Origin of the sequence: Denitromonas iodatirespirans, from assembly GCF_018524365.1 — a bacterium.
Taxonomy (GTDB): Bacteria; Pseudomonadota; Gammaproteobacteria; order Burkholderiales; family Rhodocyclaceae; genus Nitrogeniibacter; species Nitrogeniibacter iodatirespirans.
Genome location: NZ_JAEKFT010000011.1, coordinates 1 through 55,768, shown reverse-complemented (window position 1 = coordinate 55,768; position 55,768 = coordinate 1). Strand labels below are relative to the sequence as shown.

At 67.7% G+C, this 55,768-nt stretch carries 52 protein-coding genes, 1 tRNA gene and 1 riboswitch (1 of these 54 cut by a window edge); of the genes, 14 read left to right on the top strand and 39 right to left on the bottom strand.

The genetic code is table 11. The annotated features are described in order from the left end of the window. The 4 genes in view from I8J34_RS11485 to I8J34_RS11470 are tightly spaced (each overlapping or abutting the next) and all read left to right on the top strand, a layout consistent with a single transcriptional unit that may run on beyond the window. Positions 1-1,022, top strand: partial view of a glycosyltransferase gene (locus I8J34_RS11485; protein ID WP_214361547.1) — the 3' portion only. The gene continues 91 nt to the left of window position 1, outside the view; 1,022 of the gene's 1,113 nt are visible here — the last part of the coding sequence; its start codon lies beyond the left edge, outside the window; the stop codon is at positions 1,020-1,022. Further along, positions 1,019-2,128, top strand: coding sequence for a glycosyltransferase (locus I8J34_RS11480; RefSeq protein WP_214361546.1), 1,110 nt, complete (start codon positions 1,019-1,021; stop codon positions 2,126-2,128). The genes I8J34_RS11485 and I8J34_RS11480 overlap by 4 nt, the downstream gene beginning before the upstream one ends. After that, positions 2,125-3,276, top strand: a complete 1,152-nt coding sequence (locus I8J34_RS11475; protein WP_214361545.1) for a glycosyltransferase — start codon at positions 2,125-2,127, stop codon at positions 3,274-3,276. The genes I8J34_RS11480 and I8J34_RS11475 overlap by 4 nt, the downstream gene beginning before the upstream one ends. Continuing rightward, complete coding sequence (locus I8J34_RS11470; RefSeq protein WP_214361544.1) at positions 3,277-3,942, top strand: sulfotransferase family 2 domain-containing protein; 666 nt, start codon at positions 3,277-3,279, stop codon at positions 3,940-3,942. A 151-nt stretch (positions 3,943-4,093) separates the two neighbouring features. Here the strand turns inward: I8J34_RS11470 and msbA are convergent, their stop codons facing one another. The 6 genes from msbA to cobU form a co-directional block, all read right to left on the bottom strand. Next, entirely contained in the window at positions 4,094-5,851 is a 1,758-nt protein-coding gene (gene msbA / locus I8J34_RS11465) for a lipid A export permease/ATP-binding protein MsbA (RefSeq protein WP_214361543.1), read from the bottom strand. Then, complete coding sequence (locus I8J34_RS11460) at positions 5,848-6,510, bottom strand: fused DSP-PTPase phosphatase/NAD kinase-like protein (protein WP_230411801.1); 663 nt, start codon at positions 6,508-6,510, stop codon at positions 5,848-5,850. Before I8J34_RS11460 ends, msbA begins: the two co-directional genes overlap by 4 nt. 97 nt (positions 6,511-6,607) lie before the next feature. Further along, positions 6,608-7,156, bottom strand: a complete 549-nt coding sequence (gene cobC / locus I8J34_RS11455; RefSeq protein ID WP_214361542.1) for an alpha-ribazole phosphatase family protein — start codon at positions 7,154-7,156, stop codon at positions 6,608-6,610. Further along, entirely contained in the window at positions 7,141-7,911 is a 771-nt protein-coding gene (locus tag I8J34_RS11450) for an adenosylcobinamide-GDP ribazoletransferase (RefSeq protein WP_214361541.1), read from the bottom strand. Before I8J34_RS11450 ends, cobC begins: the two co-directional genes overlap by 16 nt. Positions 7,912-8,286: 375 nt before the next feature. Continuing rightward, positions 8,287-9,321 (bottom strand): nicotinate-nucleotide--dimethylbenzimidazole phosphoribosyltransferase, encoded by a 1,035-nt coding sequence (cobT, locus tag I8J34_RS11445; RefSeq protein ID WP_214361540.1) that lies wholly within the window; start codon positions 9,319-9,321, stop codon positions 8,287-8,289. 49 nt (positions 9,322-9,370) lie between these two features. Beyond that, complete coding sequence (gene cobU, locus I8J34_RS11440) at positions 9,371-9,928, bottom strand: bifunctional adenosylcobinamide kinase/adenosylcobinamide-phosphate guanylyltransferase (protein WP_214361539.1); 558 nt, start codon at positions 9,926-9,928, stop codon at positions 9,371-9,373. Between the two features lie 60 nt (positions 9,929-9,988). Further along, a riboswitch (cobalamin riboswitch) is annotated at positions 9,989-10,219 on the top strand. Positions 10,220-10,336: 117 nt separating this feature from the next. Here cobU and I8J34_RS11435 point away from each other — a divergent pair. The 5 genes from I8J34_RS11435 (at position 10,337) to cobA (ending at position 15,613) form a co-directional block, all read left to right on the top strand. Further along, complete coding sequence (locus I8J34_RS11435) at positions 10,337-12,169, top strand: TonB-dependent receptor domain-containing protein (protein ID WP_214361538.1); 1,833 nt, start codon at positions 10,337-10,339, stop codon at positions 12,167-12,169. Between the two features lie 27 nt (positions 12,170-12,196). Continuing rightward, positions 12,197-13,177, top strand: a complete 981-nt coding sequence (locus I8J34_RS11430; protein WP_214361537.1) for a FecCD family ABC transporter permease — start codon at positions 12,197-12,199, stop codon at positions 13,175-13,177. Continuing rightward, positions 13,174-13,953, top strand: coding sequence for an ABC transporter ATP-binding protein (locus tag I8J34_RS11425; RefSeq protein ID WP_214361536.1), 780 nt, complete (start codon positions 13,174-13,176; stop codon positions 13,951-13,953). Before I8J34_RS11430 ends, I8J34_RS11425 begins: the two co-directional genes overlap by 4 nt. Before the next feature lie 8 nt (positions 13,954-13,961). Continuing rightward, positions 13,962-14,753, top strand: a complete 792-nt coding sequence (locus I8J34_RS11420) for an ABC transporter substrate-binding protein (protein ID WP_214361535.1) — start codon at positions 13,962-13,964, stop codon at positions 14,751-14,753. 68 nt (positions 14,754-14,821) lie between these two features. After that, entirely contained in the window at positions 14,822-15,613 is a 792-nt protein-coding gene (cobA, locus tag I8J34_RS11415) for a uroporphyrinogen-III C-methyltransferase (protein WP_214361534.1), read from the top strand. 118 nt (positions 15,614-15,731) lie between these two features. On the opposite strand, the gene I8J34_RS11410 is transcribed toward cobA, so the two are convergent. The 20 genes from I8J34_RS11410 to urtA form a co-directional block, all read right to left on the bottom strand. Continuing rightward, positions 15,732-15,920 carry a hypothetical protein gene (locus I8J34_RS11410; protein WP_214361533.1) on the bottom strand — a complete coding sequence of 63 codons (189 nt, stop codon included), beginning with the start codon at positions 15,918-15,920 and terminating at the stop codon, positions 15,732-15,734. 177 nt (positions 15,921-16,097) lie between these two features. Continuing rightward, positions 16,098-16,733: an urease accessory protein UreG gene (gene ureG, locus I8J34_RS11405; protein WP_214361532.1), complete on the bottom strand. Its 636-nt coding sequence runs from the start codon at positions 16,731-16,733 to the stop codon at positions 16,098-16,100. A gap of 11 nt (positions 16,734-16,744) precedes the next feature. Then, on the bottom strand, positions 16,745-17,428 hold the full coding sequence (locus tag I8J34_RS11400) for an urease accessory protein UreF (RefSeq protein ID WP_214361531.1): 684 nt from the start codon (positions 17,426-17,428) through the stop codon (positions 16,745-16,747). 163 nt (positions 17,429-17,591) lie between these two features. Further along, positions 17,592-18,101: an urease accessory protein UreE gene (gene ureE / locus I8J34_RS11395; protein WP_214361530.1), complete on the bottom strand. Its 510-nt coding sequence runs from the start codon at positions 18,099-18,101 to the stop codon at positions 17,592-17,594. Between the two features lie 10 nt (positions 18,102-18,111). Continuing rightward, positions 18,112-19,815, bottom strand: coding sequence for an urease subunit alpha (gene ureC, locus I8J34_RS11390; protein ID WP_214361529.1), 1,704 nt, complete (start codon positions 19,813-19,815; stop codon positions 18,112-18,114). A 235-nt stretch (positions 19,816-20,050) separates the two neighbouring features. Further along, a complete protein-coding gene (locus tag I8J34_RS11385) occupies positions 20,051-20,356 on the bottom strand; it encodes an urease subunit beta (protein WP_214361528.1) in 306 nt (101 codons plus the stop codon). A gap of 13 nt (positions 20,357-20,369) precedes the next feature. Continuing rightward, on the bottom strand, positions 20,370-20,672 hold the full coding sequence (locus I8J34_RS11380; protein ID WP_214361527.1) for an urease subunit gamma: 303 nt from the start codon (positions 20,670-20,672) through the stop codon (positions 20,370-20,372). 8 nt (positions 20,673-20,680) lie between these two features. Continuing rightward, positions 20,681-21,544 carry an urease accessory protein UreD gene (locus tag I8J34_RS11375; protein WP_214361526.1) on the bottom strand — a complete coding sequence of 288 codons (864 nt, stop codon included), beginning with the start codon at positions 21,542-21,544 and terminating at the stop codon, positions 20,681-20,683. A gap of 186 nt (positions 21,545-21,730) precedes the next feature. Next, complete coding sequence (locus I8J34_RS11370; protein WP_214361525.1) at positions 21,731-22,237, bottom strand: ureidoglycolate lyase; 507 nt, start codon at positions 22,235-22,237, stop codon at positions 21,731-21,733. Continuing rightward, positions 22,234-23,259, bottom strand: coding sequence for an allantoicase (gene alc / locus I8J34_RS11365; RefSeq protein ID WP_214361524.1), 1,026 nt, complete (start codon positions 23,257-23,259; stop codon positions 22,234-22,236). The genes I8J34_RS11370 and alc overlap by 4 nt, the downstream gene beginning before the upstream one ends. A 9-nt stretch (positions 23,260-23,268) precedes the next feature. Continuing rightward, complete coding sequence (locus tag I8J34_RS11360; RefSeq protein WP_214361523.1) at positions 23,269-23,997, bottom strand: amino acid ABC transporter ATP-binding protein; 729 nt, start codon at positions 23,995-23,997, stop codon at positions 23,269-23,271. Beyond that, complete coding sequence (locus tag I8J34_RS11355) at positions 23,978-24,634, bottom strand: amino acid ABC transporter permease (RefSeq protein ID WP_214361522.1); 657 nt, start codon at positions 24,632-24,634, stop codon at positions 23,978-23,980. Before I8J34_RS11355 ends, I8J34_RS11360 begins: the two co-directional genes overlap by 20 nt. Then, positions 24,631-25,299 (bottom strand): amino acid ABC transporter permease, encoded by a 669-nt coding sequence (locus tag I8J34_RS11350; RefSeq protein WP_214361521.1) that lies wholly within the window; start codon positions 25,297-25,299, stop codon positions 24,631-24,633. The genes I8J34_RS11355 and I8J34_RS11350 overlap by 4 nt, the downstream gene beginning before the upstream one ends. A 45-nt stretch (positions 25,300-25,344) precedes the next feature. After that, complete coding sequence (locus tag I8J34_RS11345; RefSeq protein WP_214361520.1) at positions 25,345-26,136, bottom strand: transporter substrate-binding domain-containing protein; 792 nt, start codon at positions 26,134-26,136, stop codon at positions 25,345-25,347. 27 nt (positions 26,137-26,163) lie between these two features. Continuing rightward, positions 26,164-26,841 carry a FadR/GntR family transcriptional regulator gene (locus I8J34_RS11340; RefSeq protein ID WP_214361519.1) on the bottom strand — a complete coding sequence of 226 codons (678 nt, stop codon included), beginning with the start codon at positions 26,839-26,841 and terminating at the stop codon, positions 26,164-26,166. A gap of 242 nt (positions 26,842-27,083) precedes the next feature. After that, a complete protein-coding gene (gene urtE / locus I8J34_RS11335; protein WP_214361518.1) occupies positions 27,084-27,788 on the bottom strand; it encodes an urea ABC transporter ATP-binding subunit UrtE in 705 nt (234 codons plus the stop codon). A gap of 106 nt (positions 27,789-27,894) precedes the next feature. Continuing rightward, positions 27,895-28,707: an urea ABC transporter ATP-binding protein UrtD gene (gene urtD, locus I8J34_RS11330; RefSeq protein ID WP_230411808.1), complete on the bottom strand. Its 813-nt coding sequence runs from the start codon at positions 28,705-28,707 to the stop codon at positions 27,895-27,897. 8 nt (positions 28,708-28,715) lie between these two features. After that, entirely contained in the window at positions 28,716-29,918 is a 1,203-nt protein-coding gene (gene urtC / locus I8J34_RS11325; protein WP_214361516.1) for an urea ABC transporter permease subunit UrtC, read from the bottom strand. 103 nt (positions 29,919-30,021) lie between these two features. Beyond that, positions 30,022-31,641 carry an urea ABC transporter permease subunit UrtB gene (gene urtB / locus I8J34_RS11320; RefSeq protein WP_214361515.1) on the bottom strand — a complete coding sequence of 540 codons (1,620 nt, stop codon included), beginning with the start codon at positions 31,639-31,641 and terminating at the stop codon, positions 30,022-30,024. Between the two features lie 88 nt (positions 31,642-31,729). After that, complete coding sequence (urtA, locus tag I8J34_RS11315; protein ID WP_214361514.1) at positions 31,730-32,989, bottom strand: urea ABC transporter substrate-binding protein; 1,260 nt, start codon at positions 32,987-32,989, stop codon at positions 31,730-31,732. A gap of 264 nt (positions 32,990-33,253) precedes the next feature. Between urtA and I8J34_RS11310 the strand changes: the two genes are divergently transcribed. Then, positions 33,254-35,878 (top strand): TonB-dependent receptor, encoded by a 2,625-nt coding sequence (locus I8J34_RS11310; RefSeq protein WP_214361513.1) that lies wholly within the window; start codon positions 33,254-33,256, stop codon positions 35,876-35,878. Positions 35,879-35,967: 89 nt separating this feature from the next. Continuing rightward, the gene (locus tag I8J34_RS11305; protein ID WP_214361512.1) at positions 35,968-39,504 is read left to right on the top strand and encodes an EAL domain-containing protein; all 3,537 of its coding nucleotides are present in this window, start codon (positions 35,968-35,970) and stop codon (positions 39,502-39,504) included. A gap of 15 nt (positions 39,505-39,519) precedes the next feature. Here I8J34_RS11305 and I8J34_RS11300 read toward each other — a convergent pair whose 3' ends face one another. The 13 genes from I8J34_RS11300 to ybgC form a co-directional block, all read right to left on the bottom strand. Next, a complete protein-coding gene (locus tag I8J34_RS11300; protein WP_214361511.1) occupies positions 39,520-41,121 on the bottom strand; it encodes an eCIS core domain-containing protein in 1,602 nt (533 codons plus the stop codon). Between the two features lie 120 nt (positions 41,122-41,241). After that, positions 41,242-42,168, bottom strand: a complete 927-nt coding sequence (locus I8J34_RS11295) for a response regulator transcription factor (RefSeq protein WP_214361510.1) — start codon at positions 42,166-42,168, stop codon at positions 41,242-41,244. Next, complete coding sequence (locus I8J34_RS11290; RefSeq protein ID WP_230411800.1) at positions 42,161-45,574, bottom strand: hybrid sensor histidine kinase/response regulator; 3,414 nt, start codon at positions 45,572-45,574, stop codon at positions 42,161-42,163. Before I8J34_RS11290 ends, I8J34_RS11295 begins: the two co-directional genes overlap by 8 nt. A gap of 127 nt (positions 45,575-45,701) precedes the next feature. After that, positions 45,702-45,777 (bottom strand) — tRNA-Lys (locus I8J34_RS11285). Positions 45,778-45,816: 39 nt separating this feature from the next. Next, positions 45,817-46,557: a 7-cyano-7-deazaguanine synthase QueC gene (gene queC, locus I8J34_RS11280; protein ID WP_214361508.1), complete on the bottom strand. Its 741-nt coding sequence runs from the start codon at positions 46,555-46,557 to the stop codon at positions 45,817-45,819. A 5-nt stretch (positions 46,558-46,562) separates the two neighbouring features. Further along, entirely contained in the window at positions 46,563-47,222 is a 660-nt protein-coding gene (gene queE / locus I8J34_RS11275; protein WP_214361507.1) for a 7-carboxy-7-deazaguanine synthase QueE, read from the bottom strand. Between the two features lie 8 nt (positions 47,223-47,230). Beyond that, positions 47,231-47,908 carry a tol-pal system protein YbgF gene (gene ybgF / locus I8J34_RS11270; RefSeq protein WP_230411799.1) on the bottom strand — a complete coding sequence of 226 codons (678 nt, stop codon included), beginning with the start codon at positions 47,906-47,908 and terminating at the stop codon, positions 47,231-47,233. A gap of 38 nt (positions 47,909-47,946) precedes the next feature. Next, positions 47,947-48,477 carry a peptidoglycan-associated lipoprotein Pal gene (pal, locus tag I8J34_RS11265; RefSeq protein ID WP_214361505.1) on the bottom strand — a complete coding sequence of 177 codons (531 nt, stop codon included), beginning with the start codon at positions 48,475-48,477 and terminating at the stop codon, positions 47,947-47,949. Between the two features lie 39 nt (positions 48,478-48,516). Continuing rightward, positions 48,517-49,797, bottom strand: a complete 1,281-nt coding sequence (gene tolB / locus I8J34_RS11260) for a Tol-Pal system beta propeller repeat protein TolB (RefSeq protein WP_214361504.1) — start codon at positions 49,795-49,797, stop codon at positions 48,517-48,519. 34 nt (positions 49,798-49,831) lie between these two features. After that, positions 49,832-50,638 (bottom strand): energy transducer TonB, encoded by an 807-nt coding sequence (locus tag I8J34_RS11255; protein ID WP_230411798.1) that lies wholly within the window; start codon positions 50,636-50,638, stop codon positions 49,832-49,834. A gap of 5 nt (positions 50,639-50,643) precedes the next feature. Next, entirely contained in the window at positions 50,644-51,066 is a 423-nt protein-coding gene (gene tolR / locus I8J34_RS11250) for a protein TolR (RefSeq protein ID WP_214361502.1), read from the bottom strand. A 14-nt stretch (positions 51,067-51,080) separates the two neighbouring features. Next, positions 51,081-51,755, bottom strand: a complete 675-nt coding sequence (tolQ, locus tag I8J34_RS11245) for a protein TolQ (RefSeq protein WP_214361501.1) — start codon at positions 51,753-51,755, stop codon at positions 51,081-51,083. Positions 51,756-51,757: 2 nt separating this feature from the next. Beyond that, complete coding sequence (gene ybgC, locus I8J34_RS11240; protein WP_214361500.1) at positions 51,758-52,195, bottom strand: tol-pal system-associated acyl-CoA thioesterase; 438 nt, start codon at positions 52,193-52,195, stop codon at positions 51,758-51,760. A gap of 283 nt (positions 52,196-52,478) precedes the next feature. Between ybgC and I8J34_RS11235 the strand changes: the two genes are divergently transcribed. The 3 genes from I8J34_RS11235 (at position 52,479) to hslU (ending at position 55,596) form a co-directional block, all read left to right on the top strand. Beyond that, on the top strand, positions 52,479-53,609 hold the full coding sequence (locus tag I8J34_RS11235; RefSeq protein ID WP_230411797.1) for an STAS domain-containing protein: 1,131 nt from the start codon (positions 52,479-52,481) through the stop codon (positions 53,607-53,609). Between the two features lie 89 nt (positions 53,610-53,698). Continuing rightward, positions 53,699-54,235 (top strand): ATP-dependent protease subunit HslV, encoded by a 537-nt coding sequence (gene hslV, locus I8J34_RS11230; RefSeq protein WP_214361499.1) that lies wholly within the window; start codon positions 53,699-53,701, stop codon positions 54,233-54,235. 26 nt (positions 54,236-54,261) lie between these two features. After that, the gene (gene hslU, locus I8J34_RS11225) at positions 54,262-55,596 is read left to right on the top strand and encodes an ATP-dependent protease ATPase subunit HslU (RefSeq protein ID WP_214361498.1); all 1,335 of its coding nucleotides are present in this window, start codon (positions 54,262-54,264) and stop codon (positions 55,594-55,596) included. Positions 55,597-55,768: the final 172 nt, after the last annotated feature.

Below are 55,768 nucleotides of genomic sequence, written 5' to 3'. Positions count from 1 at the left end.
TGTCGGTGGATTTCCTGACCCGCAGTCGCGAGGCACCCTATGTGGACAGCCTTGCGCCCGCCGTGCGCCTGGTTCAGACGGCCCGCGGCGGCATGCTCGCCGAGCAGCGCCAGTTGTGGCGCTACCTGCGCACCGAGCTGCCCGATGTGGTCTTGTGCGGCAAGGACCGCGCCGGCCTGGCGATGCAACTCGCACGCCGGCTGTCCGGGGTGCCGGTGCGCATCGTCATGCGGCCGGGGACCAGTTACAGCGCGCGCTTTGCCGAGCTGCGTCCCTTCAGCCGCTGGCGGGCAAGGGCGCGGGTGCGCCGGGTGTACCGGGCGGCCGATGCGATAGTCGGCAATTCGGCCGAGGTGGTGGCCGACGTGGCCAAGGCCGCCGGTCTGCCCGCCGGGCGCATGCACCTGATCCGTAATCCGGTGGTGACGTCGCAGTTGCAGTCGCAGGCCGAGGCGCCGCTCGACCATCCGTGGTTTGCGCCAGGCCAGCCGCCGGTCATTCTGGGCGTGGGGCGGCTGGGGCAAGTCAAGGGCTTCGATGTGCTGCTCGACGCCTTTGCCCGCGTGCGCGCCCGGCGCCCGGCGCGGCTGATGATTCTGGGCGAGGGGCGTCTGCGCGGCGAGCTCGAAGCGCAGGCGTCGCGCCTTGGCGTCGCTGAGGATATCGCCCTGCCGGGCTTCGACGCCAACCCCTATCGCTACTTGGCCCGCGCGGCCTTGTTCGTGCTCTCGTCACGGCGCGAAGGCTCACCCAACGCGCTCACCGAGGCGCTGGCGCTCGGCGTGCCGGTAGTGTCGACCGACTGCCCGGCCGGGCCGCGCGAGGTGTTGCGCGGCGGCGAGGTGGCGCCGCTGGTGCCGGTGGATGACGCCGAGGCTATGGCAGCGGCGATGCTGGCGACGCTGGATGCGCCGGGCGATGCCGACCGCCGGCGTGAGGCGGTGCAAGAGTATTCCGCCGCTACCTGCGCCGAGCGCTATCACGCGTTGTTCGACACCCTGCTGGCCGAGGCGAACCCATGAGCACCGATCTGGCCATCTTCGCCGCCACCTCCGGACACAGCGGCGTCGACCGGGTGTTGCGCAATTTGGTGCCGGCCATCGCCCGGCTCGGGGTGACGGTGGATGTACTCGGCATTGAGGGCCACGGCCCGCATTTCGATCAACTCCCCGAGGGCGCGCGACATCTGCCGCTGGGCGCGCATCATGTCAATTCCGCCATTCCGGCGCTGATCCGCTACCTGCGCCGCGAGCGGCCGCAGGCGATGCTGTCGGACAAGGACCGGGTCAATCGGGCGGCCTTGCTGGCGCGGGCGTTGGCGCGGGTGCCGACACGGGTTGGGCTGCGCCAGGGCACCACGGTGTCGGTCAATCTGGCCAGTCGGGGGGCGATGGACCGCTGGATGCAGACGCTGTCGATGCGCTGGTGCTACCCGGCCGCCGACGCGCTGCTGGTGCCCTCGGCCGGGGCGGCGGACGATCTGGCCGCCTTCGCGCGCCTACCGCGCGAGCGCATCCATGTGGTGCCGAGCCCGATCCTCACCGAGGCCCTGCAGTTGCGTGCGACCGAAGCGCTTGACCATCCGTGGTTCGCCGAGGGCGAGCCGCCGGTGATTCTCGGCGTGGGCGAGCTGTCCGAACGCAAGGACTTCGCCACGCTGCTGCGCGCCTTCGCGCAAGTGCGTGCGGCGCGCCCGTGCCGGTTGATGATCCTCGGCGAGGGGCGCCGCCGTGGCGAGCTGGAGCGTCTCGCCGCCGAGCTGGGCGTGGCCGACGATGTGGCGCTGCCCGGGTTCGTGGCCAATCCGTATCCGTACATGGCGCGCGCCGCGGTGTTCGCGCTGTGCTCGCGCTGGGAGGGCATGCCGGTGGTGCTGATCGAGGCCTTGGCGCTGGGCGCGCCGTCGGTGGCCTGCGACTGCCCGAGCGGCCCGCGCGAAGTGCTGGCCGGTGGCGCGGTCGGCCCGCTGGTGCCGGTGGGCGATGTGGCCGCGCTGGCAGACGGCCTGCGTCGCCAGCTCGAACAGCCCGTGCCGGCGGCGCAATCGCGGGCGGCGGTGGCGGGGTACTCCGACTCGGCCAGTGCGCGCGCCTATCTGGCGGCGCTTGGTTTCAAGGAATTTCAATGACCCGGCTGGCGGTGTTCATCTCCTTCTCCGGCGAGGGCGGGGTCGAGCGCATGGTGCTCAACCTGGTCGAGGGCTTTGCCGCGCGCGGCCTGCAGGTTGACCTGCTGGCCATCCGCGCCGACAGCGCACATCTGGGCCACCTGCCCGAGGGCGTGCGGCTGATCGACCTCGGCGTGCGCCACAGCGGGCTGGCGGTGTTTCCGCTGATGCGCTATCTGCGTCGCCACCGGCCGCAAGCCATGCTGGTGGCCAAGGACCGGGCCATCCGCGCGGCGGTGCTGGCGCGTGCGCTGGCACGGGTGCCGGTGCGCATCGTGGGGCGGCTGGGGACCAATCTGTCGGCAGCGCTGGAGGATCGTGCCGGTGTATCGCGTTGGCTGCGGGTGGCGCCGATGCGCTGGTTCTACCCGGCGGTGGACAAGGTGATCTGCGTGTCCGACGGCGTGCGCGAGGACACTGCCCGCCTCACCGGCCTGCCGGCGGCGCAGCTTGGCGTGATCCGCAATCCGGTGGTGACGCCGCGCCTGGCCGAGATGGCGGCCGAGTCGGTGGACCATCCCTGGCTAGCGGATCGCTCGGTGCCGCTGGTGCTGGCCGCCGGACGGCTCACCGAGCAGAAGGACTTCCCGACACTGGTGCGCGCCTTCGCCGTGCTGCGCCGCGCCCGGCCCGCGCGGCTGGTGATCCTCGGGGACGGTCGCCAGCGCAAGACGCTCGAAGCCCTGGCCGTCGAATTGGGCGTGGCCGACGCTATCGCGCTGCCGGGCTTTACGCCCAACCCCTATGCCTGGATGGCCAAGGCCGACCTGTTCGTGCTCAGTTCCGCCTGGGAGGGCTCGCCCAATGTGCTCACCGAGGCGCTGGCGCTCGGTGTGCCGAGCGTGGCCACCGACTGCCCGAGCGGGCCGCGCGAGGTGCTGGCGGGGGGGCGGTTTGGTGCGCTGGTGCCGGTCGGCGACGCCGCCGGGCTGGGGCAGGCGATGATCGACACGCTCGCCGCGCCGCTGCCGGCCGAGGTGCTCAAGTCGGCGGTGGCCGAGTATTCACGCGAGGCCTCGGCCAGCGCCTATCTCGCTGCGCTGGGCTTGGACGCAGAGGCGGGCGACAATGCGCCCCGTGAGGCCGATGCGGGCCATGGAGAGCTTTGAATGCTGCTGTCGCTGAAATACAACTTCCTGTTCGTGCACATCGCCAAGACCGGTGGCACCTCGGTGCGCGACTCGCTGCGCCCGCTGCGCCTGCGCGATCCGTGGTTCATCGCGCAGTTCTTGTGCTCGCGGCTGTCGTCGCTGTCCGGGCATCGGCTGGGCATCAAGTTCCCGCGCCACTCCAAAATCATCGCCGCCAAGGAAATGCTGCCGGCCGAGACCTTCGACAAGCTCTTCAAGTTCGTCTTCGTGCGCAACCCGTGGGATCTGCAGGTCAGCTCCTTCCACCACATCCGCCGCGAGCGTCCGCACCTGATGAGCCACATCGAGACCTTCGACGAGTTCATCCGCTGGAAGCTCGACCCCGAGCGCCCCTACCAGTTTCATGTGGACACCAGCATCGAGCTGCAGAGCGACTACGTGGTCGACCTGCACGGCAAGGTGCTGGTGGATTTCATGGGGCGCTACGAGCACCTGCACGAGGACTTCGAAGAAGCCTGCCGCCGCATCGGCGTGCGCGCGCCTGAGCTGCAGCACAAGCGCCAGGCCAAGGACCGCAAGAAGGACTACCGCAGCTACTACAGCGACGAGATCGCCGAGGTGGTGGCGAAGCACTTTGCGCGGGATATCGAGATCTTTGGGTATACCTTCGACCCGGAGGCGTGACCGCGTAGCCCGGATGCAGCGTAGCGGAATCCGGGGTGGGTCGTTGATCGACCGATGACGTACCGAGCGTAATCAACCACTGCTCCCGGATTCCGCTATGCTGAATCCGGGCTACGGCGTTGCGTAGGGCGGGTTTCAACCCGCCGGGGCGTTACGGCGCAGCTGCTTCCTCATCGACCACCACCCCTTCGCCACTGGCCAGCAGCCGTGCATAGGCGCCGCCCGCGTTGGCGAGCGACGTGTGGGTGCCTTGCTCGACGATGCGGCCGTGTTCCATCACCACGATCAGGTCGGCGTCGCGGATGGTCGATAGCCGGTGCGCCACGACCAGCACGGTGCGGTTCTGGCGCAGTTCGACGAGGGCATCCTTGACGGCGCGTTCGGACTCGTTGTCGAGCGCCGAGGTGGCCTCGTCGAGCAGCAGGATCGGCGCGTCTTTCAGGAAGGCGCGGGCGATGGCGACGCGCTGGCGCTGGCCGCCGGAGAGCTGGCTGCCGTTGGCGCCGACGCGGGTGGCCAGGCCGTCGGGCAGCTTGGCGATGAATTCCATGGCGTGGGCATGGCGGGCGGCGGCTTCGATGGCCTCGGGTGACACATCCGGCCGGCCGTAGGCGATGTTGGCGGCGATGGTGTCGTCGAACAGCACCACCTGCTGGCCGACCCAGCCGATCTGGTCGCGCAGCGCGGCCAGCGGCAGCTCGGGCAGGGGCGTGCCGTCGAGCAGGATGCGGCCGCTGGCGGGGTCGAAGAAGCGCGCGATGAGCTGGATGATGGTGGTCTTGCCGCTCCCCGAGGCGCCGACCAGCGCAACCGTCTTGCCGGTGGGGATGTCGAGCGTGAAGTCGCTCACCGCCCACTGGCTCTGGCCGGCGTAGCGGAAATTTACCGACTCGAAGCGCAGCGCGCCGCGGCCGCGTTCGACGGCGCCACCGGCGGTGTCCGGCTCGGCGGGGCTGTCGAGCAATTCGAAGATGCTCTGCGCGCCGGCCAGGCCTTTCTGGATCACGTTGTTCACATTGGTGAGCCGGCGGATCGGTTCGAACAGCATGGCCATGGCCGCCACAAACGCGACGAAGGTGCCGGGCGTGAGGCGATTCTCGGCCGACAGTGCGGAGGCGGCCCAGATCACCAGCGACACCGCGGTAGCGGCGACGATCTGCACGATCGGCACGTTGGCGGCCGAGACGCGCACGGTGCGCATGGTCTCCTTGCGCAGGCGCTCGGAGATCTCGGCGAAGCGGCTGTTTTCATGGTCATGGGCGCCGAAGATCTTGATCTCGCGCACGCCGTTCAGGCTCTCCTCGACGGCGCCGGTCATGCGCCCGGTGGTGGCCTGCATGGCGCGGTTGCCGCCGCGCAGCTTGCGGCTGGCCTGGCGGATGATGACCGCCATCACCGGTGCGACGATGAGCAGCAGCAGGGTCAGCTCCCAGGCGGTCCACACCAGGTAGCCGGTCAGGCCGATGACCACCAGGGTGTCGCGCACCACGATGATCCAGGCATTGGACAGCGCGCTGCCGACTTGCGGGATGTCGTAGAGGATGCGTGAGAGCATGCGTCCCTGCGCCTCGGCCTGGTGGGCCGAGATGGGCAAGTGCATCTGGTGGCGGAACACCTGCTGGCGCAGGTCGGTGATGGCCTTGTTGGCCACCCACTGGCTCGACACGCTCGACAGGTATTCGGCAATGCCCTTGCCGAGAAAGGCCAGCATCAGGAAGAGCGGCACCTTCCACTGCGCGGTCTCGCTCTTGCCGATCAGGCTCTCGTCGATCAGCGGCTTGAGCAGCGCCGGCAGCACCGGCTCGAGCGAGGCGGCGGCGATCATCGCCAGCACCGACAGCGCCACCACCTTGCGGTAGGGCAGGATGCTGCCGAGCAGGCGGCGGTAGAGGGCGATGCCTTCTTTCATTCTCTATGCAAGACCTTGTCGACGATCAGGCTCGACCAGCCATCCGAGCGGAACTGGCGCTTGAGCGCTTCATCGTCATAGACCGTATCCACCCATGCCATGAAGTCGATGGGCGTTTTCTCGTTGTAGGCCACATAGCTGGCAAGAAAGAAATCCAGCACGCCGGTGCGCGCCTTCTTGGAGTGGCCGTAGCGCCAGTGCAACTCGCTCATGGTGTCGCTCACCGGGTGGCCGAGGTGGAGGATGCGGTAGAGCGCGGCGGCGATGCCGGCGCGGTCGGCGCCGGACTTGCAGTGCATCAGCGCCGGGTACTCGATCGAATCGAACAGATCCTTGAGCATGTGGATGCGCGCCCGGCTCGGCGCGCCGCGGGAGAACAGCTTGGCGTCGATGAAGGCGATGCCGAGCTCGTCGCACACCTGGCGCTCCAGTGCGTAGGAGCCGAACTCGCTCTCGCCGCGCAGGTTGAGGATGGTCCGCAGGCCGTACTTGCGGTGGTAGCGGTGGATCTGTGCCGGGCTGGGCTGGCTGCTGCGGTACATGCCGCCGCCCAGGGCGTGGAAGTTGTTGTAGATGGACCGGACGAAGCCGTGGTCGACCACATGCATGTCGAGCCAGGCGCGGAAACGACCGATCGGAGTGGAGATGTCTTTGGCCACGAGGTGCTCAAGGGCGTTTAACACGCGGCAGGTGTCGCCGCGTGGCGCCGGCGGTCGGCGCGGATCAGGGGCGGAGTATACCGGAGCCCCGCGCCGGCTACCGGTTGAACCACTTGAGCGTCACGCCCCAGGCGTGGATGTCCAGCCGGGTGGTCTGGCCGCAAGCGAAGTCGAGCGCCAGCCAGCGCTCCGGCGCCAGCCCCAGCAGCTGCCCGGCGATGACGCGCAGCGGGCCGCCGTGGCCGACCACCACATGGGCGGGCGCTGTCGGGTCGAGCGCCGCTTCCATCCAGTCGCGCACGCGGGCCGCCATTTCCAGCGGGGTCTCGCCGCCGGGCGGGCGGAAGTTGAGCGGGTCTTTCGACCAGTCGTCGATGGCGCTGCCGATGGCCTCGAAGCTCTGCCCTTCCCACTGGCCGAAGCTGATCTCCTGCAGGCGCACATCGACTGCCGCTTCGCCCAGTTCGCAGGCCAGACGGTGGGCACGTTGCAGCGGGCTGCTGTGCAGGGTGTAGCTGGCGGGCAGCAAGGGTTTGAGCCGCGCGGCCACCTCGGCGGCCGATTCGGCCAGGCCGACATCGGTCTGGCCGTAGCACACGCCGGGCGCCACGTCCGGGCGCGGATGGCGGATCAGATAGAGTTCCATGCGATCAGGATTCCGAGATAGGTGGCCAGCTCGGCCAGTTGCTGAGCCGCGCCGAGGCAGTCGCCGGTGTAGCCGCCGAGGCGGTGCACGAACATGCGGGCGGCCCAGGCGGTGACGATGATCACGGCGACCACGGCGCCGAGCGCCTCGATGGGGCCGAGCAACAGCAGCGGCAGCAGGCCGCCGACGCCGGCGATCCACAGTTCCAGGGGCGTCAGTTGTTTGGCCAGGGGCTTTGACTTGCTGGTCTCGTCCTCGCGCACATAGCGTAGCGTGTGGATCAGGCTGGTCGAGGCCAGGCGCGAGAGCGCGTGGGCGGCGATCATCGCCACGATGGCCATGGGGATGCCGTGTGCGGCGATCTCGACCAGCGCCGCCGCCTTGGCCAGCAGCATCAGCACCAGGCCCGTCGCACCGTAGCTGCCGATGCGCGAGTCTTTCATGATGGTGAGCGCCTGGGCCTTGTCCCAGCCGCCGCCGAGGCCGTCGCAGGTGTCGGCCCAGCCGTCTTCGTGAAACGCGCCGGTGAGGCGGATCGTGGCGGCCATCGACAGAATCACCGACAGGCTGGCCGGCAGCCACTGGCGCGCAAACCAGAACACCGCCGCCCCCGCCGCACCCACCACGATGCCGACCCACGGGAAGTAGCGCGCCGCGTGGTTGAGCCGTTCGGGCGAATACGGCACCCAGCCCGGCACCGGAATGCGGGTGAAAAAGCCCAGTGCGGTGAAGAACAGTTCGAGCTGGTAGCGCACGATGTCAGCGGCTCCGGGTCACCGTGCGGTTCCGCCGCGACGACCGCTCCCACGACAGATCGCGAACAGCGCAAGCCGCCCACCGCCCTCCGCCGGGCCGCCCCAAGGAGGGCGTGGCCCCCTCGGGGGGCAGCGAACGGATGTGAGCGTGGGGGTCCCACCCTCCGGGCCGCCCCAAGGCGGGCGTGGCCCCCTCGGGGGGGTGAGGCAGGGGTTTCGCGAAGCATTGCTTCGCGCCGGCCGAACGGGCTGTCTGTGCAAAGACAGCCCTCCGCGAGCCGTTGTGAGCGTGGGGGCTCCGCCCTCCGCCGGGCCGTCCCAAGGAGGGCGCAGCCCCCTCGGGGGGCAGCGAACGGCAGTGAGCGTGGGGGCTAATCACCCTTTGCCGCTCACGCCGGCCGATTCGAAACTGGCCATCTCGTTGAGGAAGTTCACCGCCGCCTGCAGCAGCGGCCAGGCCAGCGCGGCGCCGGTGCCTTCGCCCAGGCGCAGGCCCAGGTCGAGCAGGGGCGAGGCGTCCAGATGCGCGAGTTGGGCGCGGTGGCCGGCCTCTTCCGAACGGTGGGCGAACACGCAGTAGTCGAGGATGGCGGGGCACACGGCATGGGCGACCAGCAGGGCGGCGGTGACGATGAAGCCGTCGATCACCAGCAGCATGCGTTTCTCGGCGGCGCCGAGCATGGCGCCGGTCATCATCGCGATCTCGAAGCCGCCGTATTCGGCCAGCAGGCTGAGCGGGTCGTCGGGTCGGCCGCCGCGGGCCAGGGCGGCGCCGAGCAGGGCCTGTTTGCGGTCGAGCCCGGCGTCGTCCAGCCCGGTGCCGCGGCCCACCACCTGCGGTAGCGGCGTGCCGGTGATGCCGTGGGTGATGAGCGAGGCCGAGGCGGTGTTGCCGATGCCCATTTCGCCGAAGCCGATGGCGTTGCAGCCGCGCTCGGCCAGGTGGTGCGCCAGATCGCGGCCGAAGCGCAGGGCCTTGTCGCGTTGGGCCGGGCTCATCGCCGGCTGCTCGATGTAGTTGGCGGTGCCGGGGGCGATCTTGCCGTCGATGAGTTTGTCGCGCGGGCCGAAATCATGGGCCACGCCGGCGTCCACCACGCGCAGGCCGAGCCGCATCTGGCGGGCGAAGACGTTGATCGCCGCGCCGCCGGCGAGGAAGTTTTCGACCATCTGCCAGGTCACGTCCTGCGGATAGGCCGACACGCCGGCGCGGGCGGCGCCATGGTCGCCGGCGAACACCAGCAGCTGCGGTTGGGTCAGCGCCGGCGTGAGCGTCTGCTGGATGCGGGCGATCTGCAGGGCCAGCGGTTCGAGCCGGCCGAGGGCGCCGAGCGGTTTGGTCTTGTGGTCGATCTTGGCCCGCAGTGCATCGACGAGCGTCGTGTCGAGCGGGGAAATGGCGTAGGACATGAGGGATGGGTCCGTCGTGAGTCGGACGGATGGTAGCACGCAGGCCGGCTCAGCCCGGCGGTGCCTTGAGCGTCAGTGGCAGGCCGGCGGCGACCAGCGTGACCCGGTCGCAGATGGCGGCGACCGACTGGTTGAGGCGGCCGGCTTCGTCGCGGAACAGCCGGCCCAAGGGCGACTCGGGCACCAGGCCGAGGCCGACCTCGTTGGCCACCAGCAGCGTGGTGCCGGGCAGTGCCGGCAGTGTGGCCAGCAAGGCGGCGTGTTCGCGCTGCCAGCGGGGCAGCATGTCGGCGTCGTGCGGGGCGCGCAGGTCGGCGGCGTCGGCCATCAGCAGGTTCGATAGCCACAGGGTGAGGCAATCGACGATTACGCAGCCCTCGGCGCGGGCTACGCGCTGAAGGGCCTCGGCCAGCCCGGTGGGCGCTTCGAGGGTCTGCCAATGGCCGGGGCGATCGGCGCGGTGGCGGGCGATGCGCATGGCCATCTCGTCGTCGCCGGCTTCGGCCGTGGCGATCACGGTGACCGGCCCGCCGTGGTCGGTGGCGCGCTGTTCGGCCAGCCGGCTTTTGCCCGAGCGGGCGCCGCCAAGGATGAGTTCGGTGGGCATGGATGGTGCGTCGCTCAAACTGTCGTAACCAGTGTATTATTGCCGACTGCCCGCGATTGCGGGCAAACGCATGTTTCAGGTGCCTGCGAATGTTTCCATTCGCGGGATAATCGGGAAACAGGTGCGCGATACCGCTTGGTGTCGCAATGCCTGTGCTGCCCCCGCAACGGTAAGTGGTGACAAGGCGCATCCAACCGCCACTGGGTCTTCGGACCTGGGAAGGCGATGCCCCCCGGCGCATTCAGCGCGCCAACCATGAGCCCGGATACCGGCCCGGAACTGCACAAGCGGATGTGCCGCGGGGGGCGGTCACGGGTGCAGCCTGCCTGTCTCACTCTCCCTGGCGCTCCATCGTCAAAGCAATCGCATGACCGGACGGGGTCGTCCGGTGTGCCAGGGAGTGTTCTCGTGAATATCCGTTTGTCAGCGCTCGCACTTACGGTGGGTGCCGTTTCCGTGACAATTGACGCTGTTGCCAAAGACGCGGCAATGGACGCTGTTGTGGTGACCGCCACGCGGCAAGAGGGCAAGGTCGACGAATTGTTGGCCGATATGACCGTGGTCACCCGAGACGAAATCGAAAAACATGGCCAGGCGACCTTGTCGCAAGTCCTCGCCGCTACGGCAGGGGTGTTCGTTACGGACGGCGGCCTGCCGGGCAAAACCGTGGCGACATTCATTCGAGGCACGAATACTGGACATGCGCTTCTGCTCGTAGACGGCGTGCCGGTGACGTCGGCCACCTTGGGACAAGCCCCCTTCGAAATGTTGTCCGCGGCCGAGATCGAGCGTATCGAGATCTTGCGAGGACCTGCCTCATCGTTGTATGGGTCCGAGGCGATCGGCGGGGTTGTTCAGGTGTTCACTCGCCGCGGAGAGGGCGCGCCCGCACCGAGGGTCGCGGTCCGCTATGGCAGTCACGACACCCGCGAACTTCAGGCGGGCGTGTCCGGCGGAAGCGAAAGTCTGTCTTATGCCTTGTCGGCGAGCACGCTGAGCACTGATGGTATTTCGGCGACTCGCGGCCCAGCGTCGAATCCGGACCGGGACGGTTACGAGAGCGTATCGGCGTCAGGTAGCCTGCAGTGGCGGCTGCTTGACGGGCATGAGCTCGGACTGCAGTTTCTGCACGTCGCTGACGAGAACCATACCGACGGTGACCTGAATTTCGATAACCGTACCGAAGGCGAGATTTTCAATTGGAGCGCGTATTCTCGGAACCGCCTGAGCAACTGGTGGACCTCGACTGTGCGGATCGGCGGGACGCGCTTCGACTCGCTGACCTTCCGCCCTAGCGCGAGAGACCGGTTCATTACCGATTCTGGCCTGGTGTCATGGCAGAACGATCTGCGTACGACGTGGGGCAATTGGCTTTTCGGGCTGGAAAAACAGCTTCAACAGGTCGACACCAGTGGCGCGCTCGTTGTTGATTCGCGAAGTATCCGTTCAGCTTTCGCCGGCTGGTCTGGGGCGGCTGGAGCCAACAGTGCGCAGGTCAATGTCCGTCATGATGACATTGAAGGCATCGGAGACAAGACCACATGGTCACTGGCCTACGGTTACCAGTTTACCGACACCTTCCGGGCTTTCGCCTCGATGGGAACCGCATTCAAGGCGCCTAGCTTCAACGATCTGTATTTTCCGGTGACCTGTTTTCCGATCTGGGGATGCTTTGGCGGCAATCCAGACTTGAAGCCGGAGTCTGCTCGGAATCGTGAGCTTGGTATGGCCTGGGAAAGCGGCGCTCATTCCGTGAAAGTGGTGTATTTCGACAACCGAATCTCCGACCTGATCGATTGGGGAAATACGCCGGAAAACATTGGAAAAGCAAGAATTTCCGGTCTTACCGCAACCTACCTCGGGACCATGGGAAGCTGGCGGTGGAACGCCGCTTTGGACCTGCTCGATCCCCGCGATGAGGAAACCGACAATGTACTGCGCCGCCGCCCTCGGGAGCGCTTGTTGACCGGTGTCGAGTACACCACGGGCCCTTGGACGCTCGGCGGCCAGTGGACGCTTGTGGGCGAGCGGTACGAAGATGCGGACAACACTAGGCGTATGGGCGGCTATGGCCTGCTTGATCTCTTTGCCCGCTATCGAATCGACCCGAGCTGGACAGTGGAGTCTCAGATCAAGAATGCGGGAGACAAGGACTATGCGCTTCAACTTGGTGCCCAAGGCACTCGCTTCGCGACGGAAGGACGCACCGTATTTGTTGTGCTCCGGTACGCACCTCGCTGAGTATGGATATGTGAGGGTAGTTCTCGCATGATCTGTCGGCCGCGTAGCGCCGTTGTCGTCGGGGCCATACTGCTGGTCGCGGTCGCAGCCGCTTTCCTGTGGGCGCTGTGGGCCGGGTCGGTGCAGGTCTCGTCGGCGGAGCTGATCGCCTCGTTCTATGGCGGCGAGGGAACGGGCGCCGCCGTCATCCGCGAACTGCGCCTGCCGCGTGCCGTCGCCGCCTTCACCAGCGGCGCCCTGCTGGCGCTGGCCGGGGCCTTGATGCAGGTGTTGCTGCGCAATCCGCTGGCCGATCCCTATGTGCTGGGCATTTCCGGCGGCGCCGCGGTCGGGGCGCTGTCGGCGATCCTGGTGGGGGCTGCCACCTGGCTGGTCGACGGGGCCGCGTTCGCCGGGGCGGCGCTGGCCATGCTGGTGGTGTTCGGGCTGTCGCGCGGCGATGGCTCATGGACCCAGAGCCGCCTGCTGCTCACCGGCGTCATCGTCGCCGCCGGTTGCGGGGCGGTGGTGGTGTTCATGCTGGTGATGACCACCGACACCAAGGTGCAGTCCATGCTCTTCTGGCTGACCGGCGATGTCTCCGGGGCTGCGCGGCCGTGGCCGGCGCTGGCGGTGCTGGGCGTGGGCCTGCTGGCCATCCTGCCGTTCGCGCGCGACCTCAACGTGCTGGCGCGCGGCGAATTGAGCGCGCGGGCGCTTGGCGTGCGCACCCGGCGTCTGCGCCTGCTGGTGTATCTGCTGGCCTCGATGCTCACCGCCACGGCCGTCACGCTGGTCGGCCTGGTCGGTTTCGTCGGCCTGATCGTGCCGCATCTGGTGCGCCTGGTCATCGGCAACGACCAGCGCACCCTGCTGCCGGCGTCGGCGCTGGCCGGCGGCGCGCTGCTGATGCTGGCCGACACCGCGGCGCGCACCATGGTCGCGCCCATCCAGCTGCCGGTCGGCGTGCTCACCGCGATGATCGGCGTGCCGGTGTTCCTGTTCCTGCTGGTGCGCCACCCGCGATGAGCTCCGCGCTCGCGCCTCTTCTCGAAGCTGACGGCCTGGCGGTGCAGATCGGCGAACGCTGGATCTGCTGCGACCTGTCGCTGCGCCTGATGCCGGGCGAGCGCCTGGTGCTGCTCGGCCCCAACGGTGCCGGCAAGACCACCTTGCTGCACACCCTGGCCGGCCTGCGCGAGGCGCAGCGCGGTGAGGTGCGCCTGCAGGGGCGGCCGCTGACGGACTGGCCGGGGCGCGAGCTGGCGCAGGTGCGCGGCGTGCAGCCGCAGTCGCAGCCGGACTGGTTCTCCGCCACGGTGATGGAAACCGCGCTGGTCGGCCGCCATCCGCACTTGGGCCGCTGGGCCTGGGAGAGCGGCGACGACATGCGCATCGCCAACGAAGCGCTGGCCTGCATGGGGCTCGATCACATGGTCGAGCGGAATATCCTCACCCTGTCGGGCGGCGAGCGGCAGCGCCTGGCCATTGCCAGTCTGCTGGCACAGCGCCCGGCGCTGTATCTGCTCGACGAGCCCTTGTCACACCTCGATCTGCACTACCAGATGGCGGTGCTGGCGCATTTCTCGGCACTGGCCCGGGCCGGTGCCGGGGTGGCGATGGTGCTGCACGACTTGAACCTGGCGGCCCGCTTCGCCGACCATGTGGTGCTGCTCGACGGCACCGGCAAGATGGTGTCGGGCACCGCCGACGAGGTGCTGCAGGCCGATGTACTGAGCGCGGCCTTCGGCCATCCGCTGCGTCGTCATGTGATCGAGGGCCGGGTGGCCTTCCTGGTTGAATGAGGTTTTCCATGCGTTTTGTGCTGCGAATGATTGCGGTCAGTCTGTCGGCCATGGCGGGCGTGCAGGCCGCCGAGTGCCCGCGCGTCGTCAGCCAGTCGCCGTATCTGACGATTGCCATCGACTGGTTGGGGCAGGCCGAGTGCATCGTCGGCGTATCGCGCGACGACAGCTTCAAACCGGCGTTGCCGCGCACCGGTACGCCGACGGCGCCGGACGCCAAGGCCATTGCGGCGCTGAAGCCCGAGCTGGTGATCGGCTCGGCATCGGCCGACGCGGCGGTGTTTGCCGCGGCGGTGCCGGCCGGCGCCCAGGCGGTGCAACTGGGCGGCTTCACGTCGATGCTCGAGCTCGAGGGCATGCTCGAAGACCTGGCAAGGCTGGTCCAGTCGCCCGAAGGCGGCAAGGTGTCGGGCTTTCGCCGCGGCTGGTTCACCCGGGCCAAGAACACCGGCGCGCGCGGCGAGCGGGCGCTGCTGCTCACCACCTGTGGCGGCACGCCGACCGTCTACGGACGCCGGCATGTGCTGGGCGACCTGTTCCACGCCGCCGGCTTCAATGTGCTGGAGGCTGAGGTCGGCACGCGTGCCGAAGCCGATGTGGCGGGGCTGATCGCCCGCTCGCGGCCCGACATCGTGTTCACCATCGACCGCCCCGGCCAGAGCGCCTGTACGCCGGTGCCGGCGGTCAAGGACGTGCGCATCATCCCCCTCGACGGCGAGCACTTCCTCTACCCTGGCCCGCGCATGCTCGACGGCATCGAGGACCTGACACGGATCATGCGGACCCTGAAAATGCCATGAGCGGTACGCTGGCGTCACCCGGCGCGCGGCGGCATACTTCCGCCCATTGAGCGATTCACGGAAAGTCCATGCGTAAAGCGATCGACAACCCGGCCCGCCCGGGTTGGGTGTACCTCGTCGGGGCCGGCCCCGGCGACGCCGAACTGCTGACTCTGCGCGCCGCGCGGCTGCTCAGCGAAGCCGATGTGGTGGTGTACGACAACCTGGTCGGCCCCGATGTGATGGCCTTGCTGCCCGACACTGCCGAGCGGCGCTATGTCGGCAAGAAGGCCGCCGACCACGCCCTGCCGCAGGACGAGATCTGTGCGCTGCTGGTGGCGCTGGCCCGCGAGGGCAAGCGGGTGGTGCGCCTCAAGGGCGGCGACCCCTACGTCTTCGGCCGCGGTGGCGAGGAGGCCGAGGCGCTGGTCGACGCCGGCGTGCCTTTCGAGGTGGTGCCCGGCATCACCGCAGCGGCCGGCGTGTCGGCCTACACCGGCATTCCGCTGACCCACCGCGAGCATGCGCAGAGCGTGGTGTTCGCCACCGGCTACGGCAAGGAAGGCGCCATCGACCTCGACTGGCCGGCGCTGGCGCGCCCGAACCAGACGGTGGTGATCTACATGGGCGTGTCGCGCATCGGCGAGATCTGCCGCGAGCTGATGCGCCACGGCCTGCCGCCCGAAACGCCGGCGGCCATGGTGCGCCACGGCACGCTGCCGGCGCAGCGGGTGATCACCGCCACGCTGGCCGACCTGGGCGCCAAGGCGGCCGCCGCGAAGGTCAAGCCACCGGCGCTGATGCTGGTCGGTACGGTCATCGAACTGGCGGAGAAGCTGGCCTGGTTCAAGGGCTCGGCGACGGACGCCGACCCGGACTGAGCGGCCGTCGTCGACAGGACGAGACGGCAACGCCTCGCAGCTGCGGGGCGTTTTTCATGGTGCGTGCTGTGCAAGGCCGGATGAATCCGGCCAGCGGCGCTCCGTTCAGGCACGCCTTTTAGCGACGCGCCGGGCGACGCCGAGCCACCCGGCGGACCAGCACGATGCCGCCCGCCGTGCTCAACAGCAGCGCGGTGGCCAGCCATTCGGACCAGTGGATGGATTGATCGGTGTGGCCGGGGTGGGCCAGGGCGGGGAGGCTGGTGAGCGCCAGCAAGCTGGCGGTGGTGAGGATGCGCTGGAACATGGCGGACTCCCGGGGCGGCTCAGAACGTGTGAATAAATCGACTGCGCGTGCCGATTGCTGCGTTGCTCACTCGCTCACTCCTCGCCTATCTATTTGATATGTCTCGTCGTTCGCTCGCGTAGTTGCCAAATGCGGCCTTGCACTCGGCCCTGCTCGTGACGATTTCTTCACAAGTTCTCAGTCGGCGTTGGCCGGCGCGCGCAGCAGGCCGGCGGACTTGATGAAGGCGACGATCTCGTCCAGCCCCTGGCCGGACTTGAGATTGCTGAACAGGAAGGGGCGCGCGCCGCGCATGATGCGCGCGTCGCGGTCCATGATCGCGAGGTTGGCGCCGACCAGCGGGGCGAGGTCGATCTTGTTGATCACCAGCAGGTCGCTCTTGGTGATGCCCGGCCCGCCCTTGCGCGGGATCTTGTCGCCGGCGGAGACGTCGATCACGTACAGCGTGAGGTCCGACAGCTCAGGCGAGAAGGTGGCGGCCAGGTTGTCGCCACCGGATTCGACGAAGATCACGTCCAGCCCCGGAAAGCGGCGGTTGAGCCGGTCCACCGCTTCGAGGTTGATCGAGGCGTCTTCGCGGATGGCGGTGTGCGGGCAGCCGCCGGTCTCGACGCCGATGATGCGCTCGGCCTCGAGCGCCTCGTGGCGCACCAGGAACTGGGCGTCTTCGGCGGTGTAGATGTCGTTGGTGACCACGGCGATGTTGTAGTGCTCGCGTAGCGCTTGGCACAGGGCGAGGGTCAGGGCGGTCTTGCCGGAGCCGACCGGGCCGCCGATGCCGACGCGCAGGGGAGTGTTGCGGTTGGGGGTCATGAGGACTCGCTTCAGGATCTGAACAGTCGGGAGTACTGGGTCTCGTGCTGGCTGCTGGCCAGCGCGAGCCCGGGGGTGAAGTTGCTCCATGCGTCGTCGGGGAGCGTCAGCGCGGTGTCGGCCAGCGCCGGGATGTCGTCGCCCAGGCGGGACAGCAGCCGTTGCCCGGCCGACTGGCCAAGCGGCACCACCTTGATGGCGGCCATCACCTGGTTTTCCAGCCAGGCCCAGAAATAGGCCGGCAGTGCCTCGCCGACGGGGATCTGCCAGGCGCTGGCGGCGGCGGTCCAGGCGGCGGGGTAGCTCGGGGTGTCGAGGGCGGCCAGGCGCTCGACCCGGCCGGGCGCGGCGCGAAAGGCCGGCAGATCGCGCAGCAGGCGTGTCAGCGAATAGCCCATCTGCTCCGTCTCGGCGCGCAGCTCGGCGGTTTCGCGGCTGGCCAGGAAAAGGTCGTTGAGGCTGGCCACGCGCTCATCGTCGTCGCTGTTCCAGGCGGCCAGCAGGGCGGCGGCCAGCGGCCCCTCGAAGCGGGCCAGGGCGCCATGCATGAGGCCGCCGATCCAGTCGCCGGCGCTGGTCTCGTCGGAGACGGTGCCGGCCTCGGCGGCCCACTCCAGGCCTTGCGAGTAGGTGAAGGCGCCGACCGGCAGGGTGGGCGAGGTCAGCTGCAGCAGGCGGATGCGCGCCAGACTCATTGGGTTGGCCTCCTGTCGCTGGCGCGACGTCCTCCCCGGGGGAGGAGCGCGCACCTTTCGGGCGGCCGGGCAGGCGCGCTCGTTTTTACGACCCTCCTGTCGCTGGCGCGACATCCTCCCCGCGGGAGGAACGCGCGTCCTTCGGACGGCCGGGCGGACGCGCTCATGCCCGGCTCCGGTATTCGTGGATGCGCGGGCCGGGGCGTTCGTCGGCATCGTCGTCGTCGCCATGGCGGTGGCCGCCGCCGTAGGCGCCGGCCTCGGGTTCGAACGGCGCTTCGAGGTGGCTCAGCATGCAGCCCAGGCCGCGCAGCATGTCGGCCAGTACATGGTCGTCGGCCAGGCGCAGCCAGCCGCCGCGCATGTCGCCGCCGACCTGCACCGGCACATGGCGGTTGCCCAGGTGGTAGGCGGCGCGGGTGAGGTCGAGGAGGTTCTCGCAGCGCACTTCGAGCAGCGCCTCGGGCGCCGAGCACACCTCGACGATGTCGCCGTCGCTGGCCAGCAGGCGGTGGCCGCCGCGCAGGATGGTGCCGTGCGGCAGGAACAGGCCGGCGTCCTCGCCGCTGTCGAGCGTGGTGCGCAGCCGGCTCTTGGTGCGCTGGTCGAAGCTCAGGGTGAGCGTCTTGGTGGTCTCGTCGGTGCCGGTGTAGAGGTGTTCGATCAACAGCATGCTCGGCCTCTCAGAACAGGAAGTAGCGTTGCGCCATGGGCAGGATGTCGGCCGGTGCGCAGGTGAGCAGTTGCCCGTCGGCGCGCACCTCGTAGGTTTCGGGGTCGACCTCGAGGCGGGGCATCCAGGCGTTGTGCACCATGTCGGTCTTGCGCATGCCGCGGATGTTGCGCACCGCTTCGAGCGGGCGGGTGAGGCCCAGGCCGTCGAGCGCGCCCTGGGCCAGGGCGGCCTGCGAGGTGAAGGTGACGGCGGTTTTCAGCCCGCCGCCGTAGCTGCCGAACATCGGCCGGTAATGCACCGGCTGCGGCGTGGGGATCGAGGCATTGGGGTCGCCCATCGCGGCGGCGGCGATCATGCCGCCTTTGATGATCAGGCTTGGCTTGACGCCGAAGAAAGCCGGCTTCCACACCACCAGGTCGGCCAGCTTGCCCGGCTCGATCGAGCCCACCAGATGGCTGATGCCGTGGCTGATGGCCGGGTTGATGGTGTATTTGGCGATGTAGCGCTTAGCGCGGAAGTTGTCGTGGCGGGCCGTGTCTTCGGCGAGCGCGCCGCGCTGCACCTTCATCTTGTGGGCGGTTTGCCAGGTGCGGATGATCACTTCGCCGACCCGGCCCATGGCCTGGCTGTCGGAACTCATCATCGAGAAGCAGCCCAGGTCGTGCAGGATGTCTTCGGCGGCGATGGTCTCGCGGCGGATGCGCGACTCGGCAAAGGCCACGTCCTCGGCGATGGACGGGTCGAGGTGGTGGCACACCATCAGCATGTCGAGATGCTCGTCGATGGTATTCACGGTGTAGGGCCGCGTCGGGTTGGTCGAGCTGGGCAGCACGTTGGGGAGCCCCGCCAGCTTGATGATGTCCGGCGCATGGCCGCCGCCCGCGCCCTCGGTGTGGAAGGTGTGGATGCAGCGGTCCTTGAAGGCGGCGGCGGTGTGCTCGACGAAGCCGGATTCGTTGAGGGTGTCGGTGTGGATCGCGACCTGCACGTCCATCTTCTCGGCCACCGACAGGCAGGTGTCGATGGCGGCCGGGGTGGTGCCCCAGTCTTCATGCAGCTTGAGGCCGATGGCGCCGGCCACCACCTGCTCCTCCAGCGCGCCGGGCAGCGAGGCGTTGCCCTTGCCGAGAAAACCGAGGTTCATCGGAAAGGCGTCGGCGGCCTGCAGCATCTTGTGGATATGCCACGGCCCCGGCGTGCAGGTGGTGGCATAGGTGCCCGTCGCAGGCCCGGTGCCGCCGCCGAGCATGGTGGTGACGCCGCTCATCAGCGCCTCTTCGATCTGCTGCGGGCAGATGAAGTGGATGTGCGCATCGATGCCGCCGGCGGTGACGATATTGCCTTCGCCGGCGATGATCTCGGTGCCCGGCCCGATGGGGATCGTCACGCCGGGCTGGATGTCGGGGTTGCCGGCCTTGCCGATGGCGCTGATGCGCCCGCCCTTGATGCCGATGTCGGCCTTGACGATGCCCCAGTGGTCGAGGATCAGCGCGTTGGTGATGACCGTGTCGGCCACCTCGTCCGACAGCCGCTGGCTCTGGCCCATGCCGTCACGGATCACCTTGCCGCCGCCGAACTTCACCTCTTCGCCGTGGATGGTGTAGTCCTTCTCGACCTCGATCCACAGCTCGGTGTCGGCCAGGCGTACCCGGTCGCCGACGGTGGGGCCGAACATCTCGGCATAGGCGTGGCGGGAAATTTTTGCGGTCATCTCAGGTCTCCTGCCGGGCCGCCCCAAAGGAGGCCTGCGGCCCCCTCGGGGGGCAGCGAACGAAGTGAGCGTGGGGGCTGTCCGCCCGCGTGCCGGGCCGCCCCAAGGGCGGGCGCGGCCCCCTCGGGGGGCAGCGAACGAAGTGAGCGTGGGGGCTGTCCGCCCGCGTGCCGGGCCGCCCCAAGGGCGGGCGCGGCCCCCTCGGGGGGCAGCGAACGAAGTGAGCGTGGGGGCATCACAAATCCCCCATGATCTGGCCGTTGAAGCCATACACCTTGCGCTCACCCGCCAGCGCCACCAGCTCGACCGTGCGCAGCTGCCCCGGCTCGAAGCGCACCGCGGTGCCGGCCGCGATGTTCAGCCGAAAGCCGCGGGCCGCCGCGCGGTCGAAGTCGAGCGCCGGATTGGTCTCGAAAAAGTGGTAGTGCGACCCCACCTGCACCGGCCGATCGCCGGTGTTGGTGACTTCTAGCGTGAGCGTCGCGCGGCCGACGTTGAGTTCGATCTCGCCGGGCTGGGTGTCGATTTCACCGGGAATCATGAGCGCGTCCTTTCTAGATGATCGGGTGGTGAACGGTCACCAGCTTGGTGCCGTCGGGAAACGTCGCTTCGACCTGGATCTCCGGAATCATCTCCGGCACGCCGTCCATCACCTGCTCGCGGTTCAGCAGCGTGGTGCCGTGGCTCATCAACTCGGCCACCGTGCGTCCGTCGCGGGCGCCTTCGAGGATGGCGGCCGACAGGTAGGCGACCGCTTCCGGGTAGTTGAGCTTGAGGCCGCGCGCCAGACGGCGTTCGGCCAGCAGGCCGGCGGTGAAGATGAGCAGCTTGTCCTTCTCGCGGGGCGTCAGTTCCATGGGCGTCCTCAGGTGTTCCAGATGCGGGGGGTTTGGGCGGGGTGGCCGGTCAGTGCGGGGCGCAGCAATTGCCACAGCCGGCCGAACCAGGCGCGGCCGGCTTCGCTGCGCTCGCCCACGTAGCGGGCGACGAGCAGCTCGGGCAGGCGGGTGATGGCGCCGTCGCCATGGGTGACAGGCAGTGCGCGGCAGGCGGCGAGCAGGGCGTCGTCGAGGCCGTCGCCGATGGCGATCAGGCTGCCGAACACCGGCCGCCCGGCCAGGCCGCAGGCCGCGTGCAGCAGCGGGTCGCTGCCGTGCAGGCGGGTCTGCTCATGCCACAGCGGCCGGCCGTCGCGTTCGATGCGCAGGGTCTGGGCCAGACGGCCGGTGTCGAAGCGTTCGCCGCCGCCATGGCGACCGAGCGCCGTCATGTCGGAGGCGATCAGCGTGGCGCCGGTGGCGAGCGCGATGCGCGTGTCCATGCGCGCCAGCGCCCGGTCGAAAACGATGTTTTCCTGCGGCAGGCATTCGAGCACGCCGCCGGCGGCGACGGTCAGCTGCTGGTTCAGCACGCCCTCGGCGCCCGCGCTGCGATACCACTTGCCGGCGCCGGGCGTGGTCAGCAGCGCATGGGCCCCGGGGCCGATGTCGACAGTGATGTGCAACTGGTCGCCACCGGCGATGCCGGCCGGCGGATGCAGCACGATGCCATGGCAGATTGCCTCGCCTTCGGGGTAGAGCGCCTTTTGCAGGCGCAGCGGGCCGAGGTGCTCGCGCCGCACCAGCACGGTCTTCGCGTCGCGCCGGGCAAAGCCCAGCTGCAGCCGGGCCTGCCAGGGCTCGGGCGTGACGCGGAGGCTGTCCGTGGAGAGCGGGAGTGGCGCGTTCATGTCGGGCAATAATGCAACAAGCGGGCCACTTTGTGTCCAGTGGGCGTGTCGCTGCGGTGCCGGTGGGGTGGGGCGTGTGGCGCCTGCTCGGGGCGCGGCGGCGAGGAGCGCGGCCGGGTGGCGCACCGCGCTGGTGCGCACAAACATGGTGCGCACCAGAATGGTTGGCGGTGGCGGGGCCGGTGCTCAGTAGTCGACGCGGATCTGCCAGTGCGCAATGTCGATTTCCTCGCAGTTGTGGCCGGGCCCGAGCCGGTCGGCGACCAGGAAGTCGGCGTCGGCGAGGGCGAGCAAGGGATGGTGCCAGGTGCCGCGGCGGAAGTTGATGCCCTGTTTGCCGTGGCTGACGAAGGCTTTCAGGGCGGCCGTTTCGGGGGCTTCGGGGGCGGGGCGTGCGGCGCACACGACGATCAGGAAGGGCTGGCCGTTCAAGGGCATGAAGGCTTGGGAGCCGAGCGGATGGCGTTCGAGCGTGTCGAGCAGGTAGGGTCGCTGGCGCGCCCGGGCCTGGAAGATGCTCAACGCCAGCCGTCCGTCGGGGTCGGTTTCGAGCTGGGCCAGGTCGCTGAAGCGGCGGCTGGTTGCGTGGTTGATGGGCAGGCTGCGATGGCCGGCGCATTCGATGACCTGCCCATAGGGGGCGAAGGCCTCGGCAGTGAGCGGCTCGACGGGCAGGGAGCGCGGCATGCTCATGCGCTCGCCTGCGTGCCCCACAGCCGCAGCCGGGATACGCCGCCGTCCGGATGCAGGTTGAAGCGGACATGGGTGATCGGGCCGTGTGCGACCAGCTGGGTGGTGAAGCGGTGTTCGTGGTCGGCCTCGAGTGCGACTTCGGGCAGCACGGTGGGCCAGAACTGCGACTGGGCGGTGAGCGTGCGCTCGTCGGCGTCCGGGGCGAACGCGCCTTGCAGCGAGCAGCGGTCGGGGTAGTTGCCTTTGAAGTGCGCGGTGTCGACATCGATGCGGGCGATGCGTCCGGGCTGGGCGAGCGCAATGATGCACCAGTCGAAGCCGGGTTCGCGGCGGCGCCGCGTTTCCCAGCCGTCGCCCATGTCGACACCGCGGCCGGGCAGCAGGAGATTGGCCGGCACACCGAAGTGGGCGTCGTTCCAGGCCACCGGGTAGGCGCCGTTGAGCGCGGCGGCGAGGTCGATGAGGCCGTCGGCGTCGGCCTCGGGCGTGCCGACCGGGCGGCCGTACACCCGCAGGCGGGCGATGCCGCCGTCGGGCAGGATGTTCAGCCGTAGATGCGAGAACGGCGTGCCGCGCGCGGCCTCGGGCAGGGGCAGCAGATGGTGCTGGTTGCCGGCCAGCGGCGTGGGCGGCAGCAGGGGCTGCCAGCTGGTGTCGTCGTCGGGATCGGCGCCGAGCGGGCAGCCGTCGAGCGAGGCGGCCGGCGGGTAGTTGCCGGTGAAAAAGCTGGTGTCGAGGTCGACGCCAGCCAGGCGGCCGGGCACCGCCAGCTGGACGATGCACCAGTCGTGGCCGCCGCGCCGGCGGCGGCGCGACTCCCAGCCGTCCATCCATTTGCCGTTGTCGTCGTATTTACCGGGGATGAAGACGGCTGCCTGCGGATCGAGCATGCGCGCCATGGGGGCGAAGAAATCGTCGGAGCAGCGCAGGGTCCGCGCGCCGAGACGCGGGTCGGCCAGGTTGATCTGGCGCTGCGCCCAGTCGGGCAGTGGGGGCTGAGGGGCGATGAGGGGCTGGGTCATGGTGGCCGCTTAGTGGATGGAGCCGATGAAGTTGGCGAGTTCGGGCGTGCGCGGGCGGGTGAACAGCGTGTCGGGTGCACCCGATTCGTGGATGCGCCCTTCGTGCATGAAGACCAGCGTGTCGCCCACCTCGCGCGCGAAGCGCATCTCGTGCGTGACCATGACCAACGTCATGCCTTCGGCGGCGAGGGTCTTGACCACCGCCAGCACTTCGCTGACCAGTTCGGGGTCGAGCGCCGAGGTGATCTCGTCGCACAGCAACACCTGCGGCTGCATGGCCAGCGCCCGGGCGATGGCGACCCGCTGTTGCTGGCCGCCGGAGAGCTGGTCGGGGTAGGCGTCGAACTTTTCGGCCAGCCCGACCTTGGCCAGCATGGCACGGGCGATCGACTCGCACTCCGCCTTGGGCAGTTTCTTGACCACCTCCGGCGCCAGCATCACGTTTTGGCCCGCCGACAGGTGCGGGAAGAGGTTGAACTGCTGGAACACCATGCCGACCTTCTGGCGCAGGTCGCGCAGATTGGTCTGGCCGGCGTGGAGGCGCTCGCCGTCGACCTCGATCAGGCCGTCCTCGAAGCGTTCGAGGCCGTTGATCGAGCGCAGCAGGGTGCTCTTGCCCGAGCCGCTGCGGCCGATCAGGGCGACCACTTCGCCGCGTTCGACCTTCAGATTGATGCCCTTGAGGACATGGTTGCTGCCGAAATGCTTGTGCAGCCCGTCAATGCGCACGAGTGCCATGAGCGCTCCTTTCGAGACGACGCGAGAAAACGGAGAGCGGGTAGCACAGCGCGAAGTAGCCCAGTGCAACCAGCCCGAAGACCAGGAAGGGTTGGTAGGTGGCGTTGGCGAGCATCGAGCCGGTCTTGGTCAGCTCGACGAAGCCGATGATCGAGGTCACCGCGGTGCCTTTGACCACCTGCACCGAAAAGCCGACCGTCGGCGCGATGGCGATCTTGAGCGCCTGCGGCAGGATCACGTAGCGCATCTGCTCGAAGTGGCTGAGCGCCAGGCTGGCCGAGGCCTCCCACTGCCCCTTGGGCACCGATTCGACGCAGCCGCGCCAGATTTCGCCCAGGTAGGCGCTGGTGAACAGCGTCAGCCCGAGGGCGGCGGCCAGCCAGGGCGACAGCTCCAGCCCGATCAGGCTGCTGCCGAAGAAGATGATGAATAGCTGCATCAGCAGCGGCGTGCCCTGGAAGACCTCGATATAGGCCTTGGCCAGCTTGCGCAGCCACGCCGTGCTGGCGATGCGGGCGAAGAGCAGCGCCAGCCCGGTCAGGCCGCCGAGGACGAAGGCGGTGAGCGACAGGCCGAGCGTCCACAGCACGCCGTCGAGCAGGTTGCGCACCACGTCCCAGGTTGAAATATCGTTCATGTGCGACGGCCTCCGATCAGTCGGTCGCCGGCCCGCAGCATGAGCTGGCGGATCGCCAGGGCCAGCAGGAAATACATGCCGGTGACGACGAAGTAGGTTTCGAAGGCGCGGAAATTGCGCGACTGGATGAAGTTGGCGGCAAAGGTCAGCTCTTCGGCCGCGATCTGCGAGCACACCGAGGAGCCGAGCATGACAATCACCACCTGGCTGCAGATCGCCGGCCACACCTTGCGCAGGGCCGGGGCCAGCACCACGCGCAGGAAGATCTGGCGCCGTGTCATGGCCAGCGATTCGGCCGCTTCGATCTGCCCGCGCGGCGTGGCTTCGATGCCGGCGCGGATGATTTCGGTCGAGTAGGCGCCGAGGTTGATCACCATGGCCAGGATCGAGGCCTGCCATTCATTGATGCTGACGCCCAGCGAGGGCAGGCCGAAGAAGATGAAGAACAGCTGGACCAGGAAGGGCGTGTTGCGGATCAGCTCGACATAGACCGCGAACACGCGGTTCCAAGGCGCCAGTTGCCAGGCCCGCGAGGCGGCGCCGAGCACCCCGAGGGCCAGGCCGAAGAAGGTGCCGATGGCGGTGAGCGCCAGGGTGCGCAGCGTGCCGGCGAGCAGGATGTCGCGGTATTCGAGCAGCGAGGCGAAATCGAAGGCGTAGGTCATGATCGGTGTCCTGGTGCCGCCCGGAGGCGGCACCTGTTGCGAGAATCAGAGATCGGCCGGCAGCGGCGCGTGCAGCCAGCGCATCGACACCTCGTTCAGCTCACCCGACTGCTTGAGCTTGGCGATGACCTCGTTGACCCGGGCCAGCAGGGCGGTCTCGCCCTTGTTCACGCCGACATAGCAAGGCGAGTTCTTGATCAGGAACTTGGTTTCCAGCTTGCGCTCGGGGGCGCGCTCATTGACCGCGGCGGCCACCACGTTGCCGGTGGCGATCAGCTCGACCTGCCCGGCCAGGTAGGCCGAGATGGTGGCGTTGTTGTCTTCGAAGCGCTTCACCGTCGTGTCGGCGGGGGCGATCTTGGTGAAGGCGAGGTCTTCGACCGAGCCGCGGGTGACGCCCACGGTCTTGCCGGCGGTGTCCTCGGCGCCCTTGATGGCCGCCTCGGCCGGGCCGAAGATGCCGTTGAAGAAGGGGGCGTAGGCGGTGGAGAAGTCGATCACCTTCTCGCGGTCGGGGTTCTTGCCCAGGCTGGAGATGACCAGGTCGGCCTTGCCGGTGTTCAGGTAGGGGATGCGGTTGGCGCTGGAGACCGGGATGATCTCGACCTTGAGCTTCAGCTCGCGGCCGATCAGGTTGGCGACATCGATGTCGTAGCCGCGCGGCTTGAGGTCCGGGCCGACGGTGCCGAAGGGCGGGAAGTCCTGCGGCACGGCGACACGCAGCGTGCCGCTCTTGAGCGCGGCGGCCAGGCTGTCGGCCTGCGCCTGCATCGTGATGCCGGCACTGGCCGCGAGCGTCGTGCACAGCAAGGCGCGAAGGAAATGGCGTTTGTTCATGATGCGACTCCTTGGGGTTGGGAAGGCTCAGGGTTGGACGAAGGCGATGCCGACCCGCTGGGAGGCGGCCAGCAGGTGGGTCTGCATGGCGCGGCGGGCCTGTGCGGCGTCGCCGGCGACGATGGCATCGACAATGGCTTGATGTTCGTCGGCGGGCTGCCACACATGCTGGCGGTCGGCGAAGGGCAGGCGCAGGCTGAAGGCCAGTTGCGCCTTGAACTGTTCGGCGATCGCGCCCAGGGCGGGGTTGCCGCTCAAGGCGGCGATGGCCAGGTGGAAGCGCAGGTCGGCATCGGCGGCCATGACCAGGTCGCAGGCGGTCAGCGCCGCCTTCATGCCCGCCTGGCACGCGTGCAGCGCCGACAGGTCGGCCGCGGCGGCACGCTGCGCGGCGAGGCTGGCGCTGGCCGGCTCGACCACGTAGCGGAGCTGGAAGATCGCCGCCGGCGGCATGGCGTTCGGACCGGTGGGCAACTCGTCGGGGGGCGGGCGGGTGCCGGCGGTGACGAACACCCCCTTGCCCGCCTGCGAGCGGACCATGCCGAGCGCCTCGAGCATGGAGATCGCTTCGCGCAGCGAGGCGCGGCTGATGCCCAGCGCGTCCGACAGCTCGCGTTGGGACGGCAGGGCGGTGCCCGGGGCGTAGTCGCCCGAGAGGATCCGGCGTTGGAGGGTTTGCGCGGCGATGTTTGAAATGCTTGGCATGGGCTTCACTGTTCAGACTGGTCAGACCAGTTGGAAATCTGTTAGCAGGTCATGTGCCAGTCGGCGGGCGTGGGTCGAAAGTTTTCGCTAATTGCTTGTTGTTTCTGGATAAATCGGGCGGCTTTGGCGATGGGGCACGGGTCGCGGCGGGGTTGCACCGCTGCGCGGAACGCCCGTCGCGGCATGTTTCTGGTGCATGACTCGCGGCGCCGCGCCGTGCTGGTGCGCGGCGGGCGCCGGTGTCACACCGACAGCGCCTCGCGCACGCCGTGGGCCACCATCTGGTCGCCACGCCCGCGCAGGATGATCTCGCCGCGCTCCATCAGCAGGTAGTGGTCGGCCAGCGATTCGGCGAAGTCGTAGTACTGCTCGACCAGCAAGATCGCCATCTCGCCGGTGGCGGCGAGGGTGCGGATGGCGCGCTCGATGTCCTTGATGATCGAGGGCTGGATGCCTTCGGTGGGCTCGTCGAGGATCAGCAGCTTCGGCCCCATCGCCAGCGCCCGGCCGATGGCCAGTTGCTGCTGCTGGCCGCCCGACAGGTCGCCGCCGCGCCGGCGCATCATCTTGAGCAGCACCGGGAACATCTCGAAGATGCGATCCGGCAGCGTGGTGCGCGCCGGGCAGGTGGCCAGCCCCATCTGCAGGTTCTCTTCGACGGTGAGGCGGGGGAAGATCTCGCGCCCCTGCGGCACATAGCCGATGCCGGCCTTGACCCGGGCATAGGACGGCGCGCGGGTCAGATCGCGCGCCTGTGCGTCGACCGCCAGCTGGATGCTGCCGGTGGCGCTCGGCACCAGGCCCATCAATGTCTTGAGCAGCGTGGTCTTGCCCACGCCGTTGCGCCCGAGCAGGCAGGTGACCTGGCCCATCGGCACCTCGAAGCTGAGGTTGCGCAGGATGTGGCTGCCGCCGTAGTACTGGTTGAGGTTGTCGACGGTGAGCATTGCGCTTCGCTCCATGGGGGTGATGGGTTATTGGTGATGAGTGATTCGTGGCACGGCGCGGGCTTTGACCAATCACCCATCACCAATGACCAATGCCCGGGCCGCGCTAGCGGCCCAAATACACCTCGATCACACGCGGATCGTTCTGCACCTTGGCCAGGCTGCCTTCGGCCAAGACCGAGCCCTCGTGCAGCACGGTGACCTGACCGCCGAGCGCCTCGACGAAGCTCATGTCGTGCTCGACCACCACCAGCGAGTGCTGGCCGGCGAGGCTCACGAAGAGCTCGGCGGTGCGCTCGGTCTCTTCGTCGGTCATGCCGGCGACCGGCTCGTCGAGCAGCAGCAGCCGCGGTTCCTGCATCAGCAGCATGCCGATCTCCAGCCACTGCTTCTGGCCGTGCGAGAGCAGGCCGGCGGGGCGGTCGGCCTCGGCCTGCAGGCGGATGCGCTTGAGGGTGTCGGACACGCGGTCGCGCTCGTCGCCGGTCAGCTGGGCGAACAGGCTCTTCCACACGCGCTTGTCGGTCTTCATCGCCAGTTCGAGGTTTTCGAACACGCTGTGGTTTTCGAAGATGGTCGGCTTCTGGAACTTGCGGCCGATGCCGGCATGGGCGATCTCGGGCTCGCTCATGCGTGTCAGGTCCAGCGTCTGGCCGAAGAAGGCCTTGCCGGTGTCGGGCCGCGTCTTGCCGGTGATGACGTCCATCATGGTGGTCTTGCCGGCGCCGTTGGGGCCGATGATGGCGCGCAGCTCGCCGGCGTCGATGGTCAGCGACAAGTTGTTGAGCGCCTTGAAACCGTCGAAGCTGACCGAGATGTCTTCCAGGTAGAGGATGACCTTGTGCGTCAGGTCCAGCTCGCCGGGGCGCAGCACGCGGCTGTCGCTGGCGCGGCCGGAGGAGGCGATGGTGTCATGCATGGCGGTGCTCATGCGCGGGCTCCTTGGGTCGAGGCGGCGGGCGGCGGGGTGTCGGCGGCCGGTTGTTCCGTGGCGACTGCGGGGGCGGTGCCGGTAGGCGCCGGGGCTGCAGGGCGGCGCGCGCGCAGCTTGCGCCACAGGCCGACCACGCCGTCGGGCAGGAACAGGGTCACGCCGATGAACAGGAAGCCGAGGAAGAACAGCCAGTAGTCGGGGAAGCTGACCGTGAAGAAGCTCTTGGCCAGGTTGACGATGAAGGCGCCGATGACCCCGCCGATCAGCGTGCCGCGCCCACCCACGGCCACCCACACCGCGATCTCGATGGAGTTGGCCGGGCTCATCTCGCTGGGGTTGATGATGCCCACCTGCGGCACGTAGAGCGCGCCGGCCAGCGCGCACAGCACGGCCGACAGCGTCCACATCGCCAGCTTGTACTGGGTCGGCTGGTAGCCGATGAAGCGCACCCGCGATTCGGCATCGCGGATCGCCGCCAGCACGCGGCCGAACTTGGAGGTGACCAGATAGCGGCCGAGGATCAGCACCGCGATGAGCAGTGCCGCCGACAGGCCGAAGAGCACCAGGCGCATCTGCGGCGAGGTGATGTCGTAGCCGAGAATCCGCTTGAAGTCGGTGAAGCCGTTGTTGCCGCCAAAACCCGTTTCGTTGCGGAAGAACAGCAGCATGGTGGCGTAGGTCAGCGCCTGGGTGATGATCGAGAAATACACCCCCTTGATACGCGAGCGGAAGGCGAACCAGCCGAAGACGAAGGCCAGCAGCCCCGGCACCGCCACCACCAGGAACAGCGCCCACAGGAAGGAATCGGAGCCGATCCAGAACCACGGCAGCTCCTTCCAGTCGAGAAACACCATGAAGTCGGGCAGCATCACGCCATAGCTGCCGTCGGTGCCGATCTGGCGCATCAGGTACATGCCGAAGGCGTAGCCGCCGAGGGCGAAGAAAACGCCGTGGCCGAGCGACAGGATGCCGGCGTAGCCCCAGATCAGGTCCATCGCCACCGCCACCACGGCGTAGCACAGGATCTTGCCCATGAGGGTGACGGTGTAGGCCGACACATGCAGCGCGCTCGATTCGGGCAGCAGCAGATGCGCGGCGGGGATGGCGATCCAGGCGATGGCGGCGAAGATCGCCAGCGCCAGCCAGGCGGTGCGCGGCAGGCTTTGGAAGAGGCGGACGGTGAGCGGTGTTCTCATGGGGTGATCCCTCGAGCAGCAGGTTGGCGGGTTGAAACCCGCCCTACGGCGCGGTGGTTTGTTGTAGGGCGGGTTTCAACCCGCCACGCGATGGCCGTCATGTTCAATCCTCCACGAACCGCCCCTTGAGGGCGAACAGGCCCTGCGGGCGCTTCTGGATGAAGATGATGATGAACACCAGCACCAGGATCTTGGCCACCACCGCGCCGGCCCAGCCTTCGAGGATCTTGGTCATCAGGCCCAGGCCCATGGCTGCGGTGACCGCGCCGGCGAGCTGGCCGACGCCGCCGAGCACCACCACCATGAAGGAATCGACGATGTAGCCCTGGCCCATGGCCGGGCCGACGTTGGCCACCTGCGACAGCGCGCAGCCGCCCAGCCCGGCGATGCCGGCGCCGATACCGAAGGCCAGGGTGTCGATGCGCGCGGTGGGCACGCCGACGCAGCCGGCCATGGCGCGGTTCTGTGTGACGGCGCGCACGAACATGCCCAGGCGGGTCTTTTGCATCATCAGCCACACCAGGAGCAGCACGAAGATGGCGAAGCCGATGATCACCAGCCGGTTCCATGGCAGCACGATGTCGGCAAAGCTGCTGACGCCGCCGCTCATCCATGAGGGGTTGGCCACCTCGACGTTCTGCGGGCCGAAGATGACGCGGGCGGTCTGGATCAGCACCAGCGACAGGCCCCAGGTGGCGAGCAGGGTTTCGAGCGGGCGGCCGTAGAGCCAGCGGATCACGGTGCGTTCCATCAGCATGCCGACCGCCGCGGCGGTGAGGAAGGCGACCGGCACGGCGGCCAGCACATAGCTGTCGATGTAGCCGGGCAGATGGGTGCGGAACAGGCCCTGCACCACATAGGTCGCGTAGGCGCCGACCATCAGCAGCTCGCCATGCGCCATGTTGATGACGCCCATCACGCCATAGGTGATGGCCAGGCCGAGCGCGGCGAGCAGCAGGATGGAGCCGAGCGACAGGCCGGTGAAGGCGGTGCTGGCCAGGTCGGCGATCGCCAGGCGGCGTTCGATGGCCAGGATCGAGGCCTTGGCGGCGGCGCGCACCTCGGCGTCGGGTTCGGCGAACTGGCCGTTGCCATCCTTGTCGAGCAGCGCGGCGAGCATGGCCTTGACCGAGGCGTCGGACGAGTCGCCGAGCAGTTCGGCGGCGCGGATGCGCTTGGCCGGTTCCGCGCTGGCCAGGTTCACCCGCGCCACGGCGAGCGCCAGGATGGCGCGGATCTCCTTGTCCGGCTCGGCATCGAGCGCCGGTTCGAGGATCGGCATCAGCGCTTCGCCGGCGCTGTCGCGCAGCAACTGGGCGGCGGCGAGGCGGGTGGCGCGGTCGGTGGCGCGGATGTTGGTGGCGGCCTTGGCGCTTTGCAGCGCGTTGCGGACGCGGTTGTTCACCATCAGCGGCTCGGCGTCGTCCGGGTAGGGCGCGATGGCCGAACCGCTGGCCGCATCCAGCGCGCCGGTGTCGGTAAGGATCACCAGCCGGCCGTCGCCGGTCAGCGCCAGCGCCTCGTCGGCCAGCGCGTCGAGCAGCGCCACGCTCTGCGCGCTGCCTTCGGCGCCGAGCTCGGCAATGGCGGCGATGCGGGTGTCGGAGTCGTCCGCGGCGAGTCGGGCCAGCGTCTCGGCCGAGGGCGCGGCATGCGCGCTGCCGAAGGCGCAGCACAGCGTGAGCCACAGGATGCGCAGCAGGTGATGCAGGGATGGGGACATGGTGTGTGACCGTCTGGTGCCTGAGCCGAACCCACGCTCGGCATGGGCTCGGCTCAGGCCCCCGCCGGGGCGGGGGCTGCGGGCGGGATCAGAGCTTCTGCTTGCCTTCGTTACCCGCGATGTACGGGCTCCACGGCTGGGCGCGGATCGGCTCCTTGGTTTTCCACACGGTGGAGAACTGGCCGTCGGCGCGCACTTCACCGATCAGCACCGGCTTGTGCAGGTGATGGTTGGTCTTGTCCATGGTCAGCGTGAAGCCGGAGGGCGCCTTGAAGGTCTGGCCGCCGAGCGCCTTGATGACCGCATCCACATCAGTGGTCTTGGCCTGCTCGACCGCCTGCTTCCACATGTAGATGCCGACATAGGTCGCTTCCATCGGGTCGTTGGTGACCACGGTGTCGGCGTTGGGCACCCCGTTCTTCTTGGCCCAGTCCTGGTACTTCTTGATGAAGGCGGCGTTGGTCGGGTTCTTCACGCTCATGAAGTAGTTCCACGCCGCCAGGTGGCCGACCAGCGGCTTGGCATCGACGCCGCGCAGCTCTTCTTCACCCACCGAGAAGGCGACCACCGGCACGTCGGTGGCTTTCAGGCCGGCGTTGCCGAGTTCCTTGTAGAAGGGCACGTTGGAGTCGCCGTTGATGGTCGATACCACGGCGGTCTTCTTGCCGGCGGCGGCGAACTTCTTGATGTTGGCGATGATGGTCTGGTAGTCGGAGTGCCCGAAGGGGGTGTACTCCTCCATGATGTCTTCGTCCTTCACGCCCTTGCTGTGCAGGAAGGCGCGCAGGATCTTGTTGGTGGTGCGCGGGTAGACATAGTCGGTGCCCAGCAGCACGAAACGCTTGGCCTCGCCGCCGTCCTTACTCATCAGGTATTCGACCGCGGGGATCGCCTGCTGGTTGGGCGCGGCGCCGGTGTAGAAGACGTTCTTCTCCAGCTCCTCGCCTTCGTACTGCACCGGGTAGAAGAGCAGGCCGTTGAGTTCCTTGAACACCGGGTTGACCGACTTGCGCGACACCGAGGTCCAGCAGCCGAAGGTGACCGCCACCTTGTCCTGGCTCAGCAGCTGGCGCGCCTTCTCGGCGAACAGCGGCCAGTTCGAGGCCGGATCGACCACCACCGGCTCGAGCTGCTTGCCCATCACGCCGCCGGCGGCGTTGATTTCGTCGATGGCCATCAGGGCCACGTTCTTGAGCGCGGTCTCGGAGATCGCCATGGTGCCCGACAGCGAATGCAGCACGCCGACCTTGATGGTGTCGGCCGCGTGGGCGAGGGTCGAGACGGAGCCCATGGCCGCCAGCGAGGCGGACAGGGTCAGGGCCTTGATGAAGGAACGGCGGGTATTCATGGATGAGTCTCCCTATGGGCTGAAGTCGGCGCCCGGCCGAGATCGAGCGGGCGAGGCAATGCATGACTGGCAGCTTAGGGAGCGGTGCCCCCTGGCGGAATACGCAACATGGCGTAGAGGGCGGTGGGGTGGTCCTGCCCGACCTCTTTCGGGGAGCGGGGGTGTGGCGTGAGCGCCTGGCCAAAGGGCGGATCGGGGAGATGCATTGTTCCGCCCGATGGCCGGGAGTACGATCAAGCCGGTCGATGGCGCTTGGGGGCTGACGTGAAAAACATCGGTGCCGGACTGGCCTGGGGGAGCGCGTGCGTGTTGATGGGGCACGGGCCGGTTGCCGTGGCCGCGGACGCGGAGAACGCGGGGGCCGAGGATCCGCGCCTGGGCGCCGTGGTGGTGACGGCGGTGCGCGACAGCATGCGCACCGCGCTGCAGATCAAGCGCGACACCGTCGAGATCAGCGACTCGGTGGTGGCCGAAGATATCCACAAGCTGCCGGATTACAGCGTGGCCGGGTCCTTGCAACGGATCACCGGGGTACAGATCACCCGCGACCGCGGCGATGGCGACCGGGTCGTGGTGCGCGGCCTGTCGCAGGTCGAGACCCTGCTCAACGGCCGCGAGATCTTCTCGGTCAACGACGCCGAGGACTATGGCCGCAGCCTCAATTTCGCCGCCGTGCCGTCCGACCTGGTGTCGCGCATCGATGTCTACAAGAGCGCGTCGGCCGATCATCTGGACGGTGGCGTGGGCGGCACCATCGACCTGCGCACCCACCGCCCCTTCGACTTCGCCGGGCACAAGGTGTCGGTGACCGCCCAGGGGCTGCACGGCGACCTGGCCGAGCAGGTCGGGCCCAAACTGTCGGTCTTGTTGAGCGACCGTTGGCAGAGCGCCGGGTGGGGCGAATTCGGGGTGCTGCTCAATGTCTTCCAGCAGAAGCGGTATTACCGCGAGGACAAGAAGGACACCGGTGCGCCGCTGGCGCGCACGGACATCGTTCCGGTGCGGACGGTGTTCGTCAATGGCGGCACCTCGGAGTATGTCAACCTGGGCGATCGCGAGCACAGCGGCGGCAATCTGGTGATGCAGTGGCGCCCAGTGGACAACCTGGAGCTCTATGCCGAAGCGAGCTATTTCGACTTCAAGACCACCGAGGACACCCATCAGCTGAATGTGGTGGTGGACGGGAGCACGAGCTTCGTGCCGGGAAGCGCGGTGCTCTTCCCCGGCACCGACGATCTGCAAAGCATCACCTGGACGAATGCGGCGCTGTCGCAGCTCAGCTTCATCCGCGATACGCTCGATCGGACCCAGCAGGCGGCGGTGGGGGGAAGTTGGACGGGCAAGTCGGCGAGCGTGCGGGCCGACCTGTCCTACACCAAGAGCATCAACCGCCTGGTGTTCTTCGGCCCCTTCCTGTCCGGCACGGTCGCGCAGTTCTCTCAGGACATGAGCGGCAGCGTGCCGTCCACCTCGGTGTCCGGCACCGATCTGAGCGACCCGGCGACCTATACCGGTGCGACAGTCGGCTTCGCCAACCGGCCGTTCGCGGGTGAGCTGTTTGCGGCGCAGCTGGACGCGGAGTATTTCCCCGACGACAGCGTCATCGAGTCATGGTCGGCGGGCGTGCGCCATGCCCGACGCCGCGGCACCAACGCCCCTGGGCAGATCGGCGATTTTCCGGCGGCGGGTCTGAGCGTCCCGGGCGCGGCGGCGCTCGGGCTGGTGGGGGCGCCCTCTTACGACAACTATCTGCGCGGCGAGGGCGGCGCCAGCATCGACAACTATCTGGTCAGCAATCTTGATGGTGCCAGAGACATCGCCACCTACCGCGAGGCCTTCGGCATCACCTCGTCCATCGCCACGCAGGGCAATCCGCTCAGCCTGTGGACGATCGACGAGGTGAGCACCGCGCTCTACACCAAGGCGAGCTTCGTGGGCCGTACGCTGCCGATCGACGGCAATGCCGGCCTGAGGGTGGTGCATACCCGCGAATCGGTCGATGGCTACCGCTCCGTGCCGGCCGCCGGCGGGATCGCGCCGGTGCGTGTCGACAGCACCTCGGTCGATTATCTGCCCAGCCTCAATCTGCGCTACGAGCTGGACCCGGGCCTGTACCTGCGCGCCGCGGCATCGAAGACCATGACTCGGCCCAAGCTCAGTCAGTTGTCGCCGTCGACGACGCTGTTCCAGAACATCGTGACGCCGGCCTTGAGCAGCGGCAGCGGCGGCAACCCCGACCTCGAGCCGGTGCGCGCCAACAACCTCGACATCGCCGTGGAAAAGTACATCGACGCCCACAGCGCCGTGCATGTCACGGCGTTCTGGAAGCGCGTGCGTGGTTTCGTGACGTCGGTCAGTGCCGCCGAAGTGCACGACGGTGTGACCTACCAGGTCACCCGTCCGCAGAATGCCGGCACCGGGCATATCCGCGGCATCGAGGTCGGCTATCAACAATTCTTCGACTTTCTGCCCGGAAAGTGGCGTGGTTTGGGTATTCAGGCCAACTATACTTACGTCGATAGTGGTAGTACCAGTATCATCGTCGGGCAGACCGTGCCGTTGCAGAACCTGTCGAAACACAGCGCCAACCTGGTCGGTATCTATGAGCGCAGCCGATATTCCATGCGCGTGGCCTACAATTGGCGGGACGACTACCTCAGCGGCGTCACCAATGTTGTCGGTGTCGGCGCCGTGCCGGTCATGACGCAGGCCTACGGGTGGCTGGACGCCTCTTTTCGCTACCGTCTGGATGATCGTTTGACACTCGCCATCGAGGCCACCAATTTGCTCAAAACCCGACGAGACGCCAACTACGATTCGCGCACGCGGCCGAGGCGCAGCGAAACCAATGACGCCCAAGTGGGGGTCGCACTTACTTTGGCATTCTGACGGGAGGCCTGCGCGTCCCGTCTTGCGTCGGCGGACGGGTAGAAGGGCGGGGAGGCAGCGCGTGGGCAAACCGATGGTGATCGATTGCAATGACTATTGAGAAAGGCGCCATCGGCCGGGTGATTCGCCTTGTGTTGCTGCTGGGGGCGGGCTGGGCCATGACCCTGTCGGCCCAGAGCGGCGGCGATGCGGGCCCGATCCTGAACGAGATCTGGCGAATCCGCATCCTGGCGGAAAATAACATCCCTCAGGCATACAGCGACGCAAAGTCCCTGCTGGAGGGTCTGCCGAACGATGCCAGCCCGGTCGAACGCAGCGCGGCATTGAACGTGCTGGCGCGCGCCGAGCGTTCTTTCGCTCTTGCCGGGGAGGCGGATCGCCATGCCCGGGAGGCCCTGGCGCTTGCCCGTACGCATGGCGATGCGGTCGGTCAGGCGGAGGCCTGGCTCAACATTGCCGAAAACGCGATCAACCTGGCGGATCTGGATGCCGTCAAGCAGGCGCCCGAAGAGGCGCTTGCCGCGCTCGAGGGCGTTCAAGGACGGCCCGATCTGATGGGTGAGGCCATGATGCGCTCGGCCATGGTGTACATCCGCTTCGGCAAGCTGGAGGAAACGGTGGCGGTCGCGATGGAGGGCATGGAGGTCGCCCGGCGAAGCGGTGACCCGTTGATGTTGGCCTATGCCCATCATGCGCTGGCAGTGGCCTTCGATCAGACGCATCGCAAGCGGGAGGCGCTGGAGCATTTCACGCGCATGCGCGATAGCGCCCGGCAGATTCCCTCCCGCAAGCTCGAGGCGAGTGCCTTGAACGGTATGGCCGCCATGCTCGGAAAACTGGATGGCGCCAAGGCCGCAGAGCCCATGTTGCGCCAATCGGTCGCCTTGCACCGGGAGGTCGGAGGGCCGTTCTACCTCGGCCACGGACTCTTTACGCTGGCCGAAAACCTGCGCGACCAGGGTCGCCACGCCGAAGCGTTGGAAGCCATGGGTCAGGTGCTGGAGATCCATGCACAGCACAACAACCGGATCGGCATGTGGTGGGTGTATTTCACCCGCAGCAACTATCACGAAGCGCTCCACGATCTCGACGCGGCGATGGGCGATGCCGAGCAGGCGGATGCGATTGCCCGCAACATCGGCCTGCCGGTGTACGCGGCGCGAAGCCTGGACCGGATGGCCCAGATTGCTGCGGCCCAGGGCGATCATCGTCGCGCCTTCGAGCTGGCCACACAGTCGGCGGCCGTGACCCGGGAGGACGAGCAGGTCCGTATCAGCGGTCGCGTCATGGAGCTGACCCAGCGCTACCGCGAGGAAAGCAACAAACGGCACATTGAGGCGCTGGAGCGTCTGAGCGAGCAACAGAACGCCCAGTTGCATGAGCAGAATCTCCAGCGGCGGTGGCTGATCGTCGTGCTCGTGCTCAGCATCGCAGCGCTGGCCGTGACGATGTATCTGCAGCGCCGCTTGCGCCACTCGCTCGGCCTGCTCTCGCAAACCAATCTGAGTCTGGAGCGATCGCGCGACGAACTGACCCGACAGCGGGGCATTTTGCAGTCGGTCCTGGACAGCATGGGCGATGGGGTGGTGGTGGCGAACGCATCCAGCGAGCTGCTGTTGATCAACCCCGTGGCCCGACGGGTGCTGAATCTGACCGACGAGCTGCCCGAAGGGCGCATGGCGCCGGATCGGTTCGGCTTGTATCTCGACGACAAGGTGACGCGCTATCCGGCATGCGACCTTCCCCTGGCCCGCGCGATCCGCGGCGAGTCGTGCGACGACGTGGAAATCTACGCCTGCAACGACGCGATTCCGGAGGGGCGGTGGCTGAGTGTCAACGCGCGTCCGCTGCAGGATCGGTCCGGCGGCGCCCATGGCGCGGTGGCGGTTTTCAGCGATATCTCGGCGCGCAAGCGCGCCCAGGCGCAGGTGGAGCTCAGCGCCCAGGTCTTCGAGCAGAGCGCCGAGGGAATTCTCATCTTCGATACCGAGCGGCGCATCCTGTCGGCCAATCGTGCCTATTGCGTCGTGAGCGGCTATGCCCCCCACGAGTTGCTTGGCCGGCGACTGTCCGAGCTGTCCGAGGGGGCACTCGACAGCGACCAGCATCGCCAGCTGTGGTCCGGCATCTGGCGCCAGGTCGACGGCAACGGCCAGTGGCAGGGGGAGGTCCAGAACCGGCGTCGCAGGGGCGAGCTGTATCCAGCCTTCATTTCCGTCAGCGCCGTGCTCGATACGCATGGCATGGTGAGCAACTACATCTGCATCTGCCGGGACATCAGCCAGCACAAGGAGGCGGAGCAGCATATCCGGCAGCTGGCCTACTTCGATGCCCTGACCGAACTGCCCAACCGCTCACTGTTCAACGACCGCATCGCGCAGGCCATCTCCCATGCCCAGCGTGAGCAGCAGCCCTTGGGCGTGCTGTTTCTCGATCTCGACCGCTTCAAGAACATCAACGATTCGCTCGGCCACCATGTCGGCGACGAGGTGCTGGTTGAGACGGCGCGGCGTCTCGAGCGCATCAAACGCGCCGAAGATACCGTGTCGCGGCTCGGCGGCGACGAGTTCATCCTCCTGTTGCCCGGCGCGGACAGCGATGGCGCCGCGCATGTGGCCGGCAAGATCATCGACGTGCTCGCGGAATCGTTTCTGGTCGGTGCGCACGAATTGTCGGTCACCCCCAGCATCGGCATCAGCATGTACCCGGCCGATGGCGATGGGGCGGGGGTGCTGATCAAGAATGCGGATTCGGCCATGTACCGGGCCAAGCAGGACGGGCGCAATACCTTCCGCTTCTTCACCCCGGAAATGTATGTACGTGCGAACCGGGTGCTGCAGCTGGAAAACGCCCTGCGCCACGCCTTGGAGCGCGATCAGCTGGCCTTGCACTATCAGCCGCAGATCGACCTCCGTTCCGGGCAGATCATCGGCTGCGAGGCGCTGATGCGCTGGCACAGCCCGGAATTCGGCATCGTGTCGCCGGCCGAATTCATCCCGATCGCCGAGGACAGCGGCCAGGTTCTGGCGATCGGCGAATGGGCGCTGCAGACCGCCATCGGTCAGGCCAAGGCCTGGGAGCGCGCAGGGCTGCCGCCGCTGACCATGGCGGTCAACCTGTCGGTGGTTCAGTTCCGTCAGCGCAATCTGGCCGAGACCGTCCAGCGCATTCTCGAACAGAATGCGCTGGCGTCGTCGAGCCTGGAGCTCGAACTGACCGAGCGGGTCGCCATGGACGATCCGGTCACGGCGGTCGACATCATCAACTGCCTGCACCGGCAGGGCGTCAAACTGTCCATCGACGATTTCGGCACGGGGTATTCGTCGCTCGCCTACCTCAAGCAGCTCAATCTCCATCGCTTGAAGATCGACCGCTCCTTCGTGCGCGACATCGCGGACGATCCGGACGACCGCGAGATCGTCCGCACCATCATCGCGCTGGCGCGGGGCCTCGGTTTGCGCACCATCGCCGAAGGGGTGGAGACATGCGAGCAGCGGGACATCCTGGCGCAGGAGGGCTGCGACGAGTGCCAGGGCTACTATTTCGGCAAGCCGATGCCGCCGGAGGCGTTCATCGACCTGTTCGGCAGCGATCCGGAAAGGGCCGATGGCGTCGTCGCCGCTTGAGGGCGCGCGCGGCGCTCACCATTTGAAATAGATGCTGTTCGACACCGTGCGTGCCTTGGCAACGTACTTGTTCAGGGCGACGCGGCGTCCATTGCCGCCCCCGCCCATGGTGTCTTTGGCAGAGCCCTGGACCAGATGGTCCAGCGCGCCGTCGATGCGCTCGTGCAGCCCTTTGAGCGCCTGGATGACGTCCTCGTCGGTCGCATCCGGACCCGCGAAGGAATGGTGTTTCAGATCGGTGCATACCTTGAAGCGGTTGACGAAGGCCTCGGCTTCCTTCTCCGTCATCTCGCCGAGGAGGCCGTAGGCGATCTTGATCAGTTCCGGATCGAGCGCATTGAGAAAGCCGTCCTGGGTCGTTGCGTCCTTCAACAGGTGGGAGAGGTGCCGCTGCTCGGTCTGGGTGAAGCGCTTGGCATGGGCGCTGAGGATGTTGCGGCACCGCTGCTTGGCGCTCTTGCACGACTTGGCGGGGCGCCGTTCCTTTTTGGGTGGGATGCGCTCGTCCACGTAGACCAACACCATGCGCTGGTAGCGATGGGGGAACTGCTTCAAGGCCCGGTCCACGCCTTTCGACTTCGACTTGAGGATGACGTTTGACCTCCCCTTGGCCGAGAGGTGGGTGCGGAGGTAGCCCTCGCAGGATTCCGCGCGGTCATAGGCGAGCTTGCCGTTGCCTCCTTTGTAGCTGGTACTGCGCGGGTCCGCGTAGCCTTCGAACTCGATCTTCATGGCCGGCAGCAGCGCGCCCTTGTGGGCATTGATGGCATCGACCACCCGCTGCAGGGCCTGCTTGTCGTCGTCGGTGAGCGCCGTGCTGTTGGTGGCGAAAAACACCTGCGCGATTACTGGCGGGTCGGCATGCGGTGTCGACCAGCTCATCACCTGATCGCCCTTCGGCTGGCCTTTCTTCTGGCGCGCCACGATCCGGCCGGTGCGCTGCCTGGCGCTGCGCTGCTGGACGACATGGGTCAGTTCATGGGCCAGCAGCTGCTTGCCCGATGCACTGTCCAGCGACGGCGCATCGCGTGACAGCACCACATGTCTGCCGGTGGTGTAGGCGTGCGCATCCAGGGCCTGGGCCGATGCCGCTGCCGACGCGTCGGCATGAATGCGGACGTCGCCGAAATCATGGCCGAAGCGGGGTTCGAACCAGTCGCGCGTGCGTCGGTCCAGCGGCGTGCCCGGTGCACGCACGACCTCGGCCACGCCGCTGGCCGCGGGCTCGACGTCCAGGCTGCCCGCCGCGCTTGCGGTGGCGATCGGGGGCGTCCGCGCACGATCGACGGTGGCCGGGCCCGATGGTCCGTGCGGTGGTGGCGGAAACGTCGGTGGCAGCGCCATGCGCATGACCTGCGCGGCGACATGGTCGGCCTGCGCTTCGAGCGGATCGCCGGGCGGGGTCATCCGCAGGGTCGCCGGGATCGGTCCGTCGGGGGGTATCGGTGCGCGATGGGGGCTTTGCGCACCGGGTAGATACGGGCGGGCTGGCGTGTCGTTCGGGCCCGTCGGGTGCCGGTGCGTGTCCGGCCGGCCAAGGGTCGTGCGCATGCCCTCTCCTTCGGCTGTCGGGCGAGTCATGGCGGAGCGGGAAGCAGGGGCACTGTCGCGCGCCAAGCAAGGTCGCCCCGGCCGGCATGGGCTCGCTACCGGTTGTGTGTGGCAGGTGTCTCTAGGAACTATAGACGGCGCGGCTGACCGCCTTGTCGGTGCGGCGGCCGCCACGGCGCGGGAGGCTCAGTCGCCGCCGGTCTTCAGCTTGTTGATCGCCAGGGTGGCGGCGGCGGTGCGGGTTTCGACGCCGAGCTTGGCGAAGATGTGCTCGAGGTGCTTGTGCACCGTGCGCGGCGACAGGCCGAGGATGTCGCCGACGTCGCGGTTGGTCTTGCCCTTGCTCACCCAGTACAGCACCTCGGCCTCGCGCGCGGTCAGGCCGAAGGCCGGCAGCAGGGCGTCGATGCTGGCGCGGTCGGACTCTTCGCGCAGGCCGAGCAGCCATTCGCCGTCGGGCGTCTGCTCGTGCAGGTTGAAGGTCAGCCGCCGGTCGCCGGCACTGAGCGACAGCGGCAGCGGCGCACGGCCGTCGCTGCGGGTGGCGGCGGCCGATTCGATCCATTGCAGCAGCTGGCGCGGCGCGCGCTCGGTCTCGGTGCCGAGGAAGTCGGCCAGCAGGCGGCGGGCCAGCGGCGTTTGCCACACCAGCGCGCCGGTGGACAGGCGCACCGCCACGGTGGCCTGGCCGCTGGCGTCGAGCGCGTTGCGCGCCAACGACATCTGCCGCGCGCCGTGCATGTGGGCGGCGATGCGGGCCAGCACCTCGGGCGGGCGGATGGGCTTGGTGACATAGTCGATGCCGCCGGCGTCGAAGGCGGCGACCACATGCTCGGTCTCGGTGAGGCCGGTCATGAAGACGATGGGAATGTGCGCGGTGCCGAAGTCGGCCTTGAGCCGGCGCGCCACCTCGAAGCCGTCCATGCCCGGCATCAGCGCGTCGAGCAGGATCACGTCGGGCTGCTGGCGTGCCGCGCGGGCCAGTGCCGAGGGGCCGTCGGTGGCGACCAGCACGGCATAGCCGGCCGCGTCGAGCGCATCATGCAGCAGCGCGAGGTTGTCGGGGATGTCGTCGACGATCAGGACGACACGCGGGGCGGCGGGCTCAGACATCGGCATCCTGCGAAATGAGATGCATGATGGCATCGAACTCGAAGGCGGTGGCCATCTGGCGGATGCGTTCGGCAAAAGGCGCGTAGCGCGCATCGCGTGCTTCGATGGCGTCGAGCTGGGCGAGGATGCCGCGCACATAGCCCATCTCGACCGCGTCGGCGAGCGCGTCGAGCGCATCGTCGGGCGGCATGACGAGGGTGCCCGGCGGGGGCGGTGGCGAGGCCTCGGCTTTGTGCGTCCAGGTCAGGCCGAGTCGCTGGCCGATCCAGTCGAGCAGGGCGTCCATCTTGAAGGGCTTGAGAATGAAGTCTTCGGGCGGCAGGCCGACATCGTTGTCCAGGCCCTTGTCGAAGGCGTTGGCCGAGAGTACGGCGATGTTCACCTCGCGCGCCTTGCCCTGGCGGATGCGGCGGATGCTCTCCCAGCCGTCGATGCCGGGCATGGCCAGATCCATGAAGATGAGGTCGGGCTGGAAGGCGTCGAGCAGCTTGAGGCATTCCAGCCCCGAGGCGGCCTGCGTGACCTTGAAGCCGAGGAATTCGAGGATGCCGGCGAGCATCTCGCGGTCATCGCGCTCGTTGTCGACGATCAGGATGCGCTTGCGCGGGCCTTCGTAGCCGGTGCGCTGGCGCGGTGCCTGCGGCATGGCCGCCTCGGCGCCATGCATCTGCGGCAGAAACAGGCGCACGATGAAGCGGGTGCCGGCGGTGGCGCTGCGGTCGAGCTTGAGCTCGCCGCCCATCACGTCGGCGAACATGCGGCTGATGGTCAGCCCCAGGCCGGCGCCGCCGGTCTTGCCCGCGGTGCTGCCGCGGCCGAAAGGTTCGAACACGCGCTCGATGTCCGCCTCGGCGATGCCCGGGCCGCTGTCTTCGATGGTGAAGGTGCCCATCTCGCGTGCGTAGTGCACGCCGAAGCGCACGCCGCCACGCTCGGTGAACTTGACCGCGTTGCCGAGCAGGTTGATGAGGATCTGGCGCAGCCGCTTCTCGTCGGCCCGCACCACGGCCGGCAGCGTGCCCTGCGGCTGGTAGTCGAAGCTCAGATCCTTGCGGGTGGCCTGCAGCTCGAACATGCGCACGATCTGGTGCAGGAAGGCGGGGAAGTCGATGGCGCGCGGCTCGAGCGTGAGCTTGCCGCCCTCGATGCGGGCGATGTCGAGCGTGCCCTCGATCAACGACAGCAGGTGGTCGCCGCTCCTGCGGATGACACTGATCGCCTGCCGCCGCTGCGGCGGAATGGCCTCGTCGCCGTCGAGAATCTGCGCATAGCCGAGAATCGAATTGAGCGGGGTGCGCAGCTCATGGCTGATGGCAGTGATGTAGCGGCTCTTGGCCTGGTTGGCCAGCTCGGCCACCTGCTTGGCCTGCTGCAGCGCGTCGTCGGTGCGGCGGTGATCTTCGATCTCCTGCATCAGCAATGCGGTCTGGCGATTGGACTCCTCCTGCGCCACCTGGCGGCTCTTGTGCGTGAGCACCAGCCACCAGGCCACCACCGCGCTGACCAGCACCAGCGCGGCAAACACTTTGAGCAGGGCCGCGCCCAGCGCCGGGCCGACCGTGGCCGCCGCCTCGCCCGGCACCCGCAGCTCCTGGTAGTAGAGCATGCCCAGCAGCAAGGCGAGGAAGGGCAGGATCACCGCCATCAGCATCAGGTAGTGCCCCAGGCCGCTGTCCAGATACGGCCACAGGCGCTCGGGCAGCAGGCGCTGCATGGCTGCGGTCCATTGCGACGACAGGCGCGCATGCGGCTTGCACTGATCGTGGCAGCGGGCGTCGAGCGAGCAGCACAGCGAGCAGATCGGGCCGCCGTAGGCCGGGCAGCGCGAGATGTCGTCGGCCTCGTACTCGCGCTCGCAGATCACGCAGCGGCAGCTGTGTGCGTCAAACGTGTCGGGCGTGCGCGCGATGTAGTAGCGCCCGCCGGTGGCCCAGGCGATCAGGGGCGAGGCTACCAGCGCGGTGACCAGCGCGATCAGTGCCGAGAAGGCCTGGGCGCCGTCGCCGAAGAGGCCGAAGTAGGCCGCCACCGACAGCGCCGAGGCGAGCAGCATGGCGCCCACGCCGACCGGGTTGATGTCGTAGAGATGGGCGCGCTTGAACTCGATGCCCGGCGGCGACAGCCCCAGCGGCTTGTTGATGACCAGGTCGGCCACCACCACCATCAGCCAGGAGATGGCGATGTTCGAATACAGCCCGAGCACCCGCCCCAGCGCCTGGAACACGTCCAGCTCCATCAGCGCCAGCGCGATGCCGGTGTTGAACACCACCCACACCACCCGGCCCGGATGGCTGTGCGTCAACCGCGCGAAGAAGTTCGACCATGCCAGCGAGCCGGCGTAGGCATTGGTGACGTTGATCTTGAGCTGCGATACCACCACCAGCGCCAAGGTGGCGGCCACCGCCCAGCGGTGATCGGAAAAGACGTATTCGTAGGCCACCAGGTACATCTGGTTGGGATCGAGCGCGCGCTCCGGCGGCACCGCATGGCTGATCGCCAGATAGGCCAGCATGGCGCCGCCGAGCATCTTGATGACCCCCGGCACCACCCAGCCCGGCCCGCCGATGAGCACCGCCAGCGTCCACCGGCGGCGATTGCGCGCGGTGCGCTCGGGCATGAAGCGCAGGTAGTCCACCTGTTCGCCCATCTGGGTGATCAACGCGATGCCGACGGTGAGCGCCGCGCCGAAGCCGAGCAGGTCGAAACGGCCGTGCTGGCCGTCGGTGCCGGGGTAGGCGACCAGGCCGGCGAGCACGCCGGGGTTCTCGCCCAGCACATAGACGAAAGGCACCACCAGCAGCACGATCCACAGCGGCTGGGTGACCACCTGCAGCCAGCTGATGACGGTCACGCCATGGGTCACCAGCGGGATCACCACCAGCGCGCAGATCAGGTAGCCCCAGGCCGGCGGGATGTCCAGCGCCAGCTCCAGCGCATAGGCCATGATCGCCGCCTCGAGGGCGAAGAAAATGAAGGTGAAGCTGGCGTAGATCAGCGAGGTGATGGTCGAGCCCAGGTAGCCGAAGCCGGCGCCGCGGGTGAGCAGGTCCATGTCCAGCCCGTAGCGGGCGGCGTACTGGCTGATCGGCACGCCGGCCAGGAAGATGATCAGCCCGGTGGCGAGGATCGCCCAGAACGCGTTCCAGAAACCGTAGCTGACCAGCAACGCACCGCCCACCGCCTCCAGCACCAGGAAGGCCGAGGCGCCGAAGGCGGTGTTGGCGACGCGCATCTCCGACCACTTGCGGAAGCTGTGTGGCGTGAAGCGCAGCGCGTAGTCTTCCAGCGTCTCGCGCGCCACCCAGCTGTTGTAGTCGCGCCGCACCTTGATGACACGCTGCGCCGGCGCGCGGCGGGCGTCGTCGGCAAGCGGTGACGGAGAGGGGGTGGCAGTGGTGTTCGGCACGCCCGATAGCATACCGGTCGCGCGGGCCGGCGCGCATGCGCACAACAGCGTAGGGCGGCCAGGGCGGCGCGATTCGGGGCGGTAAAAACGGAAAGGGCCGAGTCTTTCGACTCGGCCCTTGGTGTCCTGGTAGGCCGTGCGTGGCTCGAACACGCGACCAACGGATTAAAAGTCCGCTGCTCTACCAACTGAGCTAACGACCCGTAAGGAAGCGCGAATTATAGGAACCGATCCCTACCCTGTCAAGGCGATCCGAGAGAAATTTCGGGAGGTTTGCCACCGATGTAGCGGGTGGGGTCGTCCACGCCGGCGTCGAGAAAGCCGGCGCGGCGCAGGCGGCAGGCTTCGCAACGGCCGCAGGCGCGACCGCCGTCGTCGGCCTGGTAGCAGGTGACGGTCTGCGCGTAGTCGACGCCCAGCGCGTTGCCGCGGCGGATGATCTCGGCCTTGCTCAGCGAAATGAGCGGTGCGTGGATCGTCAGGCGTTCGCCTTCGACGCCGGCCTTGGTGGCCAGATTGGCCATGGTTTCGAAGGCCTGGATGTATTCAGGCCGGCAGTCCGGATAGCCGGAGTAGTCGACCGCGTTGACGCCGACGAAGATGTCGCGGGCGCCGAGCACTTCGGCCCAGGCTAGGGCGATCGACAGCATCACGGTGTTGCGCGCCGGCACATAGGTGACCGGGATCGGTGACGCTTGGGTGCCGCGGGCGTCGATCGGGATGTCGATGGTGGGGTCGGTCAGCGCCGAGCCGCCGAACTGGCCCAGGCCGACGCGCGCCAGGCGATGCTCGGCGGCGCCCAGGCTGTCGGCGACGCGCTTGGAGGCGGTCAGCTCGGCGGCATGGCGCTGACCGTAGGCGACGGACAGGGCGTAGCACTCGAAGCCCTGTTCGCGGGCGATGGCGAGGCAGGTGGCCGAATCGAGCCCGCCGGAGAGCAGGACGACGGCGCGGCGCGGCGGCAGTTCGGTGGATTCACTCATGATGGTTATCGGCCGCGGGCGTCGGCCCACAGCACTTTGTGCAGTTGCATTTGAAAGCGCACCGGCAGGCGGTCGCGCACGATCCATTCGGCCAGATCGGCAGGGTCGAGCTGGCCGGCCACCGGCGAGAACAGCACCGGGCAGCGGGTGGCCAGCGCGCGGGTGCGCAGTTGCTCGCAGGCCCAGGCGTAGTCCTCGGCGTCGGCGATGACGATCTTGAGCTCGTCGCGGTCGGTGAGCAGCGCCAGGTTGTCCCAGCGGTTCTTGTCGAGTTCGCCGGAGCCAGGGGCCTTGAGGTCCATGATGCGGCTGACGCGCGGGTCGACCGGGGCGATGTCGAGCGCGCCGCTGGTCTCCAGTGAGACGTCGTAGCCGGCGTCGCACAGGGCGGTGAGCAGCGCGAGACAGCCTTTCTGGGCCAGGGGCTCGCCGCCGGTGACGCAGATGTGCGGCAGGCCGTGGTGGGCGATCTCGTCGAGGACCGCCGCCAGCGTCCGGGTCTGACCGCCGGTGAAGGCGTACTCGGTATCGCACCACACACAGCGCAGCGGACAGCCGGTGAGGCGGACGAACACCGTCGGCAGGCCGGCGCGCGAGGCTTCGCCCTGGACGGATGCGAATATTTCCGTCACCCGCAAGCGGGTGACGGAGGGGGTAATGCTCATACGGCGGCTCAGCTACCGAGGCGCTGCTTGGCCGACTTGGCGGCGGCGCTGTCGGGGTACTGATCGATCACGGCCTTGAGCGTTTTCTGCTCGAGGCGACGCTCGCCCATGGCGCGCTGGGCATTGGCCACGCCAAGCAGGGCGTCCGGTGCGCGGGCGTCCTGCGGCCACTGGTTGACCACGGTGTTGAAGTGCTGTGTGGCACGGGCCGTGTCCTTGGCCTGCAGGGCGGCGCTGCCGGCCCAGAAATGGGCGCTCGGCAGGAAGCTGCTGCCCTGGTAGGCGGCAATGAAAGCGTCGAAGGCGTCGGCCGCCTCGGGGTATTTGCCCCCCTTGAGCAGGTTCAACGCACTTTCGTAATCGCGGGATTCCGCCGCGGGGTCGATCTGGGTCGATGGGCCGGCGCCCCCGGTTTCCAGCTTGCGCAGACGGGCGTCGAGGTCGACATAGAAGTCTTGCTGACGCTTCTTCACCGATTCGATGTCGTGCATCATCAGCTCGACATCGCCGCGCAGTTTGGCCACCTCGGCCTTCATGGCCTCGATCTGGTTGGCCAGTTGCAGGTTCGCCCGTGAGCTGGCCTCGAGCGTATCGAGGCGTGCGGCGTGCTCGTCGCGCATGCGGATGATTTCCTTGCGCGCTTCGGCATCGTCGAACAGGCCAGCATGTGCCGGCCACGTGAGCATCGCTGCAACCAGCGCTATCCAGGGGGCCGGCCGCATCATCAGAATTCCCCGGCGTAGAGCATTTCGCCGCGACGGTTCTCGGCGTAGCACGCTTCGGTACGCTCGGTGCAGCGCGGCTTCTCTTCACCCAGGCTGACCGATTCGATCTGCGTTTCTTGTGCGCCGAGCAGCATCAGGGCCTTCTTGATGGCGTCGGAGCGCTTCTGGCCGAGCGCGAGGTTGTACTCGCGGCTGCCGCGTTCGTCGGCGCTGCCCTGGATCAGCATTTTCATCTGCGGATTGGCGACCAGGAAGCGGGCATGGGCTTCGACCAGCGGCATGAACTCACCGCGGATGGTGAAGCTGTCGTAGTCGAACATCACCGAACGTTTGGACAGGATGTTGTTCGGGTCGCGCAGGGCGGCCAGACCGGCACCTTGCGGCTGATCGGGGCGGACGGTCGGGATCGAGCCGGCAGAGCTGGCCGAGCGGTCTTCGACAGCGGCGCCCTGATCAGAGCTCATCGGGGTGCTCGAGCAGCCTGCGAGCAGGCTGAGTGCGAGCATGGAGGCGGCGAGGGGGTAACGCATTGAATAGACTCCTTGAGTCATGAGGTTGCTAGTCATCGACTAGCGGGGCAAAGGTCCCCAGGCGGGTTCACGCACGTCGGCGGCCTGGACCGAGAGACGTTGCTTGATTCGCCCGTCGGACGAAACAGCGGCAAGCACCCCCCGGCCGCCGATCTCTGTTGCGTAGAGAATCATACGGCTGTTGGGGGCAAAGCTGGGCGACTCGTCCCGACCGGTGTCGGTCAGGACGGCAAACTGGCGGGTGGCCACATCCATGATCGCCACCTGGAAACCATTGGCGGTGCGGGCGATGTAGCTCATGGTCTGGCCGTCGGGCGAGGGGCGCGGCGTCACGTTGTAGCTGCCCTCGAAGGTGACGCGCTCGGCGCGCCCGCCCTGGGTCGAGATGCGGTAGATCTGCGGGCTGCCGCCCCGGTCGGAGGTGAAGTAGATCCACTTGCCGTCATGGCTGAAGGCCGGCTCGGTGTCGATGCTCGACGAGCTGGCCAGGCGGGTGACGCCGGAGCCGTCGGGGTTGACGGTGTATAGCTGCGACAGGCCGTCCTTGGTCAGCACCACGGCCAGGCGGTTGCCGTCGGGCGACCAGGCGGGGGCGGAGTTGGAGCCCTTGAAGTTGGCGGCCACCGCACGCAGGCCGGTGGCCAGGGTGTGGACATACACCACCGGCTTTTTCGCCTCGAAGGAGACATAGGCCAGGCGACTGCCATCGGGCGACCAGGAGGGCGAAATGATCGGTTCGTTGGAGGCCAGCGCGGTCTGCGGATTGGCGCCGTCGGAGTCGGCGATCTGCAGCTTGTACTGGTTGCCGCTCTTGACGACATAGGCGATCTGCGTCGAGAACACGCCTTTGAGGCCGGTGATGCGCTCATAGATGACGTCGGCGATGCGATGGCCGGTGGCGCGGTACTGGGCCGGCGTCATGGTCAGCGTGAGGGCGTCGAGCTGGGCCTCCTGGCGGGTGTCGTAGAGGCGCACGCGCACTTCGTACTTGCCGCTTTGCGCCGGCACCACGGTGCCTACCGCAATGGCGTCGGCACCGCGGGTGCGCAGGTAAGCGAAATCGGGCGGCACGGACTCGCCCATCGGGCGCGGCCCCATCTCGACCAGCGAGAACAGGCCGCTGCGCTCCAGGTCGCCGCGCACCACTTCGGTGACGCTGCGCGGCAGTTGCGCCTCGCCATCCATGACTGCCACCGCCACCGGGAAACGGTTGGCGCCCGCCCCGGTGATCTCGATCGACAACTGCGCGCGCGCCGGCGTGACGACGACGGTGAGCAGGGCGATCAACAAAAATCGAAACAAATCAGTCAGTTTCATCATCTCAGGTTCCCGGGGCGATTATACCGAACCCCTTCTATTGTTCTAGCGGGCGGAATTTGAACTCAAGTGTACGGGCAAAGAGGGCTTTGTCGTCGGGTGTCGGCAGCGGGCTGGACTTGCGGATCGCCCGTTCGATGGCTTCGTCCAGTGCGGCGTGGCCGGTGCTCTTCTTCAGGCGCAGTTCCATCACCGTGCCGTCGGGCAGTTGGTCGACGACGAAGGTGGCTTCTGGATTGCCGCTGACCCCAGGCGGCAGCATGATGTTGCCGCGCACCTTGACCCGAATGGCATTGATGTAGCTGTCCAGTGCCCGCCCGCGTGCCGCTGATCGCAGTTCCTGCTTGAGCAGTTCGGCGTCGCGCGCACGCTGCGCATCCATCGCCAGCAGTTCCTGCATGCGGTCGTCTTCGATGGCCTTGGAGCGGTCGACCTTCGGCTCGGGCTTCGGCGCCGGTTTGGGGGTGGGCTTGGGTTCCGGCTTTTTCGGTTCGGGCTTCTTGGGCTCCGGTTTCGGTTCCGGTTTCTTCGGCTCGGGTTTCTTCGGCTCGGGCTTTTTCGGTTCTGGCTTCTTTTCCGGGATCTTGATCTCGGGCGCCTTGGGCTCGGGCTTCGGTTCCGGCTTGGGTTCGGGTTTCGGCGTCGGCTTCGGCTCCGGTTTGGGTTCGGGCGGCGTTGCCCGCACGGGCACCGACGGCGGTGCGCTCACCAGGGCGACCTGGACGCTCGCCGGCGGTTCGTTCTGCCAGCGCACGCCAAAGAACAGGAAAGCCGCCAATGCCAGGTGCACCAGCGCGGCGAGCACGAACGACAGGCGTTTGCCCGGTTCCGGGCGGTCCTGCATGTGCGTCATCGTTTGGCGGCCGGCTCGCTGTCACCGCGCTGGACCAGCAGGCCGATCTTGTCGATGCCGGCGCGTTGCAGCGCGTCCATGACTTTGAGGACCGCGTCGTAGCGCGCTTCGCGGTCGCCGGCGATGAGCACCGCCCGCGCCGGGTTGTCCAACTGTTGTTGGCGGAGTTCGGCGACGGCGGCCTCGAGCGGCATCGGCACCGGCTCCTGGGCAGCGTCGCGCAGGGCCACCGTGCCGTCGGCCTGGACGACGACCCGGAGCGGCTCGGCCGGCGTCTGCGAGGCCTTGCCGACGCTGGGCAATTCGACGCTACCGGTCTGGATCATCGGCGCGGTGACCATGAAGATGACGAGCAGCACCAGCATCACGTCGATGTAGGGCACGACGTTGATCTGGTTCATCAGGCGGCGCTCACGCATGGCGACTCCTCCGCTCAGCGCAACTGGCGCTGCAGGATGTTGGAGAACTCTTCCATGAAGCTCTCGAGGCGGATGGACAGGCGATCGATGTCGTGGGCGAAGCGGTTGTAGGCCACCACGGCCGGAATCGCCGCGAACAGGCCGATAGCCGTGGCGACCAGGGCTTCGGCAATGCCGGGGGCGACATGGGCGAGCGTGGCCGAGGTGACGTTCGACAGCCCGCGGAAGGCGTTCATGATCCCCCACACCGTGCCGAACAGGCCCACGTAGGGCGACACCGAGCCGACCGAGGCGAGGAAGGCCAGATGAGCTTCGAGCTCATCGACCTCGCGTTGGTAGGTGGCGCGCATGGCGCGGCGCGCGCCGTCCACCACGGTGGCGTGGTCGGCGTTCTTGGCGCGCAGCTTGGAGAATTCGCGATAACCCGATTCGAAGATGCGCTCCATCGGGCCTGTGTTGTGGCGGTCGTTGCCGGCGCTCTGGTAGAGGCTGTTCAGGTCGCCGCCGCTCCAGAAGCTGCGCTCGAAGTGGAGCGACTTGCGCCGCGCGCTGCCGATGGAGAACCATTTGCGGAAGATCCAGTACCAGGACATGAAGGAGAGGCCCGCCAGCAGGGCCATCACCAGTTTGACCAGCAGGCTGGCTTCGGCGATGAGGGAGAGGATCGACAGGTCTTGTGTGATTGGCATGGTCAGCCCGGTTGGCCCGGGTTCAGTGTTTTTCGAATGTGATCGGGGATGGCTGCGGCCCGGTTTCGCCGAGTGTCCAGGCAGGCGACAGTGACCGTGGCGTCGAACAGGAGTTCCGTGCCGCGCATGATTTTCTGCGAAAACGCCAGGCTGGCCCGTTTCAGCGTGCCCACCGCAGTGACGATTTCCAGCGTGTCGTCGAGGCGGGCGGCCCGCAGATAGTCGCCCTCGACCCGGCGTACGACGAAGGCTATGCCGGTGTCGGTGAGCAATTGCTGCTGATCGAAGCCCCGTTGTCGCAGCCATTCGGTGCGCCCGCGCTCACAGAAGCGCCAGTAGCTGCCGTAGTACACAACGCCGGCCGCATCGGTGTCTTCGTAATACACGCGGATCGTCAGGGTGTCGGGGGCGAGCGCGATGGCCGGATCGGTAGGGAGCATCGCGCTATTTTAGCCGAGAGCAGCCCGGCTGTTGCGTCGCATTCCTGGTGCAATCCTTAACAAAACTTTTCGTCGCGTAGGCGCACAATAGTTTTGAAGGCATTGCTGCGATGACAATTGTGCGGTGTTATTCTGAGCTTGCAGTGCGCATGTTGCACTGCGAATACGCGCCCGGTTCGCTGTGCGCCGACCCCCCCAGGTGATCGAGTCATCGTGCAGGTATGCGCTGGCCGTCATGATGGGTGGGGACGTCCGCGCGGTGGACGGGAGGGAGACAATCTTGGTGGGTTCGTCACATAAAAAAACATCGGGCAACGGGACCGGAAAAGGGCCGCGTTCCGAGCTGTCGACGCTGGATTTCGGCGCTGCGGGCGGCGATGTGGCGCGCGCGCTGGCTGAGTGCGCGGGCAAGATCGAAGTGCAGGAGGGGGGCGATGCCTTTGCCGGCGTGGCCGAAGATGCCGCCGTGCTCTATGCCAATGGTCAGAATGACCTGGCTGCCCAGGTGCTGAGCGACTTCGTCGCCGGGCTGACGCCAGGCCAGGGCGAGCCGATGTGGCTGATGCTGCTCGATCTCTACAAACTCTCCGGCAAGCGCGCCGAATTCGACGAGTGCGTGATCGCCTACGCGCGCAGCTTCGAGAAATCTCCGCCGCCTTGGGATGTGGCCGATACCCCGACCAGCACCAACGGCGCGCCGGCGGCGCCGGCGGTGGCCCTGGGTGCGGCGCTCACCGACCAGGTGGCCAAGCAGTTCGAGCGGGTGCGCGAAGCGGGGCGCAAGAGTGGTGCGGTGCGCATCGACCTGTCGCGCCTGCGTTCGGCCGACGAGGCCGGCTGTGCCTTGCTGCGCACGCTGATCGCCGACCTCAAGGACGCCGCCGTGACGATCCGTCTGGCGGGGGCCAGTACCGTCGCCAACATGCTCGGTGGCCAGGTTCTGGCCGGCCGGCGCGAGAACCAACAGATGTGGCTGCTGCTGCTCGACATGCTCCAGCAGACCGATGAAATCGAGCGCTTCGAAGAGGTCGCGCTCGACTATGCGATCACCTTCGAAGAGTCGCCGCCCTCCTGGGAGCCCAAGGCGGTGGCCGAACTGGTATCGACGACCTCCGAGCTGGCCTCGGCGGTGCAGATGGACGAAGGCTTCGTGCTCGAAGGCGAGGTGATGGGCGCCAACGCCGATCCCTTGCGTCAGCTGGCGGCCTATGCGGCCGAGCGCAATCATGTGGAAGTGGACTGTGCGCGCCTGCGCCGGCTCGACTTCGTGTGTGCCGGCAGCCTGTTCAATGTGCTGGCGCAACTGCAGGGGCAGGGCAAGCTGGTGGTGCTCAAGAACGTCAACGCCATGGTGGCCGCGTTGCTGCGCGTGATGGGCATCGATCAGGTCGCCCGCTTGCAATTGCGGCGATAGGCCCCAGATGGGTTCAATTGCCGGGGTGCTGCGTCAATCGCACGGACGGCGTTAACCACACGTCCCCAAGCGGGCGATTCGGAATCGGCATGGAACAGTATCACGGCACCACCATCCTCTCAGTACGGCGCGGACGGCGCGTGGCGCTGGGGGGCGATGGTCAGGTGACGCTGGGCAACATCGTCATCAAGGGCAGCGCGCGCAAGGTGCGCCGCATTCATCACGACCGCATCCTGGCCGGCTTTGCCGGCGGCACGGCCGACGCTTTCACGCTCTTCGAGCGCTTCGAAGCCAAGCTCGAAAAGCACCAAGGCAATCTCTTGCGCAGCGCCGTCGAGCTAGCCAAGGACTGGCGCACCGACCGCATGCTGCGCCGGCTCGAAGCCATGCTGGCGGTGGCCGACGAGGAAAACTCCCTGGTCATCACCGGCAATGGCGATGTGCTCGAACCCGAGCAGGGCATCGTCGCCATCGGCAGCGGTGGCGCCTACGCCCAGGCGGCCGCGCGCGCGCTGCTGGAGAACTCCGACCTGCCGCCCGAGGAGATCGTCAGCAAATCGCTGGCGATCGCCGGCGACCTGTGCATCTACACCAATCAACATCACACCATCGAGGTGCTGGGCTGAGGTCCGGCATGCGAGCCGAGCAGATCATGACGCAAATGACCCCGCCGGAGATCGTCTCCGAACTGGACAAGCACATCGTCGGTCAGGGCCGCGCCAAGCGCGCCGTGGCCATCGCCCTGCGCAACCGCTGGCGTCGCGCCCAGGTGGCCGAGCCGCTGCGCAGCGAAATCACCCCCAAGAACATCCTGATGATCGGCCCCACCGGCGTCGGCAAGACCGAGATCGCGCGCCGCCTGGCGCGGCTGGCGAACGCGCCGTTCATCAAGATCGAGGCGACCAAGTTCACCGAGGTGGGCTATGTCGGCCGCGATGTGGACACCATCATCCGCGATCTGGCCGAAATCGCCGTCAAGGACGGCCGCGAGCGCGCCATGAACTCGGTGCGCGACCGCGCCTCCGATGCCGCCGAAGACCGCGTCCTCGACATTTTGTTGCCGCCGGCCCGCGGCGTCGGCTTCAGCAACGAAGAGGCGCCCGCCGCCGATTCGGGTACGCGCCAGAAATTCCGCAAGAAACTGCGCGAGGGCGAGCTCGACGACAAGGAGATCGAAGTCGATGTGGCGCTGCCGTCGATGAGCGCCGAGATTTTCGCCCCGCCGGGCATGGAAGAGATGACCCAGCAATTGCAGGGCATGTTCCAGAACCTCGGCGGCGGGCGCAAGAAGGCCCGCAAGCTGCCGATCAAGGAGGCCCTGCGCCTGCTCGCCGACGAAGAGGCCGCCCGCCTGATCAACGATGAAGAGGTCAAGGCCGAGGCGGTGCGTGCGGTCGAACAGAATGGCATCGTCTTCCTCGACGAGCTCGACAAGGTCGCCTCGCGCTCGGAAGCGCAAGGGGCGGATGTCTCGCGCCAGGGCGTGCAGCGCGATCTGCTGCCGCTGGTCGAAGGCACGACGGTGAGCACCAAGTACGGCATGATCAAGACCGATCACATCCTGTTCATCGCCAGCGGCGCCTTCCACCTGTCCAAGCCCAGCGACCTGATTCCCGAACTGCAGGGCCGTTTCCCGATCCGCGTCGAGCTCGACTCGCTCGGCGTCGATGATTTCGAGCGCATCCTCACCAGCACCGACGCCTGCCTGACCCGGCAATACGAAGCGCTGCTGGAGACCGAAGGCGTGAAGATCGACTTCCAGCCCGAGGGCATCCGCCGCTTGGCCGAGATCGCTTTCCAGGTCAATGAAAAGACCGAGAACATCGGCGCGCGCCGCCTGTACACGGTGATGGAAAAGCTGCTGGAGGAGATCTCCTTCAACGCCGGCAAGGCGGGTGTGGGCGATCTGGTGGTCAATGCGGCCTATGTGGATGACTGCCTGGAGGCCGTGGCTGAGCGCGAGGATCTGGCGCGCTACGTGCTGTAAACGTTTGCCATTCTCATGAAAAAGCCCCGCAGTTGCGGGGCTTTTTCGTTGTGCGCCCAGCATGGGCGCACTCCTGCGGGTGCGAGTCCCGCCGTAAGTTGATCACAGCGAACGAAGTGAAGCGCAACTGCGTGAGGGCGACCGAGCGTGGGGAGGAAGCGTGGAGCGTAAA

Excerpts from the sequence above, each read along its gene's own strand:
- I8J34_RS11355 (WP_214361522.1), bottom strand. The coding sequence starts at position 24,634 with ATGAACGATATTTCAACCTGGGACGTGGTGCGCAACCTGCTCGACGGC.
- urtE (WP_214361518.1), bottom strand. The coding sequence starts at position 27,788 with ATGCTCACCGTCGACAACCTCAACCAGTACTACGGCGGCAGCCACATC.
- I8J34_RS11350 (WP_214361521.1), bottom strand. The coding sequence starts at position 25,299 with ATGACCTACGCCTTCGATTTCGCCTCGCTGCTCGAATACCGCGACATC.
- ureG (WP_214361532.1), bottom strand. The coding sequence starts at position 16,733 with ATGACCCCCAACCGCAACACTCCCCTGCGCGTCGGCATCGGCGGCCCG.
- urtC (WP_214361516.1), bottom strand. The coding sequence starts at position 29,918 with ATGAGAACACCGCTCACCGTCCGCCTCTTCCAAAGCCTGCCGCGCACC.
- I8J34_RS11430 (WP_214361537.1), top strand. The coding sequence starts at position 12,197 with ATGATCTGTCGGCCGCGTAGCGCCGTTGTCGTCGGGGCCATACTGCTG.
- ureE (WP_214361530.1), bottom strand. The coding sequence starts at position 18,101 with ATGCTGTTGATCGAACACCTCTACACCGGCACCGACGAGACCACCAAG.
- tolB (WP_214361504.1), bottom strand. The coding sequence starts at position 49,797 with ATGATGAAACTGACTGATTTGTTTCGATTTTTGTTGATCGCCCTGCTC.
- msbA (WP_214361543.1), bottom strand. The coding sequence starts at position 5,851 with ATGAAAGAAGGCATCGCCCTCTACCGCCGCCTGCTCGGCAGCATCCTG.
- I8J34_RS11470 (WP_214361544.1), top strand. The coding sequence starts at position 3,277 with ATGCTGCTGTCGCTGAAATACAACTTCCTGTTCGTGCACATCGCCAAG.
- I8J34_RS11385 (WP_214361528.1), bottom strand. The coding sequence starts at position 20,356 with ATGATTCCCGGTGAAATCGACACCCAGCCCGGCGAGATCGAACTCAAC.
- ybgF (WP_230411799.1), bottom strand. The coding sequence starts at position 47,908 with ATGCTCACGTGGCCGGCACATGCTGGCCTGTTCGACGATGCCGAAGCG.
- tolR (WP_214361502.1), bottom strand. The coding sequence starts at position 51,066 with ATGCGTGAGCGCCGCCTGATGAACCAGATCAACGTCGTGCCCTACATC.
- ureC (WP_214361529.1), bottom strand. The coding sequence starts at position 19,815 with ATGACCGCAAAAATTTCCCGCCACGCCTATGCCGAGATGTTCGGCCCC.
- I8J34_RS11255 (WP_230411798.1), bottom strand. The coding sequence starts at position 50,638 with ATGCAGGACCGCCCGGAACCGGGCAAACGCCTGTCGTTCGTGCTCGCC.
- I8J34_RS11345 (WP_214361520.1), bottom strand. The coding sequence starts at position 26,136 with ATGAACAAACGCCATTTCCTTCGCGCCTTGCTGTGCACGACGCTCGCG.
- I8J34_RS11480 (WP_214361546.1), top strand. The coding sequence starts at position 1,019 with ATGAGCACCGATCTGGCCATCTTCGCCGCCACCTCCGGACACAGCGGC.
- cobA (WP_214361534.1), top strand. The coding sequence starts at position 14,822 with ATGCGTAAAGCGATCGACAACCCGGCCCGCCCGGGTTGGGTGTACCTC.
- hslV (WP_214361499.1), top strand. The coding sequence starts at position 53,699 with ATGGAACAGTATCACGGCACCACCATCCTCTCAGTACGGCGCGGACGG.
- queE (WP_214361507.1), bottom strand. The coding sequence starts at position 47,222 with ATGAGCATTACCCCCTCCGTCACCCGCTTGCGGGTGACGGAAATATTC.
- I8J34_RS11475 (WP_214361545.1), top strand. The coding sequence starts at position 2,125 with ATGACCCGGCTGGCGGTGTTCATCTCCTTCTCCGGCGAGGGCGGGGTC.
- cobC (WP_214361542.1), bottom strand. The coding sequence starts at position 7,156 with ATGGAACTCTATCTGATCCGCCATCCGCGCCCGGACGTGGCGCCCGGC.
- alc (WP_214361524.1), bottom strand. The coding sequence starts at position 23,259 with ATGACCCAGCCCCTCATCGCCCCTCAGCCCCCACTGCCCGACTGGGCG.
- tolQ (WP_214361501.1), bottom strand. The coding sequence starts at position 51,755 with ATGCCAATCACACAAGACCTGTCGATCCTCTCCCTCATCGCCGAAGCC.
- queC (WP_214361508.1), bottom strand. The coding sequence starts at position 46,557 with ATGAGTGAATCCACCGAACTGCCGCCGCGCCGCGCCGTCGTCCTGCTC.
- hslU (WP_214361498.1), top strand. The coding sequence starts at position 54,262 with ATGACGCAAATGACCCCGCCGGAGATCGTCTCCGAACTGGACAAGCAC.
- ybgC (WP_214361500.1), bottom strand. The coding sequence starts at position 52,195 with ATGCTCCCTACCGATCCGGCCATCGCGCTCGCCCCCGACACCCTGACG.
- urtB (WP_214361515.1), bottom strand. The coding sequence starts at position 31,641 with ATGTCCCCATCCCTGCATCACCTGCTGCGCATCCTGTGGCTCACGCTG.
- I8J34_RS11375 (WP_214361526.1), bottom strand. The coding sequence starts at position 21,544 with ATGAACGCGCCACTCCCGCTCTCCACGGACAGCCTCCGCGTCACGCCC.
- I8J34_RS11425 (WP_214361536.1), top strand. The coding sequence starts at position 13,174 with ATGAGCTCCGCGCTCGCGCCTCTTCTCGAAGCTGACGGCCTGGCGGTG.
- I8J34_RS11410 (WP_214361533.1), bottom strand. The coding sequence starts at position 15,920 with ATGTTCCAGCGCATCCTCACCACCGCCAGCTTGCTGGCGCTCACCAGC.
- I8J34_RS11370 (WP_214361525.1), bottom strand. The coding sequence starts at position 22,237 with ATGAGCATGCCGCGCTCCCTGCCCGTCGAGCCGCTCACTGCCGAGGCC.
- I8J34_RS11380 (WP_214361527.1), bottom strand. The coding sequence starts at position 20,672 with ATGGAACTGACGCCCCGCGAGAAGGACAAGCTGCTCATCTTCACCGCC.
- I8J34_RS11305 (WP_214361512.1), top strand. The coding sequence starts at position 35,968 with ATGACTATTGAGAAAGGCGCCATCGGCCGGGTGATTCGCCTTGTGTTG.
- urtA (WP_214361514.1), bottom strand. The coding sequence starts at position 32,989 with ATGAATACCCGCCGTTCCTTCATCAAGGCCCTGACCCTGTCCGCCTCG.
- I8J34_RS11295 (WP_214361510.1), bottom strand. The coding sequence starts at position 42,168 with ATGTCTGAGCCCGCCGCCCCGCGTGTCGTCCTGATCGTCGACGACATC.
- I8J34_RS11340 (WP_214361519.1), bottom strand. The coding sequence starts at position 26,841 with ATGCCAAGCATTTCAAACATCGCCGCGCAAACCCTCCAACGCCGGATC.
- I8J34_RS11400 (WP_214361531.1), bottom strand. The coding sequence starts at position 17,428 with ATGAGTCTGGCGCGCATCCGCCTGCTGCAGCTGACCTCGCCCACCCTG.
- urtD (WP_230411808.1), bottom strand. The coding sequence starts at position 28,707 with ATGCATGACACCATCGCCTCCTCCGGCCGCGCCAGCGACAGCCGCGTG.
- pal (WP_214361505.1), bottom strand. The coding sequence starts at position 48,477 with ATGCGTTACCCCCTCGCCGCCTCCATGCTCGCACTCAGCCTGCTCGCA.
- cobU (WP_214361539.1), bottom strand. The coding sequence starts at position 9,928 with ATGCCCACCGAACTCATCCTTGGCGGCGCCCGCTCGGGCAAAAGCCGG.
- cobT (WP_214361540.1), bottom strand. The coding sequence starts at position 9,321 with ATGTCCTACGCCATTTCCCCGCTCGACACGACGCTCGTCGATGCACTG.
- I8J34_RS11420 (WP_214361535.1), top strand. The coding sequence starts at position 13,962 with ATGCGTTTTGTGCTGCGAATGATTGCGGTCAGTCTGTCGGCCATGGCG.
- I8J34_RS11360 (WP_214361523.1), bottom strand. The coding sequence starts at position 23,997 with ATGGCACTCGTGCGCATTGACGGGCTGCACAAGCATTTCGGCAGCAAC.